Genomic DNA, 56093 nt, shown 5'->3' with positions numbered 1-56093 from the left:
TCCAGATCGTTGCCCGCGACGGTGGACCCGGCATCACGGACGTCGATCGAGCGCTCGGCGACGGCTTCAGCACGTACGGCGGGCTGGGGCTCGGCCTCCCCGGAGTGAGGCGACTGATGGACGAGTTCGCGATCGCGAGCGAGCCGGGCCACGGCACCACCGTGACGATGACCAAGTGGGAAGGAACTGACCGTGAGCGACCGACCTGAGGAGCCCGAACAGATGCAGCCGGAACCCGAGCACGACTCCGCCCAGTCCGGTCCCAGCGGCCACCTCCTGTCCCAGCTCGTGGCCCATCTGCGAGAGCACCGGACGCGACTGCAGGAGGAGTGGTCGCAGCGCATCCAGCAGGCGCACCTGTTGACGGCCATGACCCCGCAGGAGATGGCGGCCGAGACGACCTCGGTCTACGACAACTACGTCGAGGTCCTGGAGACGGGCAACGTCGAGGCCCTGCAGCACTACGCGAAGGACCTCTCCGAGCGGATCATCCCGCGGGGCGTGGAGACCCACGAGGTCGTCGGCATCGTGCTGCTGCTGCGCGACGTTCTCGCGCGGTCGCTGTTCGAGAAGTACCAGCGCGACTTCTCCATGCTCAACGAGGTGCTCGACGCCTACGAGCCCGCCGCGAACCGCATCGCCAACACGGTCGCCGTCAGCTTCGTCGACGAACGTGAGCGCGTCATCCGCCAGCAGCAGGACGCGATTCGCGAGCTGTCCACCCCGGTGCTCCCGGTCCGGGAACGCCTGCTGATCCTGCCCATCATCGGCGTGCTCGACAGTGAACGCGCGCGCCAGCTCACCGAGCAGCTCCTGTCGGGGATCCGCAAGCACCGCGCGAAGGTCGTCGTCATCGACATCACCGGTTCCCCCGACGTCGACGAGTCGGTGGCGAACCACCTCGTGCAGACCGTCGACGCGTCACGTCTCATGGGCGCGAGCGTCATCATCACCGGCCTCTCCCCCAAGATCGCGCAGACCCTCGTGACCATCGGGGTGGATCTGAGCAAGATGAACACGATCGGGGACCTGCAAGGGGGGCTCGAGGAGGCCGAGCGGCTCCTCGGCTACACCGTGACCCGGAAGGAGGTCAGCACCAGCTCGTGAACGGCGGACCGGCGCTCGTCTCCATCATGCGGCAGGGATCGACCCTGATCGCGTCGGTGCACACTGCCCTGAACGACTCAGAGCTCGTCCGGTTCGAGCACGACCTCGTCGACCAGATCGGTGAACACCGCTCCCGCGGCGTCATCATCGACGTCGCGGCACTGGACGTCATCGACTCTTTCGCCGCTCTCACCCTGCGACGGATCGCGGAGATGGCGCGCCTTCGGGGGGCCCAGACGGTCCTCGTCGGCATCCAGCCCGAGGTGGCCTTCACCATGGTCCGCCTCGGCATGGGCACCGGCGCCGTCCCGACCGCCCTCGACCTCGAGGAAGGGCTGGCGCTCCTCGCCGAGCAGGGGTCGCACCATCCGCGCCCGGACGACCCCGAGGCGTGACGGGCACGGTGGCCGCACAGGAGAGGGACCAACTCAGCCTCGAGGACTTCAGGCAGAACTACCGCCTGACGCTCCGCCGCTTCCTACCCCGTCGCGACGAGGCCGCGCGGGAGGCGGCCTACGACCTGGGCCGTCGTGCCTTCACCGCGAGCATCAGCCTCCTCGACGTCTGCCGGGTGCACCACGACTCGAGCCTCGAGCTCCTGAGTGAGACCCGCGCTGCAGAACAGGGTGAGATCTTCGAGACGACGGGCGAGCTGCTCCTCGAGGTGCTCGCGGCATACGACATGACCCACCGGAGCGTGCTCGACCCGTGAGGCCGTGCCCGGACGCCTCGACCGGGGTGGCATGACGAGGGAGTCCTGGAGTTCCGGAGCGCCACGGCACCAGCGGCCGTGCAGCAGGACGTGTGCCCTGGACTCGACCCCGCGTCATCCGACCACGGCGAGGGACTCTTCAGGGGTGACCGACGGCCCACGAGGCCGACAGCCACACCATCAAGGAGTCACACCCATGAAGCTCTCGACCAAGCTGTGCGCCGCCGGAGCGACCCTGGCCACGACCGCCGCTCTCGGCCTCGTCCCCGCCGCCGGTGCCTCAGCGGCTCCGACCGCGGCGAGCCCGGCGGCTGCTCAGGCGGCCACCACGCCTCGTGCCGCGGCATCCTCGACGATCAACCAGGTCATCGCGGGGGTCGGCACGTTCGCCGGCTCGTTCACACCGACGTCGTTCTCCAACCAGAACGGGCAGCTCGCAGTCACCGGGGTCGTCACCGGCACGCTCACGACCCTGGCCGGGGCGACCCTTCCGGTCACCCAGACCGTCACGACCTCGGTGGCCAGCGCGACGGCGTCCGGCTCGTGCAACATCCTCAACCTCGTTCTCGGGCCACTGCACCTCAATGTCCTCGGCCTCGTGGTGGACCTCAACCAGGTGGTCCTGAACATCACCGGTGCCACCGGTGCGGGCAACCTTCTCGGCAACCTGCTCTGCGCCGTCGCCGGCCTGCTCGACGGCAGCGGGATCAACGGGCTCGCCACCTTGCTCAACCGCCTGCTCGGCCTCTGACCGGGGCCTCGTCCCGCTGCGCACGTCCGGGTCTGATCTCACCCGGAGGACGGGTCGCCGGTCCTCGAGGGGACCGGCGACCCAGCCGCTCGGCGCCCCGGGTCACCCGATCCGCGGGCGCCGAGCCGACCCGGCCCAGTCGCTCCCCACCACGGCGTGCGGCCGTTGCAGCGTCACTCGACCGCGACGGCGAGCCGGCCAGCAGGGTCGAGACGACGAAGGAGGGCGGCAGCGATCTCGGACAGCTCCGAGACCTGCTCGGGAGTCAGGGCGTCGATGACGTGCTCACGCACGGTGGAGACGTGCCCCGGCGCCGCCGCGACGAGCACCTGGTGACCGTCGTCGGTGAGCCGCGCGTTGGTGGCGCGGCCATCCTCGGGGCAGGGAAAACGCGTCACGAGTCCACGGTCCTCCAGTCGACGCACGACGTGCGACAGGCGCGTGAGGGACGCATTGGTCTGCTGGGCGAGGCCGGTCATGCGCAGGGTCCACTCGGGTGCCTCGGACAGCATGGCGAGGACGAAGTACTCGAAGTGCGTGAGCCCCGAGTCTCGTCGCAGCTGAGCGTCCAGCACTCCCGGGATCAGCTCGATTACGGCGACGAGGCGCTTCCAGGCCACGAGCTGTTCGGGTTCGAGCCATGGACCCGTCGGGGGCCCTTCGGAGGGCAAGGAGCTGCCGCGGGCCTCGGAGCTCGACGGGGATCGCATGAGGCGAGCGTAACCGATTACTTGACACATCAAGTAATCACTGTCACTGGTTCGCCAAGCGCGGGATCGGCTGACCCGTCGTGGCAGAGTCGCCTTCCGAGACGTCCGTCCACAGGCCAGTACTATCGGTCTCAGCCGTCCACGACGGTGTGGCCGCGTTCCTCCAGCTCGGTCTCGAACCGCGGGTGCAGCTGATCGGGAACCCAGATGCCCCACTCGCCGTGCGCCGAGCCCGGGAACGTGCTGGGCGAGATGGCGCAGAGGCCGCTCGGATCGGACCCGATGACGAGGTCGAGCGCTGCGGCCGACGCGCCAGCATCGACCTCGAGTTCGTGTCGGTACGCCGGGGCCCAGATGGCGTAGCCGGTGATGCCGCCGAGGCGGTCGCGGTACCTGTAGAAGGTGGCCATACGTCAACGTAGTGGCCCCGGCGCAGAGCCGGATGCTGTTTGTCCCCTGTCGGTGGGCGAACGCCGCGGCCGGAGTCGTCCGAGAACGTGTCGCTCGATACGCCGGGGACATGCAACGCCTGGTGAGGTCTCTACCAGTGCGACGCCGTCAAGAGAGGAGCTGGCGGCGCCACCTCGACAGATCGCCACCGTCGAGACGTCCCGTCCGGTAGCCGACGTGGCCGTCGGGGCGCACGACGACGAGCCCGCTCCCCGGCCACCCGTCGATGCGGTGGACCGTGACCGGCAGGGCCGCGAGGTGGAGCTCGGGGGCGACCGTGTCCCGCTCGAGCAGCACGTGCAGCCCCGGTCGAGCGGTCAGGTCGTGCAGACGGCGTGGCCGTCCTCCGCACGTGACCGTCCGGTCCGGCAGGCGGTCCCCTGGACAGGCTCCCCGATTCGTCGGCGTTCCCGTGACGGACAGCGGGCTGCTCCGGTAGCGCACCCATCGCTGTGACAGCAGCTCCACGACCGCCGCCATGAGCGCGCGCCGTCGGAGCAGCAGAGGCAGCGCGGGAGCCGCGAGGGGAAGGACCGTCCCACGGACGAAGGCAGGCAGGCGCCGTGTCGAGGCCTCCGCGAAGAAGATCAGGTGGGTCAGCGCGAGCACCTGTGCAGCGGCTGGCCGACGTTCGAGGTCGTAGGTGCCGAGCAGCGCGGCGTGCGCGCCGCCCGCGCCGGTGCCCGGATCGCCGCGACTGGCGACGGCGATCTTCCATCCGAGGTTGACCGCGTCCACGATGCCGGTGTTCATGCCCTGGCCGCCTGCCGGCGAGCCGGCGTGCGCGGCGTCGCCGGCGAGGAAGACGGGACCCTGTCGGAAGGAGCTCGCGATCCGGTGCTGCAGCGGCACACGCGCCGACCACACCTGCTCGGTGACCCGCACTCTGAGCCCCGAGTCGTCGAGCAGCCGCTGGACCTCGACGACGGGCACCTCGCCCGAAGGCTGTCCGAAGGCTCCCTGGCCCTCGGGCGCCGCCGGTCTCGTACCGAGCAGGCGCCACGTCGCCCCCTCGCCGAGGGCGAAGAGGAAGACGAGTCCGTGAGTTCCAGCGGCGACGTGCAGCATCCCGGGCGCGAGCCCTCCATCGAGCTCCACGTCCGCGAGCACCACCTCCTGGCCGTAGCGCCCACCCTGCCAGCCGATGCCTGTGAGCCGGCGCAACAGGCTGTCCGCGCCATCGCACCCCGCGAGGTATCGGCATACGACCTCACCGATCTCGCCGTCGGCGCGCAGCAGCGCGCGCACGCCCGCGCCCGTCCAGGAGGCGCCGACGAGCTCCGCGTCCCGCTCCACGGGGACGCCGCGAGCCTCGAGTGCGCTGGCGAGGACGTCCTCCACGTCCGCCTGCCGCACGAGCGTCAGGTGGGGGTATGCCGTGTCGCGCAGTCCCACGTCCCCTAGCTGCGCGACGACCGTGCGAGCTCCCAGGTGCAGCTGCGCGCGAGGGGCCCGGTCCGCACGATCCAGGAGGGGCTCCACGACCCCCAGCGGTCGCAAGACCTCGAGGGTCCGTGAGTGCATGATCATCGCCCGGGACGGACGGAAGGGCTCGGCCCTGCGCTCGACGATCCGGACCGAAGCGCCGTTGGCGTGAGCCTGCAGCGCGGTGGTCAGTCCCGTCGGACCCGCGCCCACGACGAGGACGTCGGTGCCCTGACTCAGCCCACCGCGACCACGCGCCACCAGGCACCTTCCTCGTCGGGGAACCACGGGGCGAGCACGCTCGGATCGGCCAGGACGTCAGCGCGCCGCAGGCCCGGCACGATCCGGTAGTCGATCGAGGCCGGCTCGCTCACCAGCGCCAGCACGTGCCACAGTGACCGCGCGTACCGCTCCGCGGGAGAAGCTCCGTCCCACTCGTAGAGACCGCGGTAGCGAGCGAGCTCGTCGTGGGCCAGCCACAACTTGGAGGCGAAGCCGGGGAAGCCGACGAAGAGCGGCGTGTTGAGCCAGCTCTCGGTTCGGAACCACGCGTGGCCGCGACCACGGACGGAGCGGAGGCGGAAGGTCACCGCGAGGAAGCAGGGGTCGACGGGGCGAAGCGGCACCGTCGTGTCCCGGTAGACGCGGCTCGCGGTTCCGTCCCCGAAGACGATCCGGGTGCCGACCTTCGCCCGGGGGAAGCGGACCTCACGACGCACCAGCATCCCCGCGCTGGCGCCGACACACCGCGCCACTGCCGCCCAGGCAGCCCGACGGGGCAGCGGCTGAAGCCGGCGCCGGCCGGTGGGTTGGTTCGCGTGCGGCTCGCGCCGGCTCACGGCGTTCTCGGACATGACACGCCTCCCTTTCGGTCCCTCGACCAGCCTCACCGAGGCGCCTAGGCCGGGCCAAGAGGCGAAGGTCCTGAAGCTGCAGCCCGAACCGGCCGGCCGGCCCGGCCGGCCCGAACAGGTGCGTGACCCGTTCGGGCGTTGAGGTGAAAGGGGGCGGAGGTGGGTATGGCTGAGGGAGATCGTCGGCGTCCGGCCCAGGGCGACCGACCCGGACACACGGAGGCCCCCATGAAGAGACTGCTCATCGTCACCGCCGGCGCAGTCGGATTCCTGCTCGGCTCGCGGGCCGGCCGGGAGCCCTACGAGCAGTTCATGCGCGCGATCGGCCAGCTGAAGGACGACCCCCGCGTGCAGGCGAAGGCGCACCAGGGTGCCCAGCTCGTGCGCGAGCAGGCGCCGGTCGTGGCGGACAAGGTGGCCGATGCCGCCCGGACGGCGACCGACAAGGTCACCTCGGCGGTTTCGGGGTCCACCGACGACAGCGCCGCGGACTCGCGCCAGGCGGACACGGATGACCGTGTCGCGCGGGCCGTGCAGAACCAGAAGGACCACGGGCCCAAGGGTCCGCTGCCCTGAGCCTGCAGCAGATCTGGGCACAGGATTCCGGGCCCGGTGGTGGCCCGGCGGCACGACCTCTCGACTCAACTCTTGCGGAGCCGCAGTTACTGCGCCTAATGTGAGTGGATGAGCGACGACGCACGACGGCCTCTCCCGGCCGAGACGGAGCAGGCCCTGCGCACGGCGGTGGACGCCGCACGCGAGGCGCTCGCGCGCACCGACGCCTCCCGCCCCCACGAGGCGCTGCCGTTCCTGCGAGCCGCCCAGGAGCACCTGACAGCCGCCGTCGACGAGGCGATGGCGGCGGTCCTCGTGGCCGAGGGCGGCACGATCCGGACGGCCGGCGCCCTGGCCGGCCTGTCGGAGAATGCCGTCGGGCCGCGCCTGGCCCGCACCAGCCTGCTCGGCGCGTACGGCTCCGAGGCCGGACGCGTCACGGCCGCCGGCGTCGAGCGTGCCCGTTACGACCTCGAGGAAGGACGCCACCGGCCCGGGCCCGAGGCGGCGGACCGCCCGCTGCGCTTCCGCGCCCGCCGCAGCACCTGACCATCACCAGCCCAGCCCGACCACGGAGGAGACGCCATGACGAACCCGAACCTCACACACCTCTACTTCCTGCTCGACCGCAGCGGGTCGATGCACTCGATCAAGGACGACACCGAGGGCGGCTTCAACGCGTTCATGACCGAGCAGCGCAGCCAGCCCGGCGAGTGCCGGGTCACCCTGGCGCAGTTCGACGACCAGTACGAGGAGGTCTACCGGGACGTACCCGTGGCCGACGTGCCGCCGCTGTCCCTGTCACCGCGCGGGTCCACGGCGCTGCTCGACTCCATCGGGCGGCTCGTCGGCGAGGCCGGCGCCCGCCTCGCCGCCTTGCCCGAGCACGAGCGTCCGGGGGTCGTCATCGTCGGCATCATGACCGACGGCCACGAGAACTCCTCACGCGAGCTCACCCACGCCCAGGTCAAGGCGCTCATCGAGCGGCAGACCTCCGAGTACGCGTGGCAGTTCCTCTACATGGGCGCCGACCAGGACGCCATCGAGGTCGGGTCGAGCATCGGCGTCGCCGCCACCAACTCGATGACTTACGGCCGCGGCCGCGTGGCCGCGGCCATGGCCGCCACCTCCCGGAACATCGGGCTGACCCGTTCTGCCGTCGCCGCGGGCGCCTCGGCCCAGGAGGCGGCCGTCCACCTCGCCTTCGACGACGAGCAACGTCGAGCCGCCACCGAGTGACGCGTCGCGGGTTCGCGCCGGACGCAGCGTCACGCAGAACGCTGCTCGAGGGATGTCCGACGGTGTCGCGCTGAGGACGCTTGGTCCTCCCATGCCGCCGAGCGGGGCGCCAGTACTCGCCTCTCGGGTGTGGGCCCTTGTCACGCGGTCGCCGCAGCGGGCGCGAGCGTCATCACCGGTGAGCGACTCACCCAGTCGTCGAGGGAGTAGGGCTGCGCGGCATACCAGGGCTGCAGGCGCCACGCCTGCTCGATGATCCGGCGCCGGGTGGCCCGGTCCACGACCTCCTCGGCGATGACATCGAGGTCGATCGCCGGCTCACGCAGGTGCAGCACCGCCTCGGGATGCGGGCGCAGGTTGGCCACCCAGCTCCTCGGGCCGGGGGTGCCGGACAGAACGATCTGACCCTCCACGACGACGTACCAGATCTCGACCCGGCGCACCCGGCCGCTGCGCCGCCCCACGGTGCTCAGCTCGCAGGTCCCGGTCGGCGGCAACGCCTTCATGTCCATGCGACGGTCGGGGTCGGGTCAGTGAGGGAAGGCCATCGGCATCGGACCCGGCGTCGGGACGTCGAGGCCCGGCACGGTCTGCGGGGCGACGAGCACGAGCACGCCGAGGACGAGGAGCGTGAGGGCAACCCCGTACGTCGCGGTGCGTCGCCAGGGAAGGATCTTCTCCACGGTGATGAGCACGGCGACCACGGCCATCCAGACGGGACTCATGACGCCCAGCGCGAACAGCGACGCCATCAGTGCCCAACAGCAGCCCACGCACCAGGCGCCGTTCCGCAGTCCCATCCGCAGCGCCCCGGCCCAGCCGTCTCGCCACGACCCGAGGAGCAGGCCCAGGGGGCTGCGGCACTTGGCCAGGCAGGCTTGCTTCAGAGGTGTCAGCTCGTATGCCGCCGCGAGCAGCAGGGTCGCTCCCGTGAGCAGTCGTCCGGCGTCGTCCCACAGCGCGCCAGGTGTGACACGGCCGGCCACCACACCCGTCACGAAGGCGGCGACACCGGCTGCCGCCCACGTGACCAGATAGCCCGTGACGAAGGCCACGGGTGTCCATCGCAGGCGGCTCATCCGCGAGTACAACGCGACCGTCGGCGCCACCGACGGGAACATCATCGCGGCCATCATGACCACCCAGATGGTGAGGAACCAGCCTAAGGTCCCGAGCTGGGTCCATGGCCCCTCGTCCATCCCACGCATCTGCTGGATGGCCCACCACCACCCGACCGCAGCGAGCGCGACGAGGACGGCGACGAGCACCACCTGGCCCCGCACGGCAGCGTAGGCCGGACGCAGCCCGGCCTCGGCCGGGTGGGCCGGCCCCACCCGAGTCGCTCCTGTCAGGCGGCCCATGAGAAGCCGGACTTCGACAGCCCCGTCTTCCCCTCGTAACGGATCCCGAAGGCATCGATGCTCGAACGCTTCGCCTCAGCCATCGTCAGGTCCGATCCCACAGGATGGAACATCCCCGAGAACCTCACCGGCTCACCGGTGTCCACCCCGAACGGCACGACGTCCTCGACCTCGAAGTCGATGGCGCTGCCGACCCGGACCCGGTGGCGCAGCCCGTCGTGGTCCACGGTGATGCCCGCCCGCTCGACGCCCAACATCTCTCCGATCAACGGTGCCGGCGCCGCCATGGGTCCGCCCAGCTGGCCGCCGAACACCTGCACCAGCCGGTCGAACTGGGCATCACTGGCGCGATCGTCGACGAACACGCCCACTCGCCAGTTGCCCTCGGTCATGACCTTCGGCGTGTCCGCGATCATCGCAACCGTGCAGCCGGACACGTCCGTCCCCTCCACGGTTCCCTCGCGGACGTCGAAGACGAGAGTGACGCGACAGAAGTCGTAGGTCGCCCCGTGATCGAGGGACAGGTTACACGGGCACATCAGCTCACAGGAGCACGTCTCGACGTAGTCGCCCTTGAGATTCCAGGACATGGTGCTACCCCTTCCACCTCAAGATCGAGTGTCGCGCCGCTCCGGAAACGCGTCAACCGTCACCGACCCATGCGCCGGTCGAGCCCGACGCCAATCCGGTGCGCCCGTGGCACCCGCGCGCGTCCCACCGGCCGGGTGGGGGCGGTGGTGCAGATCACGATCCGTTGGAGTCGAAAGACCCTGACCGTGACGTCCGGGCAGTCCTAACGTCGGGGTTGGAGGCGAACCATGTTCAGCACTCGCGACCTCTCTGGAATCGCTCAGCCCGGATCGCTCTGCCATGGCGAAGACGCGGATCCGAGGCGGTGACCGACGATGGCTGCCAGGCACACCCCCGCGTTCGCCCCGTCAGGTGACGACCACAGCCGCACGACCGAGCAGCTCCAGCCGAGGGATCGGCACCGCGACGTGTGGCGCGTCGTGGCCGCCGCCGAAGTCGTCGCCGCCGCAGTTGCGGTGCTCGTCGACTGGCTGATCCCCTCACTCGTGCTCGTCGGGCTCGCCGCGTTGTCGCTGCTGGTGCGCCACCGCGGCCCGAGCTCCCTGGGATTCCACCGGCCTGCTCACGTGTGGAGGCTGGTTGGTCAGATGGCGGTGTTTGCGGTCGCGTGGACGCTGTTCGACGTCGCGGTGCTGATACCGGTCACCAACCACCTCACCGGGACCCGGCAGGACGTCAGCGCCTTCGCCGAGCTCCACGGCGACGTCCGGTTGCTCGCGGCGTACCTGGCGGCCTCCTGGCTGCTCGCGGCCGTGTGCGAGGAGGCCGCGTTTCGCGGCTACCTCCTGACCCGACTCACCGACGTCCTGGGGCGCGGCCGCCTGCGTGTCGCCGTCGCGGTGCTCGGTTCGTCGGTGCTCTTCGGGATGCTCCACACCGAGCAAGGCCCGGTCGGCGTCGTCGTCGCCACCCTCGGGGGCGTGGTGTTCAGCGTGCTGCGCTACCGGTGCCGCACCGTGTGGGCGCCCGTGCTCGCGCACGGCTTCGACGACACCCTCGGGTTCACGTGGTTCTTCTTCTTCGGGCCGTTCTACGGCCTCTGGTAGCCGCCGCGGGAGGAAGGAGTGCTGAGATGAACGTGACGGCGAGGCCCGGAGGGCGGCGAGGGAGACCACCGGCTCGGGACGTCGACCGTCTCCCGCTCTGGCGACCCGGGGTCGCGTACGCCCTGCTCACCTCCGCCGCCCTCGGCTACGCCGTCGTGGCGCTGCTGCTCGCACGCGCGGGCGCGCGCGCCATGCCCGAGCCGTACCTCCGTATCGACGCGACGACCTATTTCGCCTGGGGAACACTGTTCTACGCCCCGGCCATCCTGGTCGCCTGGCTCCTGGCCTGTGACGTCGTCTGGCTCCTCGCCAGGGCTTTGGGTGGACGCCCCGACTTCGGCGCCGTCCTCACCGCGATGGCGGCCGCGGTCGGCGTGGGCACCCTTGGCACCCTGGTGCCGGATCTGGTGACGTCGCCGCTTCGCATGCTCGGCGTCATCGACGAGGCCGCATGGGAGACCTCGATCAGCCAGCACACGGGCTGGTTCGCCTTCACCTGGTTCTGGCTGGTCGCCTACGTGCTGCTGTTTCTGGTGGCCTTCCCTCTCGCCGTGCGGCACAGCACCGGGCTACGCGGACCGGCCGCCGCGGTGACCGGTGTCGTGGCGTTCGGCGTCTTTCAGGCCGTGGAGTACCTCGTCCTCCGATAGCGCCCGGGCCCACAGCGTTCGTGGGTAGGGTCACATCGCCGTGGGACGTCTTCTCGATTCCTCGAAGGGTGACCGCTCGTTACATCCGCCGACGAGGTGCTGGCCGGGCTGCATGACACGCGAGGCCGGCGGGAGGACTTCTACCGCGACCTGCACGCCCACCCGGAGCTGAGCGGGCAGGAAGCGAGGACCTCCGCCGTCTGCGCCGAGCGTCTGGACGAGTGGGGCTTCGAGGTCCAGCGTCTGGGTGGCGGTGTCGTGGGCGTGCTGTCGAACGGCGAGGGCAGCACGGTCCTGTGTCGCGCCGACATGGACGCACTGCCCGTCAGGGAGCTGACCGGCCTGCCCTACGCGTCCACCGCTACGGCCACGGACGAGGCAGGTGCGACGGTGGCGGTCTCGCACGCCTGCGGGCACGACGTCCACGTCACCTGTCTGCTCGGTGCGGCCGAGCTGCTCGCGGATCGCCGCGACCAGTGGGGCGGCACCTTCGTCGCCCTGTTCCAGCCCGCAGAGGAGACGGCGTCCGGAGCTCGCGCCATGCTCGACGCCGGGCTGGAGCAACGCATCCCCAGGCCCGACGTCGCCTTTGCCCAGCACGTGCTGGGGCTCGAGGCCGGCACGATCGGGACGACCATCGGACCGGTGATGTCAGCGGGCGACAGCATCCGGATCACCGTCTTCGGCCGGGGCTCGCACGGCTCGATGCCGCACCTGAGCGTGGACCCCGTCGTCCTCGCAGCATCCATCGTGATCAGGCTGCAGACCGTCGTGGCCCGGGAGCTCGAGCGCGGCGTGTTCGCGGTCGTGACGGTCGGAAGCAGCGTCGCCGGCGCCAAGAGCAACGTCATCCCCGACCGTGCGGTGCTCCTGCTCAACGTACGCACGTACGACGGTGAGGTCCGTCGACAGGTGCTGGGCGCCATCGAGCGCATCGTGCGTGCGGAATGCGACGCAGCGAGGTCACCGCAGTCACCGACGTTCGAGTACTACGACCAGTACCCCCTCACGAGCAACGACGGCGAGGTCGGCGCGCGGGTGCGCAGCGCCTTCGAGCAGCATTTCCCCGACCGCCTGGTCGAGCTCGGACGAGTCACGGCCAGCGAGGACTTCGGCCTCATCCCGGACGCCTTCGGTACGCCCTACTTCTACTGGGGCGTCGGAGGATTCGCCGCAGGTGTCACGGCGCCGCCGAACCACTCCCCCTACTTCGCCCCGCGGATCCAGCCCACGCTCGACACGGGCACGTCGGCGCTCGTCGTCGCGGCGCTCGCCTACCTCGGCGACGGCCTCGACTCGGCTGCGCCCTCCGTAGACCCGCTCGGATCGTCTACGGGATCGCAGCAGCGTCACCAACCCAGGTAGAACCGAAACTCCCACTGTCGCAAGGAGAACGAGTTCCAGGTGGCTGGACACGACGGGGACGGCGCCGAGCCAGAAACCCCCGCCGAGCATCACGGCCGCCCATGCAGCGGCACCGATGAGGTTGTGCACGAGGAACCGCCGGCGGTCCATGGCTGCGATGCCGGCCACGACGGGTGTGAGCGTGCGCGCCACTGGCACGAAGCGTGACAGCACAACGGCTTTCGCGCCGTGTCGGACGAAGAAGGCCCCAGCGACATCGAGGCGAGGGGGCGACAGGAATCTCGATCCGCCTCCCTCCCGCAGAGCGGGTGCGAGACGGCGCCCCACGAGGTATGCCACGTGATCGCCGGCGACCGCGGCGACCGTGACGGCGGCGAGGGACGGCCACAGGGAGAGCTGCAGGGCACCGGTTGCCACGAGCATGCCAGCGGTGACGAGCACGGTGTCCGCCGGCAGGAGGAACCCGGCCAGGAGACCTGTTTCGGCGAAGGCGACTGCCATGAGCAGCAGCAGAGCGAAGGGGCCGAGCGGTGTGAGCACTGCGAGCAGAAGGCTTTGCACGGCGACACCTCGGTGCGTCAGGGCTGGGACGGCGTTCGGCCCGTTGGCCGCGCGTCCGCGGGCCGAGCCCGCAGGACGACCCTGCTGGGTACGACTGTGCTGGGACCCGCTCGGCTCTGTGCTGCGCCTGTGGCTCCGAGCCCACGCGTCTGAGCACCCGCCGACGTTGAGCTGTATGCCGTCCCGGCCGCGATGCGCGCTCCTCGCGGACGCGCCGACGTGTGCCGTCCGGGCCAGCGGGCAGTACCAGAGGCGTTCGAGCGGGTGCCACGGTCGACTCCGCTGTCCGGTCGGGACCCGGCCGGGCGGCATACGCCCGCCAGGGTGTGTCCCGCGCCCGATGGCCGGCCGCATGCCCCGCCACGCCTGCGACATCGGTGAGGTCGAACCTGGTCCGCCACCCCCACGTCCTAGTGATGTAACCGTCCGGCCTGGGCCATCAGCGATCACCGGGAGTCGCTATGCGACGTTTCGTCCTTCTTGCCACGTTGTCCATGATCGCCGGGCTGCTGGGGCTCCCGGTCACCTACGCTTCGGCCGCGACGGTGACCCCGCCGCCTGCGCCAGCCCTCGTGGGACCCGCCGCCGGGGCGTCGGTGGTCGAGCCGTTCACGCTCCAGTGGGGCGCGGTGGTCGATCCGGACGGGCCGATCGGCAGCTACACGTGGCAGGTCGGGACGAGTTCGACCTTCAGCACGGTGATCGCGTCCGGCTTCACCCAGGAATCGCTGGCGGGCATCCCGGTGCCCACGACGGACACGGTGAGCGGCCTGCCGCTGGGCAGCTACTTCTGGCGCGTGCAGGCATCGCAGACGGTCGGCGGCACGGTCGGCTCGATCGACTCGGCCTGGTCACCGGTGCGCAGCTTCACCGTCACCGGGCTCGGCGCGGCACCAGGCACGCCGTCGTTCACATCCCCGGCGACCGGCGCTCGCTTCCACGCGTCGGAGTTCTTCGACATCAGCTGGACGGCCGTGCCCGGCGCGCACTACTACCTCCTCGAAGCCGACGACGAGCCGACGTTCTCGTATCCGTTGTCGCTGACGACCGACCTGGTCCAGTTCGGGACGACGTTCCGCGCCGGCTGGGGCAACGAGATCCCCAACGTGTACTACCGGATCCGCGCGGTGTCGGCTGCAGGAGTGCATGGGCTGCCATCGCCCACGCTGAACGTGAAGATCACGAACACTGCCCCGACCCCACCCGCGCCCACGCTGCTCTCCCCGACCGGTGGCACGAGTCGCTCGATCCCCCTCACCTTCGACTGGTCGGACACGCCCAACCGGGAGAGCCCGGCCTACGACCTGGACATCGACGACGACCCCGCCTTCGCCGGGTCGTTCGGCGTCTTCCTGATCCAGAACCTCGCCCGTTCCGACTACCTGCTGGTCGACACCCTGGCGCCTGGCACCTACTTCTGGCGCGTGCGCGCCGTGCACGGCCAGGTTCGGGGCCCGTGGTCAGCCACGGGCACCTTCACCGTCGTCGCCGGTCCAGCGGTTCCGCAGGGCCTGGGCGTGCTGTCCCTCGTCGCCACCCCTTCCTCCGTTTTCGGTGGCAACGCCACCCAGGCGCGAGTCACGTTGACCCAGCCGGCACCGGTCGGCGGCGTCACCGTGAAGGTCGCCAGCGACATGGCTGGCGTCGAGACGCCCGCGAGCGTCTTCATCCCCGCCGGCGCGACCGATGCGATGGTCACCCCGATCACCACATCGCCGGTCGGGGGTGCCTCGGTCGGCTCCATCCGCGCGGCCTACGGCACGACGTGGCAGCAGAGCTCGCTCGGATCGTTCCCGCTCCTGTGGGGTCATTCACTGGGCGCGGAGACCGTGGTCGGCGGCCACGCCACGACCGGAACAGTGACCCTGCTGAACCCGGCACCGGCGGGCGGTGCCGTGGTGACCCTGGTCAGCGCCGATCCGGCGATCGTCGCGCTGCCGCCCACCGTGTTCATCCCCGCAGGCGGGACCGGCGCGTCCTTCACGATCGACACCACGACGGTCTCCGCCCCGACGCGGGTGAAGATCGACTCGGGCTACGGGGCCGAGTCGTACCGCTCTCCGTCGTTGTGGCTGACCGTGGCGCCGCCGGGAACCGTGCCACCAGCCGCCCTCGCATCGTTGGCGCTCACCTCGGCCAGCATCGCGGGGGGTGCGACGACCACGGGCACCGTGACCCTCACGGGCCCGGCGCCGACGGGTGGTGCCACGATCCGCCTGAGCGGCAGCATGGAGGGCCAGGTCGTCACCCCGCCGAGCGTGACGGTGCCGGCCGGCAGCACGAGCGCCACCTTCACCATCACGGCGCCGTCGGTGCCTGCCACGTACTACGTGCTGATCCAAGCAGGCCTCGGGTTCACCGCCGGAACCCAGGCCCGGCTGCTCGAGATCCGTCCCGGGTCCACGGCGCCGACGCTGGCGGGGTTCAGCGTCAGCCCGACCGACATCGTCAGCGGCACCTCGACGCAGGGCATCGTCGAGCTGGTCACGTCGGCACCGGCCGGTGGCGGCACCGTGACGTTGACCAGCAGCAACCCCGCAGTCCTCCAGGTTCCGGCCACGGTCAGCGTTCCGGCCGGCAACAACTCGACGAGCTTCGCGATCACCACCACCGCCACGAGCGCCTTCACGACGGTGCAGGTTGACGCGAGCGCGGGCGGCGTCACGCGCTCCGCCTTCATCAACCTCGCTGCCGGACCGACGGCGCCGTCGCTGGTGTCGTTGTCCATCGCCCCCGCCAGCGTCACCGGCGGCAGCAACGCGACGGGGACCGTGGCGCTGAGCTCCGCTGCGCCGAGCGCAGGCTCGTCGGTGACCCTTGCGACCGGCAACTCGTCCGCGGCCCAGGTGCCCCCGACGGTCTCCGTGCCAGCGGGCCAGACTCAGGCGAGCTTCCCGGTGACGACGTCCTCGGTGGCCGCGAGCACGCCGGTCACCATCACGGCGTTCTCCGGCAGCACCACGAGGACGGCAACCGTCACCGTGACGCCGACGAGCGTTCCGCCGTCGGGGATGTCCGTTGGTCTCAGCGGCGTGCCGGCGACCGTGCGCCGGGGTCAGTCCTTCACGGCGACGGCCACGGTCACCAACGGCGGTACGTCAACGGCGACCGGCTCGACCGTGGTGGTCAGCTTCACGCCCACCAACGCGCTGCGGCTCACGAACCCGACCAGTTCGACGCAACCGACCGGAACGGTCGCGGGTGGGGGGACGAAATCGGTCGCCTGGCAGATGCGCGCCGACAACGCCGCCACCGCGACGGTCACGATGACCCTGAGAAGTTCTGCGGGCGTCACGTTGGGGACGGCGACCAGGACGGTGAAGATCTCGAACTGACTCGTGTCCGGAGTCACGCACCCCGACCGGCTCCGGGCGGCGTCGTGAACCATGCCACGTAGTCGGCCACCAGCCGAGGCTGCACGAGTGGCAGCAAGTGCCCACCCGGAAGGACGTCGACCTCGACGCCCAGCCGGTCGCGAGCAACCCGGCGCTGCAAGCCAACCGGGAAGAAGCGGTCGTCGGCGCCGACGAGGACACGGATCCTGATCGCCGGCCACGCGGTGAAGTCACACACCGACCCGAAGACGACGTCGGCCTCGGCGCGCTGGTACGGCTCGCCCTCGGCCACGACCTCTGCGTCGACGTCGTGCAGGAAGTAGGTCGCCACGTCGAAGGGACCGTAGCCACCAGCACGGGCTGCCTCCTCTTGGGCTTCCACCGCCCCCGTGTGCGCCCACCAGTCACCAGGGGTCTCGTCGGGATCAGGGATCATCGCGTTGACCAGCACCAGCTCACGGACGGGCACCCGCTCGCAGACGAGCGGCGCGGTGAAGCCTCCGAGCGACCCTGCGACGAGCACGACGTCCGACCGCGGACCGATCGCGTCGACCACCAGCTCGGTGTAGCGGGACAGCCCGGCGGTTTCGTCGTCGCCGGGCAGATCGACCGCGATCACGTCGTGACCGGCCTCGGACAGGAGCCCCGTGACCCGACTCCAGACCCACGCCGACCCACCGGCTCCCGGGATGAGAACGAAGGTGGGCATGCCTGACTGTAGCCAGACCGAGAGTCTTCGCGTGACCAGGTGTCCAGGCACATCACCGCAGGTCAGAGGGTCTGCCAGCCGATGAGTCGGCCGATCCACCGAAAGCCACGCCCATCCCCTGCATCAGCAACGATCGCGCGAAGCACCTCGATCCCCGGCTCAAGGATGCGCCATCACGGTGGGTCGCTCTGACTGCATCGTCGATGTCGGTCATCATGGGGGACCACCGCGTCACGACCCTGTTCACCAAGCACTTGGCCCAAGGGATGTGAGTGCCACATCCGCGACTGGCGACGCGACAGCCGCCCCTCCCCGGCGGACAAACCGAGAGGAGCGGCATGACTACCGCCATGAGCAGCCTGGCCATCGCCGCGAGTGCTCTACTGCTGGTCGCGATCGCGTTCCAGCTGGGGCTTGCCGCAGGAGCCCCCTGGGGCCGCGCCGCCTATGGCGGCCGGGTGGCGTTGGCAGACGGGACGCTGCCGGTCAGGCATCGGGCCGCCAGCCTTGTCACCGCCGCAGTCCTCCTGGTGGTCGGCTGGGTGCTACTCCTGCGTGGCGGTGTGCTCGGCACCACTGCAGGGCACCCCGGGCTCAGCTATGCCTGCTGGGGCTTCGCCGCTCTCTTCGCGTTGAACACAGCCGGAAACGTCGCCGGTCGGCACCCTCTTGAACGATGGGGCATGGGGGCGCTGACGGCCTGCCTCGCCGTCGCCTGCGTGCTTCTCGCTGTCGGCTGATCCGGCGGAGAAGGGGATTCGGCCGGACAGACGGCGTGGGCGAACGAGGTCGGCGGCTCAGTAGCCGCTGCCCCCGCCCCCGGCACCGCCCCCGCCACCGCCGTAGACGATCGCGAGAAGGACCACCACGACAGCGACTGCAACGAGTCCTGCGATCACCCATCGCTTGGCTAGCACTCTGACCGCCTCCCACGGGCGCCGACCTTTCAGGGTCGGCCCCACACATCACGACGCACCGCGCCGGTGCCAGGTTCAAACGGGGAAACGTGACAGCTGGGTGTCACCAGGGAATGGGAACCGGGCCCTCGAACAGGCCGGCGTACCGGCCACTCGCTTCCTGGCCTGCGCCAGGACTCGGAACGGTCGGGCAACGGGCGAGGCGGTCCGCTCAGGGGGCGCGTTTGGCGGCCAGCCGGGCGGGCTTGGGCCAGCGCACGTCGCTCGCCCAGCCCAGCTGCTCGAACCAGCGGATGATCCGGGCACTGGAGTCGAGCTGGCCAGGCAGGACGCCGTGCCGGGCGCACGTCGGGTCGGCGTGATGCAGGTTGTGCCAGGACTCGCCCATCGACAGCACTGCGAGCCAAGCGACGTTGCCGGCGCGGTCACGGCTGGCAAACGGGCGCTCTCCGATCGCGTGGCAGATGGAGTTGATCGACCACGACACATGGTGGACCAGACCGAGGCGCACCAAGGTCCCCCATAAGAAGGCGGTGGCTGCCCCGATCCATGAGCGGGTCACCAGAGCGCCGACCAGTGGGGGAAGGAGCAGGGAGATCGTCAGCAGCGCGGGAAATGCCTTGGAGATGCGGACCATGTCCTTGTCTCGGATGAGGTCGGGAATGTAGGCGCTCTTGTCGCTCTGTTCCGCCTCGAAAAGCCACCCCACGTGCGCGTACACCAGGCCCTTGGCCAGGGCCCGCACATTGTTTCCGTAACGCCACGGGGAGTGCGGGTCACCGGCTCTGTCGGAGAACTTGTGGTGCTTGCGGTGATCCCCCACCCACGTGTTGACGGCGCCCTCGATGGCCAGGCTGCCGGCGATCGCCAGCGCGATCTTCAGCGGTCGGATCGGCTTGAACGCGCCGTGCGTGAAGCAGCGGTGGTAGCCGATGGTCACTCCGTGCATGCAGACCCCGTACATCCCCGCCGCCAGCGCGATGTCCAGCCACGTCACCCAGCCGACCACCCATGCGATGGGCAGCGCGCAGAGGAGGGCCAGGAACGGCACGGCGATGAAGACGCCCAGCACCAGCCGCTCCCACAGGGCCTGACGCTGCCCGGTGTGAATCACCAACCGATCGGGGTCCGGTTGGTTCCACGGCTCAACCGGGCGGCCCACACCCCTGACGCCGCCGGGGCTCGACCCCACCGCGTCCGTCTCGGAGGAGTGCGTCTGCCCCGGCGACGTGAGTGGACTGCCTCCCGGCCAACTCAGCCTCACGGTCGGCACAGAGGGAGCCTCGTGGCTCTCGGGAAGGTCCCGGCTCGGCATACGACCACTTCCGATGCGTCGTCGTTGGCCGGGTCCGGGGCTACGTTCCCTGAAGCGTACGCCAGCGGGCCGAGGGCCGCGAAGGCCCCGGTTCCACCGTCTGCAGGCCCGTGTGACGGGACCAGAGGGACGACACCGTCCGGGTTCAGCGCCTCTCTGCGGGCGTCCGAGTGGACCGGACCGCACCGCCGGAGCGGAGCGCGGCCGCGGTGCTCAACGTGCTCGAGGACCCGCAACACCGCAGAGCAGCCAGGGCCTTCGCCGCCGTGCTCGCCCAGGAGGCCGGACGCGTCCGACACCGCCGACGAGGCCGAGGCCCTCGTCGGATCGGGCTGACGCCCCTCAGAGGAAGCACGCCCACTGCTCTCAAGACCGCGCGTCCGGGTTAGCGTCCAGCTTGACGCGTCCCGGCGCACGTACCGTCAGATGTCGCGGGCGTGACGAGCGGTAGCCAGGGCCCGGTTGTCGTGGCGGCCCTGACAAGGGGAAAGGCCTGCCGGACGCTCATGGAATCATTCTCGCTGTGACATGCCAGACATGACGGCGACGCGCTTGCAGAGGTGCGACACCTCGGTTCGCCGCCAGCCGTTGCCCAACATGAAAGGATGACCGTGATATCGCACTGGATCGGTCCAGCCGGCCGGCGAACGCCCTCGCCTCCAACCGCCCGGGAGTGCCTGGCCGTCACCTCCCGTCCAGGAGGTGGACTGTGAGCGCGGGCAGCGGTCGTCGTCAGCAGTCGCGTGGCCGGGGACGTGGCTCCCGACGGTCCCAGGACCTCCCCACGCTCCCACGCGACGGCCTGCGGATCGTACCCCTCGGTGGCCTGGGTGAGATCGGGCGCAACATGACGGTCTTCGAGCACGCCGGACGCTTGCTCATCGTCGACTGCGGCGTCCTGTTCCCCGAGGAGCACCAGCCGGGCGTGGACGTGATCCTGCCCGACTTCTCCTGGGTCCGTGACCGTCTCGACAAGGTTGACGCCATCGTCCTGACGCACGGGCACGAGGACCACATCGGTGGCGTCCCCTACCTGCTGCGGGAACGGCCGGACATCCCAGTCGTCGGCTCCCGCCTGACGCTCGCTTTCCTCGAGGCGAAGCTGCAGGAGCACCGCATCACCCCTGTCACCGTGCGGGTGAGCGAGGGCGACCGGCGCACGTTCGGGCCCTTCGACTGCGAGTTCGTCGCCGTCAACCACTCGATCCCCGACGGCCTCGCCGTCGCGATCCGCACCGCTGCGGGCCTGGTGCTCCACACCGGTGACTTCAAGATGGACCAGTTCCCGCTCGACGGCCGCGTGACCGACCTGCGCGCCTTCGCCCGTCTCGGTGAGGAAGGTGTCGACCTCTTCCTCGTCGACTCGACCAACGCCGAGGTCCCCGGCTTCACCGTGTCCGAAGGGGAGCTGTCCCCCGCGATCGAGTCCGTCTTCCGGACGACGCCCGGCCGGGTCATCGTGTCCAGTTTCGCCAGCCACGTCCACCGCATCCAGCAGGTGCTCAACGCGGCTCGGGATCATGGGAGGAAGGTGGCCTTCGTCGGCCGGTCGATGGTGCGCAACATGGGCATCGCCGCCGAGCTCGGTTACCTCGACATCCCCAAGGGTCTGGTCATCGACCTCAAACAGCTCGAACGCCTGCCGGCGAACCAGATCGCCCTGATCTGTACGGGGTCGCAGGGCGAGCCCCTCGCCGCTCTGTCACGGATGGCCAACCGTGACCACCCCATCCGCGTCACGGAGGGCGACACCGTGCTGCTCGCCAGCTCCCTCATCCCCGGTAACGAGAACGCCATCTACCGGGTGATCAACGAGCTCACCCGCTGGGGCGCCAACGTCGTGCACAAGGGCAACGCCAAGGTGCACGTGTCCGGGCACGCCAGCGCCGGCGAGCTGGCCTACTGCTACAACATCGTGCAGCCCTCCAGCGTGCTGCCCGTGCACGGCGAATGGCGCCACCTTCGGGCCAACGCCGACCTCGCCATCCGGACCGGTGTCGACGCGAAGCGCGCCCTGATCGCCCACGACGGGGCCGTCATCGACCTCGTCGATGGCCAGGCGACGATCTCCGGCTCCGTCCCGGCCGGGCTCGTCTACGTCGATGCCATGACCGTCGGCGGCGCGACCGAGGAGTCCCTGCACGTACGTCGGACCCTGGCCGAGGAAGGGGTCATCACCATCGTCTGCATCGTCGATCCCGACACCGGCAAACTCACCGAAGAGCCCGACTACCTCGCCCACGGGTTCGAGCACCAGCCCGGCGACTTCGCCAAGGCCACTCCGGCCATCCAGAAGGCGCTCACCACGGCGAGCAAGGAAGGCATCGAGGACATCGAGCAGGTCGAGGAACTCGTCCGCCGGGCCATGTCCACATGGGTCCACCGCCAGGCGCGGCGCAGCCCCCTCATCATCCCCGTCATCGTCGACGCGTGAGCGGCGTCGGTCTGCGTCAGACGATGTCGCGTGATTCACGAGGCCGCAGGTGGGCCTCGTGAATCAAGCCTGGTCCCAGACCCGCTGTTTGGTGAGTCGGAGGGTAACCGCCGCCCGATGGGTAAGGCCCTGGTAGCGGCGTCGTTCGGGTCCAGCAGAGTGGCTCGACCGGTGACGCGCTTATCGCCTCCCGAGCGGGTTTGGTGTCCGCCAGGCTTGACTCGGGGGGTCCGATGCTCCTCCGCCGCCGCCTCTCAGTCCGTCACGGACTGGTGGAGCGGCTGCAGACACCGGAGCTGCCCTCCGCCGTCGGAAGGCCGGGGGCCGGCGTGCGGCCCCCCGCGAGTGCACGACTGCAGTTCTTGCGTGCTGCCCTCAGCTCAGCGCTTGTCGCGCGACCTCGACCTCTTGAGACGGTCACGGACAGCCCGCGGCAGGCGCAGGTCGTCACGAAGCCCCGGCGGTAGAGGCAGACGGCGTTTGTCCAGCTCGGCGGCGTAGCCCTCCATGGCATCGAGCAGTACCCCACGAGCGGCGACCAACAGGGCCGGGTCGACGGTTCCCGCTCGCAGGGCACGCACGTCTCCACGAGCTGCGCGAACGAGCGACATCAGTTTCCCCAAGGGCGCTGCAGGTGCAGGCAGAGCCGGCGGATCGGCTGGCGACCACCCAGGCGGCGTGGTCGATGACCCTTGCGGGCGCAGACGTGAGCTGGGGAAATGGCTGGGCCCGTCCGCTGCGACGTCTCCGGACTCGCCGCAAGGTGTGGAGATCACCAGTGTTCGGCGGTCTTGCGCATGGCAAGCACTGCGTCCGCCTCTGCGGCGGGGATGAACTCGCATGACCCGTCATGACCGTGTCGCATGACGCACATCGCACCCGTGGGTAGATGTACCTGCGCGCACGCACCATCCTGCGCTGCATCCTCGTCGACAGAGGCGTTGTGGACCTCGGACACGTCGGTGGGGTTGACGCCTGAGTCGGACCTGGGTCCGAAGTGGCTGTCCATGGGGCAATCCAGCTAACTCCTCTCGCAGGCGAGAGGGCATGCGCCCCAAAGTGAGGCTGCCGTCACAGTAGCCCGGTCGTCTGCCGTCCGGATCCACCGGCCGGGCGCGCTACCTCGTCGCCGTCCGCCGGAGGTTCCCTCGGTGCCACGCCTCGCTGCTCATCCGTCACGGCGAGTCCGTCAAGACCGTCCAGGCCCGTCTGGGCCACGCCAGCGCGAGCGAGACCCTCGACACCTACAGCCACCTCTGGCCCGACAACGACGAGCGAACCAGGGCCGCCGTCGACGGAGTCCTCCGAGATCTTGCGGACCCATCGCGGACCAACGGGGGTGACCGAACGCATCACCGCAGGTCAGAGGCCTGAAAGTGGATGAGTCGGCCGATACGCCGGGTTCTGTTCCGCGTCCCCGTTGCCGGTGACGTGGCGACGGCCATCCATCTAGGCCGACCATTGCTGGCCGGCTCGAGCGTCCTACCCGCGCACTCGACCGGGCCGGTCTCCTCGGCGCCCGAGGGCGCCGTGCACACGCTGTCTGGACTTGCTCCGGGTGGGGTTTACCGAGCCGCTCCAGTCACCTGGAGCGCTGGTGGTCTCTTACACCACCGTTTCACCCTTACCGGCTGCCGAAGCGGCCGGCGGTCTGTTCTCTGTGGCACTGTCCCGCGGGTCACCCCGGGTGGCTGTTGGCCACCACCCTGCCCTGTGGAGCCCGGACGTTCCTCGGCAGGGCCGAGGCCCTGACGCGACCGTCTGGCCGACTCATCCGCGCACCAGCATAGGGGCGTATGCCGTCCGCTGCGTCCGCGCCCACCGGCGAGCCCTCCCTGGCACCGACGCAGGCCGGCCGTCCGCTCAGACGACGCGGCGGAACGCCAGGACGGCGACGTCGTCGTGCCGGTCCGGGTCGGAGACCGACTCGGTCAGCTCGTCGAGGATCTCGTCGAGGTCGGTGTCGTCGTCAGCCCCGGTGAGGAGCTCCTCGGCGGCAGCCTGCAAGCGCTTGAGCCCGATGTCGATGCTCTCTCCGCGGCGCTCGACGAGGCCGTCGGTGTAGAGCAGGAGCAGGTCCCCCACGGCGAAGGGCACCCGGGCCGACGCTCGTGGCACCTCACCGAGGCCGTGCACCGGCGAGCCGTCCTCGGTGACGAATCGGGTCCGGCCGCCCTGGACGAGCAGCGGCGGCGGGTGCCCGGCGACGACGACGGCGAGGTCGTTGCGTTCGGGCTCGAAGAGCAGGTAGACCGAGGACGCCATCTGGGTCGGCGGCTCGGTCGCCATGAATCGGTCCATCGCGCCGGCGAGCGCCTCGGGCTCCGGGTCCTGGGTCGCCAGCACCCTTGCAGCAGAACGCATCCGCGATCCCGCGACTGCCGCATCGACCCCACGGCCCATGACGTCACCGAGGACCACCGTGACTCGGCCGCCGTCGAGCCCGCTGACGTCGTAGTAGTCACCACCCACGTCGGTGCGCCCCGCCTGACGGTAGACCGTCCCGATCTGCCAGCCCGGGATCTCGGGCAGGTCCTGGGGCAGCAGCGTCGCCTGGAGCACCGACGCGACACGGCGGGTCTGGGAGTAGAGGTCGGCGTTGTCGATGGCCAGACCGGCCCGCCGGGCGAGGTCCTCGGCGAAGGCGACGTCGTCGCGCGTGTAGCGGCGACCGGACTCGGCCGCGACGAAGGTCAGCACCCCGAGCACCCGGTCCTTGGCCATGAGCGGCACCGTCATGGCGCTGCGCAGTCCGAGCTCTCGCGCCACCCGGAGGTGCTCCTCGTCGCGCGCCGCGGCGACGAGCATCTCGTCGGTGATGGTTTCGATGAGCAGGCTCTTCCCGGAGCGCGCGACCTCGGCCGCCCCTCCGGGCCGCTCGGGGTCCGAGGGCCACCTGGTCTCGAGCTCCTTGGCGAGCTGCACCTTGTCGGGGTCGATGTGCGCGACGGCGAGGGTCCGCAGGACTCCGTCGTCGACCATCTGGACCGAGCACCAGTCGGCGTGCGTCGGCACGGCGAGCGACGCGACCTGGCGCAGCGTCTGCCGGTAGTCGAGGGTGGTGGCGAGCGCCTGCGACGCATCGGCCAGGAACTCGAGCTGGGCCGCTCGGGTCGCGCTCTGCTCCTCGGCCCGCAGCCGCAGCATCGTCTGCGCGCACATGTCGGCGAGCACCCCCAGGACCCACACCAGATCCGCGTCGACCGGTCCCACGAGCCCGTCGAAGCGGAAACCCACCGCCCCGATGGCCGAGCCGTCGGCTCGGGAGATGAGCGGCAGCGTCACGGACGACCGCTCCGTGCCGTCGTCGAGGTCCGGGTATCGCTCGACGAGCTCGGCGCGCCCCGTGACCGACACGATCTGGGTGGTCCGGACCGCGTCGGTGAGCGGCGAGCGGGCATCGAGCTCGAGGCTGGCCCACTGCCGGGCCTCGGACGGGGTCAGTCCGTGGGTGGCGATCGTGCGCAGACGCGTCGGGCCGTCCTGGACCGCCAGCACGGCCCGCGAGGCGCCCATGACCGTCGACGCACGCTCGGTGATCGTCTCGGTGAGCTCCTCCAGCGTCGTGGCCGCCGCAACCTGGGCCGCGATGCCTGCCAACGCCGCCAGCCTCGGGGCGACCGACGCACGGTTCGCCGCCGGGCTCTGCCATGGCGCGTTCATGGGGTCATCCTGACAGCCGAAGGGCTTGGGCACCCACGGATGCCGCAGAAGTGGGAGCATGCAGAGGTGACGGGTCAAGGGGTGGCCAGGGGACGCGAGCTCCGTCGACTCGAGTTCGGCCCCGACGACCTGCGTCGCGTGCGTGAGATCGTGCGGGCCATCGCCGGCGAACGCATCCCCGACCGCGCCGACAACGCCGTGCTGGCCGTGCACGAGATCGCGGTCAACAGCATCGTCCACGGCGGCGGCCACGGCGTCCTGCTCATCGACGAGACGGCCGACTCGCTCGTCTTCACGGTCGAGGACGACGACGGCACGGGGTCGGTGCCGGAGGTCCTCGCGCTCGACGACCACTCGACGAGCGGCCGCGGACTGTGGATCGCGCAGCGGCTGAGCGACCGGCTGACCATCGAGGCCCGCCCGACGCGTACGCGCATCGGCGTGCACCTGCGGCTGGCGTCCTGAGCCGACGAGTCCCGGACGGCCCGAAGCGTCAGGTCAGGTCAGGATCGGTCCGCGTCGACCCTGCGTGCCGACTCGGCGGGAGCGATCTCGACAGGCGCGACGTCGACGTCGGACGCCTCGACCACGTCGATGACCTGGTCGAGATGCATCAGCCTGACGAGCCGCAGGGTGATGTCGCCGCAGACGAGCTGGAGCCGGGCGTCCGCCGCGACGACGCGGTGGTACAGCCCGATGATCGCGCCGAGACCCGACGAGTCGAGGAAGGTGACGTCCCGCAGGTCGACGACGACCTTGGCGCCCGGTGCCACGGCGATCTCATCGAACGCTGCCCGCACGTTCGGCACGGTGTACGTGTCGATCTCGCCCGCGAGCCGGGCAGTGGTGACGGCGCCGTTGACCGAGACCGTGACGCTCATCGAACCTCCTGTGGACGTCGGTGTCCTCGCCCCTACGTTAGGGCGACTTCGGCTGGTGTGGGAGCAGATGCGCCTCAGCCGGTGGTCCGGCCGTCGACCTCGGTGGTGGCGACGTAGACGCTGTTGGACGAGGTCCCTCCCGTGAGGGGGTTCGGGAAGGACACCTCGTGGGCGGCGACGTCGGCGAAGACCTCTGCCAGCAGGCCCGTGAAAGCGTCCTCGGGCGGGTCGTCGGACCACAGCGCGAAGACCCCACCGGGATGCAGCGTCGCAGCCAGGCGCGAGAGGCCGTCCCGGGTGTAGAGGTCCGCGTGGCTGGGGTGGAGCACGTGGTGGGGCGTGTGGTCGATGTCGAGCAGCACGGCGTGCAGCAGGGCCGGTGCGTCCCCGAAGCCCTGGCCCTGACGCGCCAGGGCGAAGAAGTCGCCCTCGAGCAGGGTCGTCCTCGGGTCGACGGTGAGGGACGCGGTGTCGGGGAGCAGCTGTCGCTCGTGCCACGAGATGACGGGTCCGAGAGCCTCGACGACGGTCAGGGAGCGCACCCGGGCGTCCTCGAGTGCGGCCACGGCCGTGTAGCCGAGGCCGAGCCCGCCGACGACGACGTCGAGGCTCTCACCGTCGCCACCGCCCTCCCCCAGGGCGCCGAGCCCGAGGCGGGCCAGCTCGACCTCCGCGACCGTGAAGAGGCTCGACATGAGGAACTCCTCGCCGAGCTTCACCTCGTAGACGTCGACGAGCAGTGAGGGCTCGAGCCGGCGACGGAGGCTGATCTCGCCCATCGGCGTCTGCTGCCAGTCGATCTCCTCGAAGCGTCGGCTCACGAGGTCAGCCGAAGATGGGAGTGAGTGAGCCGGCCGGCAGGTCCTTCTCGACCGAGGCGAGGCGCCACTTGTCGGCGAAGACGGCGACGTGGAGCCCGTCCTCGCGGGTCAGCGACTCGGCTCCGGGCCGGCTGTCGACGATCGGCATCGCGGCCGCCGTGACGGCGCGCGCCACCGAGTAGCCGAGCGGCTCGAGGCGGATCGGCGAGCCGAACTCGTGCTCCATCCGGTGCTTGGCGACGTCGAACTGCATCGGGCCGACGGCCGCGAGCACCGGCGCCTGCGCACCGCGTCGGTCGGAGTGCAGCACCTGGACGACGCCCTCCTCGCCGAGCTGCTCGATGCCCTTGCGGAACTGCTTCTGCTTGCCGGTCACCGCCGCGCGGGCGACGGCGAAGTGCTCGGGAGCGAAGAGCGGGATGCGGGGGAAGGCGACCTTCTCGTCGGCGAAGAGGGTGTCGCCGACCCGGAGGGCGTTGGCGTTGACGAGGCCGATGACGTCGCCGGGGAAGGCCTCGTCGAGCGTCGACCGGTCGCGGCCGAAGACGCTCTGCGCGTACTTCGTCGCGAAGGGACGGCCCGTGTCGGCATGCGTCACGACCATCCCGCGCGTGAAGCGGCCCGAGCACACCCGGACGAACGCGAGCCGGTCGCGGTGCGCCTTGTCCATGCCCGCCTGGATCTTGAAGACGAAGCCCGAGAACGGAGCCGACACCGCCCGCGGGTCGCCGGAGCGGTCGGGACGCGCTCCCGGGGCGGGCGCGAGCGTCACGAGCGTGTCGAGCAGCTGGCGTACGCCGAAGTTGAGGACGGCCGAGCCGAAGAGCACGGGCGAGGCCGCGCCGGAGAGGAACAGCTCGAGGTCGAGGTCGTGGCCCGAGGAGCGGAGCAGGTCGTACTCCTCGACCGCGTCGGTCCAGACCGAACCCAGCAGCTGCTCGGCCTCCTCGGCGGGCATCCGCGTCGTGATGGCCTCGGTGGCGCCGCCGGGTGTCCGCGTGAACTGGACGAAGTCGCCCGTCGCGCAGTCGAGCACGCCGTGGAAGTCGCCTGCGACACCCACCGGCCAGGTGAGGGGCATCGGGTGCAGGTCGATCCGGGTCGTCAGCTCGTCCATGATCGCGAGCGCATCCAGGCCGGGCCGGTCCCACTTGTTGACGACGGTGATGACGGGCACGCCCCGGGCCCGGCAGACCTCGAAGAGCTTGAACGTCTGGGGCTCGATGCCCTTGGCGGCGTCGACGAGCATGACGGCGGCGTCCACCGCTGCGAGCACGCGGTAGGTGTCCTCGGAGAAGTCCGCGTGGCCGGGGGTGTCGAGCAGGTTGATGACCGTGCCGTCGTAGGCGAACTGGAGCACGGCGGAGGTGATCGAGATGCCTCGGTCCTTCTCCATCTCCAGCCAGTCGGACACGACGCCGCGCCGGTTGCCCTTGCCGTGCACCGCTCCGGCCTCGCCGATGGCGCGCGCGTGCAGCGCGAGTGCCTCGGTCAGGGTCGACTTGCCGGCGTCGGGGTGCGAGATGACGGCGAAGGTGCGGCGACGAGCCGCCTCCTCGGCGACGGCTCCCCCGTGGTCCCCACCGTCGGGGTCTCGGCGGTCCGCGAGGTCGCGGTCGTGCAGGGCGGTGGCGTCCATGGTCCTCCAGTGATCGCCCCGAGTCTGTCACCGTCGGGCCCGATCGCCCGAATCGGCGCCGGTCCCCCGGGTCCCCCGGTCCGCCGGACCGAGGTGACCCGAGTCACACCTCCCCGATCTCGTCAACGATCCGGGACCGTCGTTCGTCGTGCATGGGAGATGACGATCGCAACCGACCCCAGGACCATGACCGAACCGCTGACCGACGACCTGACCGACACCCGACCCGGCGCCCCTGCAGACGCCGAGCCCGACGCACGGCCCAGAGCGAAGCTGCTCGATCTCTCCCTGACCCAGCTGCTCGGGGGCTCGATGGCCGCCGCCACGGCAGCAGCCCTCGGCTCGCGCCTCGGCGTCGTCGGCACCATCGCCGGGGCCGCGGTGCTCAGCGTCATCTCGGCGATCGCGGCCAGCCTCTACACGAACTCCATGGCGCGCGCCAGGGAGGCCGTCGTGCTCGTGCGCTCGCGCCGCGGGCCCGACGGCGTGGACGTCGAGATCGTGCGGGAGCCGTGGTGGCGCCGTCCCGACCGCGTGACCGCGCGGCGGGTCCTCGTCACGACGGGGGCCGTCTTCGCCATCGCCGCGGCCTTCCTCACCGGCCTCCAGCTCGCCACCGGCGCCCGGGTGACCGGCACGGACCTCGGCGGCCGCACGAGCGCGGGCGCCGTGGTCGACAGCCCTGCCGGCACCACGGGCGACGCCTCGGGCGACGGGACCGTTGCGGACAAGGGCGCGCTGGGCACGACGCCCACCGCACCCACGACTCCGACCGGCGCCGCGACTGCGCCCGCCGGGTCCACGTCGGGCCAGGCCACGTCCACCGGGACACCGTCCGCGACGACCCCCGCGACGCCGGCCACCCCGGCCACCCCCGGCCAGGCGACCGCGTCGACCGGACCGGTCGCGCCCACGACCCCCGCCGCGCAGGACCCGGGCACGGGCACCCCGAGCGCTCCCGCCACCGCTCCCTAGCGCCGGAACACCACGACGACGTATGCCGTCCGCCCCGCCGGGCGTGACGGCATACGTCGTCTCCGGCCGGTTGGCGTGTGCAGCCGGCGGGGTCCTGACGCCGACGGGTGCACACGGGTGTGCGCCGGGGCTCAGCGCCGCTCGGGCCAGGGCCAGTCGACGTCGACGCTCTCGCCGACCGCGAGCCCGGACCACTGCGCCGACAGCCGGTCGAGGTCGGTGAACACCTCGTCGAGCTCACGGGCGCCGAGGTCTGCTGCTGCGCCGGCCCGTTCGTCGTAGCGGTCAGGCGTCATCCCGCGGTGTCGGAGCCATGCCGGGTAGACGGCAGCGGCGAGCTGCTCCGACCGCCCGATCTGCGTGCCCCGCGACTGGTTCCGGCGTTCGACGCGACGGGCCCAGGCCTTGGTGCGGGTCTCCTGGGTGGGCACGAAGGTGCCCGCGTTGCCGCCTGCGGCGATCTGGCCGAAGATGCCGTCCCGGAGGCCGAAACGGTGCTCGACGACGAGGTGGACGAGGTCGTGCGGTGCGAGGTCGCTCCACCCCGGCGCCGGGCTCATGACGAGGTCGGTCGCGAGGTCACGCTCCACGCGCACCTCGTAGCGCCGTTCACCGGTCCTCACGAAGCGCACCCGCATCCGACGAGGCTAGGAGCGCTGCGCAGTGCCGGGCCAGTGATTTTTGGCCGGCTGCGCCCGAGCGCCTCGAGCCCTCAGGCGAGCGAGAGCGTGATCGTGCCGGTACCGACGTCGGCGGCGTCCACCCGCAGGGTCACCGTCTCGCCGGCCTTCGCCGACCCGCTCGCTCTGGCCACGACGGCGAGGTCGATGAGCTGGACGATGACGCCTTTGTCGTTCTCGTCGACGACGACGCCCTGCACGGTGCTCCCGACGAGCGGGTGCAGCTCGGCGGCCTCGACGGCGTCGGTGCAGGCCCGCTCGACCCCGTTGGTGCGCCGGTCGGAGGTCGCCATGATCTCGGGGAGGGTGGGCAGCGCCTCGCGGACCCAGCCCGGCACGTCCTGCCCCGCCGAGAGCGCCTCGCACACGACGAGCCCGAAGCGGTCGACGAGACGCCGCAGCGGAGCCGTCACGTGCGCGTACGGGTTGGCGACGGCCGCGTGCGTCGGCTGCGCCGGCACCTCACCGTCGAAGGGGGTGTAGCCGGCGCCGCGGAAGAGCGAGGTCGCCTCGTGGATGAGCGCGAGGTGCCGCGGGTTGGTGCGGTCCAGCGTGCGCAGCAGCTCGCCGTACGACAGGTCCTTCGGCCAGTCGACACCGGCGGCCTTGGCCTGCCGGCGGAAGCGCGCCAGGTCGCGCGGGTCCGGCGGCGGCATGGTGCGCAGGATGCCGATCTTGCCCCGGAGCATGAGGTCGGCACCGCCCATGCCGGTGAGCAGCGAGATCTGGGCGTTCCAGTCCTCGGCGGCCAGCAACGGCCGGAACGAGATCCGGAAGCCACCGTGCTCGTCCTCCTCGACCTCCTGCTCGGGCATCGGCAGGGTCGCCCCGCCACGCTTGCGCTCGAGCAGGACGCGCTTCTCGCCGATCTCCTTGAGCAGGACGAGGCACTCCTCGGCGGTGCCGGCGTCGACCTCCTTCTGCACCTGCTCGTAGTCGTAGCGCCGGACGCTGCGGACCATGGCGCGGTAGACCTCGACCGCGGTGCCCTCGCCGTCGGCGGCAAGGGTAAGGTCCCAGACGAAGGCGGGGCGCACCTGGTCGGGCAGCAGGCTCGCGGCCCCCTCGCTCAGCTCCGGTGGGTGCAGCTGGACGCGCATGTCCGGGCAGTAGACCGTCTGGCCACGGCGGCGCGCCTCGCCGTCGACGGCGCCACCGGCGCGGACGAAGGCAGGCACGTCGGCGATGGCGTAGCGCACCCGGTAGCCGTCGCCGCTGCGCTCGATCGACATGGCCTGGTCGAGGTCCATCGACGTCGCCGGGTCGATGGTGACGAACGGCACGGAGGTCTCGTCCCGCTCCGGCAGGGTTGCGGCACCGGCGGCCGCGGCAGCCTCGGCCAGCACCTCGGGCGGGAACCGGTCCGGCACCTCGAACTCCCGACGCACCGCCTCGAAGCGTGCCGTCAGCTGCCGTGCCACGTCGCCGGGCGTCGGCGCCGGGCGGAAGACGATGTGTCGCTGGGCCATGGCGTCACCCTACGCACCACGACGCGCTCCCGGCGGTTGCGCACCCGGGCCGCTCCGCTGCGGGCCGGGGCGATCCTTCGTCGCCCGCGACACGCGCGGGGATGAGACATCACTGTCCCGTTTGCCTAGGCTGACCCCCGTGCTCATCCTGCTCCCCCCGTCCGAGGGCAAGACCTCACCCCGGCGGGGGCGGGCGCTCGACCTCGGCAGCCTCTCGTTCCCCGAGCTGACGCCGCTGCGCGAGTCGGTCGTCGAGACGGTGGAGCGACTGAGCGGCGAGCCCGACGCGGCGCGCGTCCTCGAGATCAACCCGAACCTCGTCGCCGACCTCGAGCGCAACACGGTCCTGCGCAGCGCTCCCACGGCAACCGCCTCGCACGTCTACACCGGTGTGCTCTACCAGGCCCTCGACGTCGACTCGCTCGACGCGGCCTCCAAGCGCCGCGCCAACCGCTGGGTCGTGGTCGTGTCGGCCCTCTTCGGTGCGCTGCGGCTCGCGGACCGCGTGCCGGCCTACCGGGTCAACATCTGCAGCACCCTCCCCGGCATCGGCTACCTGTCGCACGAGTGGCGCCAGGAGCTGCCGTCGGCCCTCGACGCCGCGGTGAAGCCGCGTGAGCTCGTCGTCGACTGCCGGTCGAGCACGTATGCCGCCGTGTGGCGTCCCACGGGCGAGCGCGCCGAGCGCTGGGTGCACGTCACCGTCCCCGGTGCCTCGCACACGGCCAAGCACACCCGCGGCCTCGTGACGCGTGAGCTCGTGCAGGCCGAGGCGCCGCGCACGCCGCACGCGCTGGCCGAGCGGCTCTCGGAGCGCTTCGACGTCGAGCTGACGCCCCCGCCGCGTCCGGGCCGTCCGTGGCAGCTGGCCACGACCCCGAAGGCCTGACGTGTTCGACCTCAGCCTGCTCGTCGAGCGCGTGGCGCCGATCCTCGTCTTCCTCGTCGCGATCACCCTCGTGGCCGAGATCTGCGACCTGTCGGGGCTGTTCGACGTCATGGCGCACCACGCCGCGCGCGTCGCCAGGGGACGCGTGCTCGTCCTCTGGCTGCTCATCGTCGGGATCGCGGTCGTGTGCACGGTCGTGCTCAGCCTCGACACGACGGCTGTCTTGCTCACCCCCGTGGCCATCACGGTGGCCCGTCAGGTCGGCGCCCCACCCCTGCCGTTCGCCATGACGACGCTCTGGCTGGCCAACACGGCGTCCCTGCTCCTGCCGGTGTCCAACCTCACCAACCTGCTGGCCCTGCACCCGTTCGCAGCGCTGGGGGTCGGGACCCTGGGCTACATCAAGCTCATGGCCGTGCCGGCGATCGTGGCGATCGCCGCGACGGTCGCGGTGCTCTGGCTGCTGCACCGGCGCGACCTCGGCAGCACCTACGACACACCACCGCGCGCGGAGCCGCACGACCGGGTGCTCATGCAGGTCGCCGGCGGGGTCTGCGTGCTGCTCGCCCCGGCGTTCGTCGTCGGCGTCCAGCCGGCCCTGGCGTCCGTGCCGGCCGCCCTCGTCCTGCTCGGCGCGACCTACTGGCGTGCGCCCGAGCTGCTGCGCCGGATCAAGATGCCGTGGCTCACGGTCATGGGCATCTGCATCCTCTTCGTCGTCATCGACGCCGCCCTGCGCCTGGGGCTCGAGGCCTGGCTGCGCACCGTCGTCGGGCACGGCACCGGCATCGGCGACCTCTTCAGGGTCAGCGGTCTCGGCGTGCTGACCTCCAACGGCATCAACAACCTGCCGGCGTACCTCGCGCTCGAGCCGACGGTGGCGGATGCCCCCACGCGTCTGGCGGCCCTGCTCATCGGGGTCAACGCCGGGCCCATCATCACGATGTGGGGCTCGGTCGCGACGCTGCTCTGGGCCTCCCGCTGCCGGTCCGCCGACCTCTCCGTCGACGTCGGTCGCATCGCGCGCACCGGCGCCCTGTGCGCCGTCACGGTCGTGACCGCCGCGACCCTGGCCCTCGCCGCCACCAGCTGACCCGCTGACCGGCTGACGGCATACGCCGGGCCCTCGGCCACACACCCTCGCGGTCAGCCGCACGCGGTGCGCGGCTGACCGCGAGGTGGGCGGACGCTCGACTCAGCCGAGGGCGCGTCGGAGGTCGTCGACGAGGTCGCGGACGTCCTCGAGGCCGACCGAGACCCGCAGCACGCCGTCGGTGATGCCGACCGCGGCCCGCGCCTCGGGTGCGAGCCGGCGGTGCGTCGTCGTCGCGGGGTGCGTGATGAGCGACTTGGAGTCGCCGAGGTTGTTGGAGATGTCGATGACCTGCAGGGCGTTCATCAGGGCGAACGCCTCGTCCTTGCCCCCGTCGAGCTCGAAGGTCACGACGGTGCCGCCCGCGAGCATCTGCCGCTTGGCGAGGTCGTGCTGCGGGTGCGACTCGAGGAACGGGTGCACGACGCGCTTGACGCTCGGGTGCGACTCGAGGAAGCGCGCCACCTCGAGGGCGCTGTCGGCCATCCGCTCGACGCGCAGCGACATCGTCTCGAGGCCCTTGACGAGCACCCACGCGTTGAAGGGCGACATCGACGGACCCGTGTGGCGCATGAGGTTCTGCACCGGCCCGTCGATGAACTCCTTGGGGCCGAGCACCGCGCCGCCCAGCGTGCGGCCCTGGCCGTCGATGTGCTTCGTGGCGGAGTAGACGATGATGTCGGCGCCGAGGTCGAGCGGCTTGGAGAAGACCGGCGTGCCGAAGACGTTGTCGACGACGACCTTCGCGCCGGCGGCATGGGCCAGCTCGGTGACGGCGGCGATGTCGACGAGCTCCTGCATCGGGTTGCTCGGCGTCTCGAAGAAGACCGCGGTCGTGGGCTCGGCGAGCGCCTCACGCCACTGGTCGAGGTCGGCGCCGTCGACGAAGACGGTCTCGACGCCCCAGCGCGGCAGGATCTCGTCGAGGATGACGAAGCAGGACCCGAAGAGGGCCCGCGACGAGACGACGCGGTCGCCCTGGCCGAGGAGCGCCGCGAGCGCGACGAAGACGGCGGACATGCCCGACCCGGTGGCGAAGCACGCCTCGGCGCCCTCGATCTGGCGCAGTCGCTCCTCGAACATCGCCACGGTCGGGTTGCCGTAGCGGGAGTAGACGAAGCGGTCGACGTCACCCTTGAAGGCCGCCTCGGCGTCCTCCGCGGTGTCGTAGACGAAGCCGGACGTCAGGTAGAGCGCCTCGGAGGTCTCCTCGAAACCACTGCGGGACAAGCCTCCCCGCACGGCGAGGGTGTCGGGGCGCCACTGCTGGCTCGCGTCGCTCATCCCTGCACCCACGGCAGGCCCGCGACCTTCCACCCGGAGACCGCGCGGTGGCGCTGCTCGTCGTGCGGTCCCTCGAAGCCCTCGAGGACGTTGTGCGACCGTGACCACCCGCTGCGGGTGGCCGCCTCGGCCGCGGCGACGGAGCGCACCCCGGACCGGCAGAGGAAGTAGACGGGAGCGTCCTTGGGCACCCCGGCGGCCTCGAGCTCGGCGGTGAACCGCTCGTTGACCGCGCCGTCGGGATAGGTCTGCCATTCGACGAGGACGACGTCCTTGCCGATCTCGCCGAGGTCGGGCAGCCCGACGTAGGACCACTCCGCCCTCGTGCGCACGTCGACGAGCGCCGCACCGGGCTCGTCGCGCAGGACCGTCCAGGCCTGCTCGGGGGTCACGTCACCGGCATAGCTCATGCCCCGAATATCGCACAGCGTCCGTCAGGCGAGATGGTCGGTCCGATTGGTGAAAGCCACCGAGGCGGACCCGTCCTCCCAGACCTCCACCGCGGTGAGGCTGCCTGCCGCCGTGGCCACGGCCCAGAAGCGCCCGACGGGCGTGCCGAGCACGTCGCTGAGCACGGAGAGCACGCCTCGCCTGCTCGTCACCGCGACGACGGTGCCACCGGTCGCGGCGAGCGAGTGGTATGCCGTGCGCACCCTCTCGTCGGGGCCCTCGCCAGGTGCCCGGCCGGACCAGTCCCCCGACGTGTCGGCCTCGACGTCGAGCGCCGCAGCGAGATCTGCCGCCACGCGCGTCGCGAGGTCGTCGTCGGCGCCGACGACACGAGCACCCGGACCGACGAGACGCCGGACCGCCGCGACGATGCGAGGCGCTGCGCCTGCGTCGTGCGGCTCCTGGACGAGCAGGAGGCGCAGCGGACGGGGCCCGGGCTGAGCAGCCGATACCTCGGAGATGCCTTGAGCCACAAGCGATCCCGCATCCACCGAGTCTGTCCCATCGCTACCCTCCGCGGTGAGGACCCGATGCACGCTCTTGCCGTCCATCGCGTCGTTGCTGAGGGCGTCCGCGTCCTTGTTCTTCTCCCGCGGGATCCACTCGAAGTCGACGCTGCCGCCGGCGTTCGAGATCTCGGCGCACAGGTCCCGGGCCTCCAGCGCGAGACGGCGCATGTCCTCGTGCTTGATCTTCCAGCGCCCGGACATCTGCTCGACGACGAGCTTGGAGTCCATCTTGACGCTGACCGTCGCAGCCGGGTCGAGGTCGAGCACGGCCCGCAGGCCGGCGAGCAGGCCGGAGTACTCGGCGACGTTGTTGCTCGCCGTGCCGAGCGGCTCGGCGAGCTCGACGAGGACCCGGCCGGTCGCGGGGTCACGGACGAGGGCGCCGTAGCCGGCGACCCCCGGGTTGCCCCGGGACCCGCCGTCCGCCTCGATGACGAGCCGGCGTCCCGACCCGCGAGACGCAGCGGTCACAGACCGGACTCGCCCGTACGGATCATGATGCGGCGGCACTCCTCGCAGCGCACGACCTCGTCCTCGGGGGCGTTGCGGATGCGGGAGAGGTCGACGTTGCCGAGCTCGAGCCGGCACCCACCGCACCGACGGTGGCGCAGCTCGGCGGCGGCCATGCCACCGCTGCTGGCACGGATCTTCTCGTAGAGGGCGATGAGCTCCTCGCCGACGCCCGCGACGATGTCGGCCCGACCGGAGCCGACCTTCTCGGCCTCGGCGTCGAGCGTCGCCAGGGCCGTGGTCCGCTCGGACTCGAGGGTCTCGACACGTGCCGCGAGCTCGACGTGGCGGGCCTCGAGCTCGGCGACCCGGGCCGTGAGCGACTCCGACCGCTCCATGACCTCGAGCTCGACGTCCTCGAGCTCGGCCTGGCGGCGCGCCAACGACGTCAGCTCGTGCTGGAGCGCCTGAAGGTCCTTGGCGCTGCCCTGGCCGGCGTCGAGCCGCGCCTGGTTGCGTGCGGCGCGGTCACGCACGAGCTGGACGTCCTGGTCGGACTTCGTCAGCTCGCGCTGCACGTCTCCGGCAGCCGTGCGGGCGTTGACGATCTCCGTCTCGAGCGCACCGAGCTCGCGCCGGGCCGCCTCGACCGCAGGGGTCTGCGGCAGGGTCGCCTTCGCATGGGTGATCTGGTCGAGACGCGTGTCGATGGCCTGCAGGTCGAGCAGGCGCCACTGGCGGGACGGGTCGGCTTTCAGGACACACCTCCGGTTTCGGGAGCCGCACGGTCGACCCGGGCGGCGTTCGCACCGACGACGAACGTCCACGGCTCGGTGCGGATGGCTGAGACTCTGGACTCGACCCTAGTCGCTCCGGGGACCTGTTCCAGCGCCGTCATCAGCCGCTCGCGGCCGCTGGCGAGCCACAGCGACTCCGTCGCCCAGTGGCCCGCGTCGACGAGGTAGGGAGTGCCACCCCGCGCCTCCTCGCGCGCCTCGAGCACCGGGTGGTGGCGCAGGTCGGCCGTGACGTAGACGTCGGCGCCGCTCGCACGCACGTCGTCGAAGCGGTCGTCGCCCGAGCCGCCCATCACCGCAACGGTCCTCACGACCCCGTCGGGGTCGCCGCTGACGCGGATCCCCCCGGCCGTGTCGGGCAGGGCTGCGGCCACGGCGGCAGCGAAGTCGGCGAGGCTCACGGACATGGCGAGCTCGCCGACCCGGCCGATCGCGTTCGCACCCTCGGTCGAGAGCGGACGCTGGTCGGTCAGTCCCAGGGCGTCCGCGAGCACCGTGGAGACGCCGGGGTCGGCGACGTCGGCGTTGGTGTGGCCCACCCAGAGCGCGACGGCGGCGCGGACGAGCGCCGTCACGGATGCGCCCTTGGCCGACGACGTCGCGACGGAGTGCACCCCGCGCAGGAGCAGCGGGTGGTGCGTCACGAGCAGGTCGGCGCCCCACTCCCGCGCCTCGTCGATGACCGCGAGGGTCGGGTCGAGGGCGAAGAGGACGCGGCGTACCGGCTGGTCGAGGTCGCCGACCACGAGGCCGACGCGGTCCCAGTCGGCGGCGTTCTCGAGGGGGTAGAGCGACTCGAGCGCCGCGACGACGTCACGGAGGCTGAGGGTCGGGGCGAGGTCGTCCACGTGGGCCCGGCCGGGCTCGAACCGACGACACCCGCGGTGTAAACGCGGTGCTCTACCAACTGAGCTACAGGCCCTCACGTGCCGGCCGGTGACGCGTGGGGCTCACCTGCAGGCGGCGGTCAGCCTACGGCATCGGGCCGGGCCGCGCGGAGCGTCGCGAGCGCCTCGCGGTAGGCCACGAAGTCGCGTCCCTGACCGATGCCTCGGACCTCGGTCCAGACGATGTGTCCCGTGCGGTCGACGAGGAAGGTGCCACGCAGCGCGAAGCCGTCCTCGTCGTCGAGGACGCCGTAGCGCCGCGCCACCTCGCCGTGCGGCCAGAAGTCGGACAGGAGCGGGAAGAAGTGCCCCTCGGCGTCGGCCCACGCGCGCAGCGTGTACATCGAGTCGCACGAGATGGCGAAGACCTGGATGTCGTCGTCCTGGAAGTCCTCGAGCCCGTCGCGGATCTCGCGCAGCTCGCCGCGGCAGATGCCCGAGAACGCCGCCGGGTAGAAGACGACGACGGCGTTCTTGACGTCGCGGACGGCCGAGAGGCTGACGTCGACGCCGTACTGGTCGACGAGGGTGAAGTCGGGCGCCAGCGCCCCGACGCCCAGCGGGGCGGACGCCTGGACCGGTGACTCGGTCGGGTGCGCGTTCGTCATGGCGGCAAGTGTGACACCACTGCCCGGGTGTCGCCGCCACCCTCGACAGCGGGCAGGGCTCGGCCCGTCGGGCCGTGCCGGACGTCAGGCGCGGGTCAGCGGCGCGGACCCTTCGGGGGCATGAGCCGGGTGGCCGCCCAGTCGGCGGCGACGTTGACCTGCCCACCGGTCGTCAGGCCGGCCGTGGACGCAGCCTCCTCGACCTCGCTCGCATCGACGTGGCCGGCGCGTCCGGCCTTCGGCGTCAGCAGCACGATGAAGCCCTGGTCGAAGAGCTTCGTCAGCCCGTCGACCATGAGGTCGACGAGGTCGTCGTCGCCGTCGCGGTACCAGATCAGCACCCCGTCCGCGCCGTCGTTGAAGTCCTCGTCCTCGAGCTCGGTCCCGATGGCGTCCTCGAGCTCGAACCGCAGGTCGTCGTCGACGTCGTCGTCATAGCCGAACTCCTGGATGATCTGCCCCTTGGCAAATCCGAGCTTGCTGAAGGACGCCGCTCCCGCGGTCTCGCTCACTGTCACCGGTCCTCTCGATCGTTGGCGCGTCGTGTCGTGGCGTGGGTGCCACGACATCAGTGCACTGGCTCCGACGCTATCGCGCAAGCCCGACCCGGTGGGTGCGCAACGCGCACGCCGCGCCCGAGGGAGCACACGGCATACCACCGGCTGGGACGGCGGGGGCGCCGAAGGGGCCGTCCCGGGGCTGGACCCGAGTGTGACGGCCACCACGGTTTGGTAGAGGATGGGTGGGTGCAGCGCCGTGGCCGACCGGCCGCGGGCGCCGCCTCGCGACGAGAAAGGACCCACGACGTGGCATCCGAGGCCGGACCGATCCTCAACGGCATCCCCAGTCAGCTCCCGGACATCGACCCGGACGAGACGCAGGAGTGGATCGACTCGCTCGACGCCGTCCTCGACGAGAAGGGCCGGACGCGGGCGCGCTACATCATGCTCAAGCTCATCGAGCGCGCGCGCCAGCAGCAGGTCGGCGTGCCCTCCCTGACGGCGACCGACTACATCAACACCATCCCGCCGGAGCGCGAGCCGTGGTTCCCCGGCGACGAGGACGTCGAGCGCGAGATGCGCCGCTACATCCGCTGGAACGCCGCGATCATGGTGCACCGCGCGCAGCGTCCCGGCATCGGCGTCGGCGGCCACATCTCGACCTACGCGTCCGCCGCGACGCTCTACGAGGTGGGCATGAACCACTTCTTCCGCGGCAAGGACCACCCCGGCGGCGGCGACCAGATCTACTTCCAGGGCCACGCCTCCCCCGGCATGTACGCCCGCAGCTTCCTCGAGGGCCACCTGACCGAGGCTCAGCTCGACGGCTTCCGCCAGGAGAAGAGCCACCGTGTCGACGGCACCGTCGAGGCCGTCCCGTCCTACCCGCACCCGCGGCTGCTCCCCAACTACTGGGAGTTCCCGACGGTGTCGATGGGCATCGGCCCGATGAACGCGATCTACCAGGCGCAGTTCAACAAGTACCTCCACAACCGCGGCATCAAGGACACCAGCCAGCAGGACGTGTGGGCCTTCCTCGGCGACGGCGAGATGGACGAGCCCGAGTCGCGCGGCCTGCTCCAGCTCGCGGCCAACGAGGAGCTCGACAACCTCAACTTCGTCATCAACTGCAACCTGCAGCGCCTCGACGGACCGGTCCGCGGCAACGGCAAGATCATCCAGGAGCTCGAGGCGTTCTTCCGCGGCGCCGGCTGGAACGTCATCAAGGTGGTCTGGGGCCGCGGGTGGGACCCGCTGCTCGCCGCCGACCGCGACGGCGCGCTCGTGCACATCATGAACCAGACGAGCGACGGCGACTACCAGACCTTCCGCGCCAACGACGGCAAGTACGTCCGCGACCACTTCTTCGGGCGTGACCCGCGTACGGCCAAGATGGTGGAGGACTGGACCGACGACCAGGTCTGGTGGGACCTCAAGCGCGGCGGCCACGACTACCGCAAGGTCTTCGCGGCCTACCAGGCGGCCCGCCAGCACACCGGTCAGCCGACGGTCATCCTCGCCAAGACCATCAAGGGCTACGGCCTCGGGTCGCACTTCGCCGGCCGCAACGCCACGCACCAGATGAAGAAGATGACGCTGGACGACCTCAAGGCCTTCCGCGACAGCCTCCGCATCCCGATCACCGACGAGCAGCTCGAGGCCAACCCCTACCAGCCGCCGTACTACCACCCGGGTCCCGACAGCGAGGTCATCAAGTACTCCGTCGACCGCCGCCAGAAGCTCGGTGGCACGCTGCCGAGCCGCCGCGTCGACTTCGAGCCGGTCAAGCTGCCCGGCGACGAGGCGTACGCCCAGGTCAAGAAGGGCTCGGGCAAGCAGGAGGTCGCCACGACGATGGCGTTCGTCCGGCTGCTCAAGGACCTCTTGCGCGACAAGGAGTTCGGCCCGCGCATCGTGCCGATCATCCCCGACGAGGCGCGCACGTTCGGCATGGACGCGTTCTTCCCGACGATCAAGATCTACAACCCCAACGGGCAGAACTACACGCCGGTCGACGCCGAGCTGATGCTCGCCTACCGCGAGAACGTCAGCGGTCAGATCCTGCACCTCGGCATCAACGAGGCGGGCTCGCTCGCGGCGTTCACGGCCGCCGGCACGTCCTACGCGACGCACGGCAAGCCGATGATCCCGATCTACGTCTTCTACTCGATGTTCGGCTTCCAGCGCACGGGTGACTCGATCTGGGCGGCCGCCGACCAGATGACGCGAGGCTTCCTCATCGGCGCCACGGCCGGTCGCACCACCCTGACCGGTGAGGGCCTCCAGCACGCCGACGGCCACAGCCCGCTCCTCGCCGCGACCAACCCGGCCGTCGTGCACTACGACCCGGCCTACGCGTACGAGATCGCGCACATCATGCAGGCCGGACTCAAGCGGATGTACGGCGAGGGCAACACGCCCGAGGAGTCCAACGTCATCTACTACCTCACCGTCTACAACGAGCCGATCCAGCAGCCGAAGGAGCCCGAGGCCGTCGACGTCGAGGGCATCCTGCGCGGCATGCACCGCATCTCGGTCGCCGACACCGAGGGCTGGACGCACGAGGCGCCGCGGGCGCAGCTGCTCGGGTCCGGCGTCGGCGTGCCGTGGGCGCTCGAGGCGCAGCAGCTGCTCGCCGACGACTGGGGTGTGGCCGCCGACGTCTGGTCGGTGACCTCGTGGAACGAGCTGCGTCGCGACGGCCTCAACGCCGACGAGCAGGAGTTCCTCTCCCCCGACGGCCCGCCGATCAAGCCGTGGGTCACCCAGTGCCTCGAGGGCACCGAGGGTCCGGTCGTGGGCGTGTCCGACTACATGCGCGCCGTCCAGGACCAGATCCGCGAGTGGGTCCCGGGCACGTACGCCACGCTCGGCGCCGACGGCTTCGGCTTCAGCGACACGCGCGCCGCGGCCCGCCGCTTCTTCCACATCGACGGCCCGTCGGTCGCCGTGCGGACGCTGCAGCTGCTCGCCAAGGAGGGCAAGGTCGACGCCGACGTGCCCCGTCGCGCCGCCGAGAAGTACCAGCTCGACGACGTCACGGCCGGCACCTCCGGCAACGCGGGCGGCGAGAGCTGACGCTCCCCCGCTGACGTATGCCGTGTGGCCCGGTCCCGTTGACCGGGCCACACGCGTTCCGGGTCGATCCCGCCGAACGCCGTGCGCCTGGCGTCAGCCCAGCCGGATGCGTCCGGGCGGCGTGACGCCAAGCGCACGCGCTGCGGTCAGGCGGCGATCGCCAGAGCAGCGCGGACCCGCGCCAGGACGACGTGGGGCCGGCTCAGGTCGGCCCAGACGAGGCGCACCACGACCCAGCCGGCCCGACGCAACGCGTCCTCCCGCTGCTTCTCCGCAAACAAACTCTCGCCTCCGCCGGCGTACTTCACGGCGCCGTCGAACTCGACGAGGACCCGCGTGCCACGTATGCGGAAGTCCGGTCGGTAGCGGCGTCTCTCCACGACGAGCTCCACCTGCGGCTCCACCTCGAAACCCAGTGAGCGCAGCAGGTGCGCGGAGCGGGTCTCGCCGGGAGACTCGTGCCGGCCGTCGACCCAGGGCAACGCCGCTCGGACCGGCCCGATGCCGGTGTGGCCACGGAAGAGGGTGGACACCTCGGCGACCTCCTCGCGCGTCGTCACCCCCGAGCGCGCGGCAGCATCGGCGGGCACGAGGAACGCCTCGGGACCCCCGAGCAGGCCGGCCTGCACCAGCGCCACGGCGACCGGCACGACGCACACCCGGCCCGCGGCGGGCCGGGCGGGCGAGGGTGCGAGGCGCAGGCCGCGGAGCGGCTCGTGCACCACCACGCCCGGTCGGCGGACCGTCGCGTTGCGCCGCTGCACCGCACCGCTATCGCCGTCGACACGCCTCGGGTCCACGACTGAGGTCAGGTGCACGGTGGCGAGGTCGGCGGCATACGTTGGCAGGCCGCCCAACAGGAGGCGCGAGTGGTGGCTGACGGCAGCGCGTGGCGCGTACTGGCGGCCGAGCGCCCGTGACGTCAGGACATGCAGTCGTTCCCCTGCGATGACGTCGACGTCCTGAACGGCGAACCAGCCACGAGTGAGCCGGAGGCAGCGCCCCTCGCGCACGAGCCGACGGAGCGCATTCGAGTCGAGACCCACGCGTGCGGCATCGGCGGTCGAGAAGACGCCGCCCTGGGCGATCTGGCTCAGGTCCATGACACAACCGTGGCAACGCGCGTCCTGCGGCGCGGCGCTCGGTGGCGGACCTGTGGAGGACTTCGCAGCCCGCTCCGGGGCTGTGGACGGACGGGTGCCGTGCGCTTGCGACCAGGCCACGTCGCTGGGTCACGGTGGGGACACGCCAACCGCACGGCATACGGCCTCACCGCGATTGGATAGGTATGCGCGGCTGTGCATATACTTACATCCATGTCCAAGGTCCTGACCTCGCTCCCCGTCGGTGAACGTGTCGGCATCGCCTTCTCCGGCGGCCTCGACACCTCTGTGGCTGTTGCCTGGATGCGCGAGAAGGGGGCCGTGCCGTGCACCTACACGGCCGACCTCGGGCAGTACGACGAGCCGGACATCGACTCCGTCCCCGGCCGCGCCGGCCAGTACGGCGCCGAGATCAGCCGCCTCGTCGACTGCAAGGCCGCCCTCGTGGAGGAGGGCCTGTCCGCCATCGCGTGCGGCGCCTTCCACATCCGCAGCGGCGGCAAGACGTACTTCAACACGACCCCGCTCGGCCGCGTCGTCACCGGCACGCTGCTCGTGCGGGCCATGCAGGACGACGGCGTCTCCATCTGGGGCGACGGCTCGACCTTCAAGGGCAACGACATCGAGCGGTTCTACCGCTACGGCCTCATGGCCAACCCCAGCCTGCGCATCTACAAGCCGTGGCTCGACGCGGACTTCGTCACCGAGCTCGGCGGCCGGCACGAGATGTCCGAGTGGCTGACCGCACGCGAGCTGCCCTACCGCGCGTCCGCCGAGAAGGCGTACTCCACCGACGCGAACATCTGGGGCGCGACGCACGAGGCCAAGACCCTCGAGTTCCTCGACGAGTCGATCGAGGTCGTCGAGCCGATCATGGGCGTCAAGTTCTGGGACCCCTCGGTCACCATCGAGGCCGAAGACGTCACGGTGCGCTGGGAGCGCGGCCGCCCCGTCGCCATCAACGGCACGGAGTACGCCGACCCGGTCGCCCTCGTCGACGCGGCCAACCGCATCGGAGGCCGTCACGGCCTCGGCATGAGCGACCAGATCGAGAACCGCATCATCGAGGCGAAGTCGCGCGGCATCTACGAGGCGCCGGCCATGGCGCTGCTCCACATCACGTACGAGCGGCTCGTCGCAGCGATCCACAACGAGGACACGATCGCCAACTACCACGCCGAGGGCCGCAAGCTGGGCCGCCTTCTCTACGAGGGCCGTTGGCTCGACCCGCAGGCGCTCATGGTCCGTGAGTCCATCCAGCGCTGGATCGCCTCGGCCGTTACGGGTGAGGTCACGATCCGGCTGCGCCGTGGCGACGACTGGTCGATCGTGGGCACCGCCGGGCCAGCCTTCAGCTACCACCCCGAGAAGCTCTCGATGGAGCGCACCGAGGACGCCGCGTTCGGTCCCGTCGACCGCATCGGCCAGCTGACGATGCGCAACCTCGACATCGCCGACTCCCGCGCCAAGCTCGAGCTGTATGCCGCCCAGGGCCTCCTCGGCGTCGACGCGCGCGAGCTCGTGGGCGAGCTGACGCCGGGTGGCGCGGCGGCGATCTCGGCCAACCCGGCCGCTGTGGGCGTCGACAACGAGGACGACGCGCTCGACCGCGCCGCCATGGAGTTCGGCACCGACTGACGCCGACGCCGGCCACCCCGCCGGTCGTGTCTGTCGGGGTGATCCCCGTGGCCGCCTGCCTGCGGGATCACCTCGACCCGGCGAGGACGCGGTCCTGCGAGCGCACCGATCGGGTAGGGGCCCTGTATGAGCGACAACGGAAGAATCACCGTCCAGCGCACCATCGACGCCCCGGCCGCCGAGATCTTCGACGTGCTCAGCAACCCGAAGCGCCACCCGCAGCTCGACGGGTCCGGCTTCGTGCGGTCCGACGAGAAGGCCGAGCGCCTCCAGAAGGTCGGCGACGTGTTCCGGATGAACATGGCCGGCGACCACATGGGTGGCGAGTACCAGACCGACAACACGGTCTCGGGCTACTCGCACAACTCCCTGCTCGCATGGAAGACGGCTCCGGCCGACACCCCGCCGCCCGGCTGGGAGTGGATGTGGGAGCTGTCGCCCGAGGGGCCGAACGCCACCCTCGTGACGCTGACCTACGACTGGAGCCACGTCACCGACAAGGAGATCCTCTCCAAGGTCAGCTTCCCGCTCGTCGCGAAGAGCCAGCTCGAGGACAGCCTCGGCAACCTCGCCTCAGCCGTCGCGAGCTGACCACGCACCCCGCGGCGGTCATGGGATCTCCCCGTGGCCGCCGCTAGGGTGGCCCGTCATGGACTCGACGACCCACCTCACCGAGGGCGACCACGTCGCCCGCCAGTACGCCTCCACCGACAACCTCCGCACGCGGCGTGGCGTCTGGGGACCCGGCCCCGAGGGCGTGTCCCCGGTGGACGTGCTGCGTACGCTCGTGGTGTCCTCCCAGCCGACGCGCGTGGTCGAGATCGGCTGCGGCACAGGTCAGTTCGCTCGCTCGGTGCTGGACGAGGCTCCGGGCGTCGACTACGTCGCGACCGACCTCTCACCCGCGATGGTGGAGGCCACGCGCGCATTGGGCGTCCCGGCCGAGGTCGCCTCCTCGGACGTGCTGCCCTTCGGTGACGGCTCGTGCGACGCCGCCGTCGCGGCCTGGATGCTCTACCACGTGCCCGACCTCGACGGCACGCTCCGCGAGGTGCGCCGGGTCCTGCGCGACGGGGGCACGCTCCACGTCGCGACGAACGGTCGGGAGCACCTCGCCGGGCTGCTGCGCGAGGCGGGCGGTGAGCCGCTCGTCACCCAGTTCACGTCGGAGAACGCCGCCGAGGTGCTCGGTCGGCACTTCGAGCACGTCGTCCAGCGCGACGTCGAGACCCGCGCGACCTTCGCCGACCACGCGGCCGCGAGCGCCTACCTCGCGACCTTCTCCCCCGACCTCGCGCGGTCCCTCCCCCACTTCGAGGGACCGCGGACGTATGCCGGCCACACTGCCGTCCTGTCGGCCCGCTGACCCGCCCCGGTCGGCAGCGCACCCGGCCCAGACCGTCAGGGGCGCGCCGACCGTTTGTGAGCGGCATACAAAGTCCGGGTGGCGGGAGACCTAGGCTGGGCCCGTGAGCGGACCGCGTCAGCACCCGAGCGAGGCGACGTCGCGCGCCGTCGAGCGCAGCGCCGGCGAGCTCTCGACCCTCGCCTCGCAGCGCATGGAGGAGCACCTGCGGTGGTACCGCGACCTCTCGGCCGAGGAGCGCTCGCAGGTCGGGCTCGTCGCCCAGGCCGGCATCTCGCAGTTCATCGCGTGGTTCCACCAGGAGGAGAGCCACCCGCCGTCGGCCATCTCGATCTTCGCGAACGCGCCGCAGGAGCTGACCCGGTCGGTCAGCCTGCGCCAGACGCTCGACCTCGTGCGCACCGTCGTCGACGTCGTCGAGTCACGGGTCGAGGGCCTCGCGGCGCCGGGCGACGAGCAGCTGCTGCGCGAGTCGGTGCTGCGCTTCTCCCGCGAGATCGCCTTCGCCGCCGCGGAGGTCTACGCCGGCGCGGCCGAGGCGCGGGGCGCGTGGGACGCACGGCTCGAGGCGCTCGTGGTCGACGCCGTCCTGCGCGGCGAGGCCGACGACTCCATGCAGTCCCGGGCCAGTGCGCTCGGATGGGGAGAGCTCGCTGACGTGACCTTCGTCGTCGGCAGCACCCCGACCGCGAGCGGCGGAGCCGTCCCGGCCGTCGACGACCTGCGCCGGGCGGTCCGGCAGCACGGGGTCGAGGCCCTCGCCATCGTCCAGCGCTCGCGGCTCATCGCGATCCTCGGTGGCACGCGTGAGGCGCCGCGCGTGGTCGAGGCCGTCGCGGACTGCTTCGGGCCCGGACCGATCGTGCTCGGGCCGACCGTCCCGCACCTCTTCGCGGCCGGACGCTCGGCACGCGCTGCCCTGAGCGGGCTCGCTGCCGCACCCGCGTGGCCCGACGCGCCGCGGGTGCTCGAGTCGGACGCCGTGCTGCCCGAGCGTGCCCTCGCCGGCGACCCCCCGGCCCGCCGCATCCTCGTCGATCGCATCCACCGACCGCTCTCCGCGGCCGGGCACGCGCCGCTCCTCCAGACGGCGACCGCCTACCTCGAGCACGGAGGGTCGCTCGAGGCGACGGCGAGGGTCCTCTTCGTGCACCCCAACACCGTGCGCTACCGACTGGGGCGCATCTCCGACGTCACCGGCTACGACCTCACGACGCCGCGCGAGGGCTGGGCGGTGCGGATCGCGCTCGCCCTCGGACGCCTCGCGGCGACCCCGGGCACCGTCACGGCCGGATCCGTCGGGTCCGCCGGGTCGCCCGCGTCGCCCGGGTCGTCCGTCGTCGGCGGCCACGGCAGCACGGGCGACGGCGGCGCGACCACTTCGCCGCGGGTGCCCCGACTGCGGCCACGCACGACCGATCGTTCTCCCTTGGAGGAAACCTCCAAACTATCCCCGACGACTTCGTGACATTCGGTGGCGAGGTCCCGACCGGTAACCCGGAAAGGTTGAGCACGTGCTAGCGATCGTCTGCCCTGGACAGGGTTCCCAGACCCCCGGCTTCCTCGCCCCGTGGCTCGAGCTCGACGGGGTGCGCGAGCAGCTGTCCGCCCTCGGCCGCGCCGCCGGGCACGACCTCGTCGCGCACGGCACGGAGTCAGACGCCGAGACGATCAAGGACACCGCCGTCGCCCAGCCGCTCATCGTCGCAGCCGGCCTCGTGACGGCCTCGGCGCTCTTCCCCTCACGCGACGAGCTCGCCGGCACGGGCGCCGTCCTCGCCGGACACTCCGTCGGGGAGCTGACCGCCACCGCCCTCGCCGGCGTCATCACCGACGACCAGGCGATCGCCCTCGTCGCGACCCGCGGCCGCGCCATGGCCGAGGCCAGCGCGGTCACCCCGACCGGCATGGCGGCCGTGCTCGGCGGCGACCCCGACGAGGTCCTCGCAGCCCTCGAGACCCACGGCCTGACCCCGGCCAACATCAACGGCGCCGGCCAGGTCGTCGCCGCCGGCACCCTCGAGCAGGTCGAGGCGCTCCGGGGGGCGGCGCCCGGCAAGGCGCGGGTCATCCCGCTCCAGGTCGCCGGGGCGTTCCACACCCACCACATGTCCCCTGCCGTCGACGCGCTCGCCGCGGCCGCGGCTGACGTGACGCCGTCGGCGCCCACCGTCCGCCTGCTCTCGAACGCCGATGGTGCCACCGTCGCCGACGGACCGGACGCCCTCGACCGGCTCGTGCGCCAGGTCAGCAACCCCGTCCGCTGGGACCGCTGCATGGAGACGATGCTCGCGCTGGGGGTCACGGGGCTCCTCGAGCTCGCGCCCGCCGGCACGCTGGTGGGACTCGCCAAACGGGCCATGCCGGGCGTGGAGACCCTGGCCGTCAAGACGCCCGACGACCTCGAGGCGGCGCGCACGCTCGTCGCCTCCCACGCGACCTCCTGACGACACCGACGTCCCATGACTGGCGCACCGACCCCGACAGGGGCACGCTCGTGGAGAGGCCCCCGTCCGGCGGCGACCCCGCCTCACCAGGACCTCCCCCGCGCCGCACCACGACCCACCTGAACCCTCACCCTCGAGAAGGCCTCACGTGACATCCCCCAGCGCCACCGCGCCCACGCCCAAGGGCACCGGCACCCTCGTCGACACCGGCGCCGCACGCCACTCGCGGATGCTGGGTGTGGGCGCCTACCGCCCCGCCCGCGTCGTCATGAACTCCGAGATCGTCGACAAGATCGACTCGAGCGACGAGTGGATCCGGGAGCGGTCCGGCATCATCAGCCGCCACTACGCCGCCGACGACGAGAGCGTCATCGACATGGCGGAGGCCGCCTCCCGCCAGGCCCTCGAGCACGCCGGCGTCACCCCGGAGCAGATCGGCTTCGTCCTCGTCGCCACGGTCACGCATCCCTACCAGACGCCGGCCGCGGCGCCCGAGCTCGCCTCCCGGCTCGGCTCGACGGCCCCGGCCCTCGACATCTCGGCCGCGTGCGCCGGCTACTGCTACGGCGTCGCGATGGCGAGCGACATGGTCAAGGGCGGCTCGGCCGACTACGTCCTCGTCGTCGGCGTCGAGAAGCTCAGCGACTTCACCGACCCCTACGACCGCGGGAGCGCCTTCATCTTCGGCGACGGCGCCGGCGCCTGCGTCATCGGCCCGAGCGACACCCCGGGCATCGGCCCGACGGTCTGGGGCTCCGACGGCACGCAGCGTGACGCGATCACCCAGAAGCAGGCGTGGACCGACGTCCGCGAGTCGTGGCAGTCCGCGCAGGCCGACAAGAACGTGTGGCCCGCCATCGGCATGGCCGGCCAGACGGTCTTCCGCTGGGCGGTCTGGGGCATGGCGCCGGTGGCGCAGCAGGCCATCGACAAGGCCGGCATCAAGGCCGACGACCTCGACGCCTTCATCCCGCACCAGGCGAACATCCGGATCATCGACGCCATGGTCAAGCAGCTCAAGCTGCCCGCCGACATCCCCGTGGCCCGCGACATCGTCACCACCGCCAACACCTCGGCGGCCTCGATCCCGATCGCCACGACCCGCATGCTCGCCGAGAAGGAGATCCCCAGCGGCGGCCTCGCGCTCCAGATCGGCTTCGGTGCCGGTCTGGTGTATGCCGCGCAGGTCGTCGTGCTGCCCTGAGCCCTCCCAGCACGGGCAGCCCCAGCACTCCCGCCGGTCCCGACGGGTCATTCGGGCCACGGATTGCCATCCACCACGGATGACAGCCCCGAGCACCACCGCAAGCACGAACCGCCAACACGAACAAGGAGCAGACAGATGGCTCAGTCCGAGCAGGAGATCCTCGAGGGTCTTGCCGAGATCGTCAACGAGGAGACCGGCCTCGACACCGCGTCCGTCGAGATGGACAAGTCCTTCACCGAGGACCTCGACATCGACTCCCTCTCGATGATGACGATCGTCGTCAACGCCGAGGAGAAGTTCGGCGTGCGCATCCCGGACAGCGAGGTCAAGAACCTCAAGACCGTTCGCGACGCCGTCACCTTCATCGCCGGCGCGCAGTCCTGATGCACCCGGTCGGCGCCCGGCACCACCGGGCGCCGACCGAGCCTCACCGGCGGCACCCGCCACCCCTGCCCCACCGCAGCAGCCTCGTCAGACCCAGCACCCCTCGCACCACCCCACCCCACTCGACTCAGAGGAGCACGTCACCATGACGTCCAATCGCGACCGACGCGTCGTGGTCACCGGTCTCGGAGCCACCACGCCCCTGGGCGGTACCGCCACGGAGACGTGGGAGGCCCTGCTCGCGGGGCGGTCCGGCGCCCGCACGATGGACTTCGACTGGGTCGCCAAGTACGAGCTCCCCGTCACGTTCGCCGCGACGATCGCTACCCCCCCGGTCGAGGTCCTCGCCAAGGTCGAGACCCGCCGCCTCGACCCCTCGAGCCAGTACGCCCTCATCGCCGCACGTGAGGCGTGGGCCGACGCCGGCGCCCCCGAGATCGACCCCGAGCGCCTCGGCGCCGCGATCGGCTCCGGCATCGGCGGCGTGTGGACCCTGCTCGACCAGTGGGACGTCCTCAAGGAGAAGGGCCCGCGCCGCGTCTACCCGCTCGCGGTCCCGATGCTCATGCCCAACGGCCCCGCCGCGGCCGTGTCACTCGACCTCGGCGCCCGCGCCGGCGCCCACACGACGGTCAGCGCCTGCGCCTCCGGCGCCGAGAGCATGGGCTACGCCATCGACATGATCCGCACCGGCCGGGCCGACATCGTCGTCGCCGGCGGCACCGAGGCAGCCGTCCACCCGCTCCCCATCGCCGGCTTCGCCGCGATGCAGGCGCTCTCGACGCGCAACGACGACCCGACGCGCGCCTCGCGTCCCTACGACACCGGCCGCGACGGCTTCGTCCTCGGTGAGGGCGCCGCCGTCATCGTCCTCGAGTCGGAGGAGCACGCCCGCGCCCGCGGCGCCCGCATCTACGCCGAGCTCGCGAGCGTCGGCATGTCGGCCGATGCGCACCACATCACCGCCCCCGAGCCCAACGGCTCCGGCGCATCGCGGGCCATGCTGTATGCCGTCGAGCGGGCCGACCTGTCACCGACCGACATCATCCACATCAACGCGCATGCCACCTCGACCCCCGTCGGTGACGTGGCCGAGTACAACGCCATCAAGCGGGCGTTCGGCGACCACACCGAGAACATGTCGGTGACGGCCACGAAGTCGATGACCGGGCACCTGCTCGGCGCGGCCGGCGCGCTCGAGGCGGTCATCACGATCCAGTCGATCTACCACCGCCTCGTGCCGGCGACGATCAACCTCGACGACCAGGACCCCGAGATCCCGCTCAACGTCGTCTCCGGCGAGCACCAGAAGCTGCCCGACGGCGACATCGCGGCGCTCAACAACTCGTTCGGCTTCGGCGGCCACAACGTCGCCCTGGCGATCCGCAGCATCTGACTCGACACCACGCCGGAACCAGAGTCCTGACTGCTCAAGGGTGGTCAGGACTCTGGTCACCGTTCGTGATGCCGTGCCGGAGCCTCCAGCGGCGCACGGACACCGACTTCAGGGTGCGCCCGAGGATCTCCGCGGACTCGGCGAGTGAGTGCGACAGCAGCAGCTCGTCCTGAGCCGCCGTCCACTTCTCCCGCTTGACCCCGTAGCGACCGGCCTTCTGCGGCAGTGGCTGCCACGCCGCGACCTCGGCCGCGGCTCTCGCCTTTCGAGCCATGACCGGCCGGTCACCGGCCTGCCAGCAATGACCTGCCATCAGGGCAGCGGACGTGTTGGTCACCATCACGTTGAACACTCGGTCACGGGTGTTCCGCCGTGTGGAGCGTCGCACACCGCAGATCTCCCAGACCTGGTCCTCGAAGAACCGTGCCATGGGCTCTGATGCCGTCACCAGGTTCACGAACGGCGCGCCCGTCCGCGTGAATCCCACTGATCCATCCCCATCGAGCACGCCGCGCAGGTACGCCCTCGACACCAGCCCACAGTGTGTCGGTGGACCGACGTCGCGCGACTTGGGTCCCGGGCGCATCCCCAGGCTGGCCAGCTCGATCCGCACGGCCTGGTTGGAGAACAGGAGCTGGTAGCTCACGTAGTCGTCGGCAAAGTTGGTGCTGCGCCGACGACGTCTGAGAGCGGAGTAGCAGGGGATGACGTGCCTGATCTGCTGCAACACGTCGACGTCGCGCTCATGGAGCTCGATGCCGACGACGCCCTTGTGGTCGACGTCCCCCGAGTGCCATCCGTCCGTGTGCAGGAGTCCGAGCAGGTAGGACACGTCGGGTCGGGACGGGTCGAGCAGCATGACCGGACGCTAAACGGTGCGACCGACACCGCCGTCGGGCTGGCATCTCCCGCCGGGTGGCGGCGTCCGTCGGGACCGCGCCACCCGGCATACGTCCTCGGTGTCAGGCGCTGCGCGCCGCGTCGTGCGCCGACGGGCGCATGTTTCCGGGGAGCTCGGTCGTCGGGCGCCCCTTGGCGAGCAGCTGCCCGCCCCACACGCCCCACTCGAGGCGTTGCTGCGCCACGGTGAGGCACGCCTCCCTGAGGGGGCAGGCCCGGCACACCGTCCTGGCCTGATCAGCCTCGGCCTCGGTGGCCGGCCAGAAGAGGTCCGGGTCCTCGCCTGCGCAGAGCGGCAGCGCGCCGCCCGGCTCGAAGGGATGCACCGACGCCGCGCGGAAGATCCACGCCTCGAGCGCCAGGCCGCCCCGGGCGGCCGGGCGGAGGCCGACCTGTCCGAGGGACTGGGTGTGCAGGGTCGTGCGCTTTCTCGTCATCTCGCGGGCTCCTTCCCGAGCTCGGTGGCGTTCGAGGTGGTCGCCCGGGTGAAGTGCAGCTGCACCCGGGTGGGGACGTAGGGCACCCAGCGCAACGGCATCCGCGCCTCGTCCGGCGTCCGGTCACCCTTGCGGAGGTTGCACGGTTCGCACGCCGCGACGGCGTTGGCCCACGACGTCGCCCCGCCCCGCGAGCGCGGCAGGACGTGGTCCATCGTCGTGGCCGTGACGCGGCCGCAGTAGGCGCACCGGTGCCGGTCGCGCAGCAGCACGCCCTCGCGCGAGTAGGTGGCACGGGTGCGCGAGTAGAGCCACTTCTGCTCGACGTAGCGCACCAGCCGCACGACGACCGGCACCTGGTAGGGGCCGAAACGCTCTGTCGCGTGAACCTCGACGGGGGTCGCGACGCCACGCCAGATCATCCGCACGGCGTGCCGCACCGAGACGCGGTGCAGCAGCGTCTCGTCGGCGTTCCACACCTCGACCTGGGTCATGGTCGGTCCTCCTCTCCGTCGTGTCGTCGTGTCGTCGTGTCGTCGTGTCGTCGTTCGTCGTGTCGTCGTGTCGTCGTCAGGTCGACGGGCGGCACGCGAAGAGCCGCCCGTCCGGGTCATCCCGGGGGGCGGCTCGACGAAGCGGAGCGGGTGAGGCTCGTACGTCAGCGAGATCGCAGGCGGGGATGCCGTGGGTGGGGGTGCCGGATGCCGCACTCCCCGTTGAACGGGTAGGCCACATCGGCGAGGCACAGGCTGCGCTTCGCTTTCATGATGGGTCCCGTTGACATGACAGGCCTTTCGTCCGCGGACGGTGAGAGGTGTTGGGGCACTGCGGTCGCCGCGCCCCGTCGATGGTGACAGGCGGCAGTACCTGCTGGCCACCGGTTTTGCGACGACCCTTGGCCGCACAGGCATGACGAGGGCCCGGGAGCACGAACCGCCCGGGCCCTCGTCATCTCGTGCGCCGCGCTGGAGGTCGCGGCGGGCGAGACGTGTGGTGGTCAGCCCACCTTGTGCAGCCAGCGCACGGCGGCGCCGTCACCGGCGTAGCGGAAGACCTCGAGCTCTTCGTCCCACGGGACTCCGAGCAGCAGGTCGATCTCGTCCTGGAGCGCCTCGACGTCGCCGCGCGTGCGCAGGATCGCCTCCCGGAGCCGGTCCTCCTGGACGACGGCGTCTCCGGACGCCGACGTCATGGCGTGGTGGATGCCGAGCCGCGGCGTGTAGGACCATCGAGCCCCGTCGCAGCCGGGCGACGGCTCCTCGGTCACCTCGTAGCGCAGCCCGTCCCAGCCCCGCAGCGCGCTGGCCAGCTCGGCGCCGGTGCCGGGGGCCCCGGTCCAGGTCAGCTCGGTCCGCACCATCCGTGGGGCGGCCGGCTGGGGGATCCAGTCGAACGTCACCGGCTCGTCGAGGACGGCCTCGATCGCCCACGTGATGTGCGGGCAGAGCGCGGCCGGGGCTCCGTGTACGAACAGAACCCCGCGTGTCGTGGTGCGCGGCATCGCGACAGCCATCCGAACCTCCTGAAGTTGCAGGGACGTCTTCCCCAACGCCTGCTGCTTCACGTGCCGGTGGACTGACTCGGTGGTGCCGGACGAACGTGCTCGACGGCGAGCACTCGCCCATTGTGCACCACGAGGCACATCGGCACCAGCAGTCTCAGGAACCGATATGTGGCTTTCGCCCCGCTCAGCTGCCTGCGGGCACACCCGGGAAGACGAGGACCTCGTCGTCACGGACCTCGACCTTGTGGGTGCGCACCGGCTTCGTTGCCGGCAGGCACATCGGCTTGCCGTCGCTCAGGCAGAAGCGGGTGGCATGGAGCGGGCACTCGACCTCGCCGGCCTCGATCCAGCCGTCGGCCAGGGAGGCGTCCTCGTGCGAGCACGTGTCGTCGAGCGCGTAGTACGTGCCGTCGTCGTCCCGGAAGAGTGAGATCGGCTCGTCCGTGCCCGTGACCGCCGTGTCGAGGACGAGCGCCTCACCGGGCTCGACGTCGTCGACCGCTGCCACGCGGATGCCGTCACTCATGCTCGTCGTCTCCTCACGTGCCAAGGGTCGGTGGTCACGGCGAGCCTAGAGGTTCCGCATCCCGAGGCCGCGGCCGGCCCCGCGCCACCCCGCGGCGTCCCGGGCCCGCCACGCGCCCGCCACTCGCCCACCTCCGCGATGGTCACCGAGCGGTCGATAGACTCCGACCGATCTCAGCGGCCCCGGCCGCTGACGGTCCCGGGGCAGTAGCTCAGCCGGTCAGAGCAGCGGACTCATAATCCGTCGGTCCAGGGTTCAAGCCCCTGCTGCCCCACCGGACAGCTGTATGACTTCGCCTGATGTTTGACGTTCGGGCTTCGCCTGATGCCTGACAGTGTTTCGGGTGATGGTTGACAGCTGCTTCGGCTGATCCTTGACGCTCTCCTGATGAAGGAGATGAGCGTGGCCGAGCAGCGGTACAAGGC

Annotated in this window: 55 protein-coding genes, 2 tRNA genes, 1 other RNA gene and 1 pseudogene (1 of these 59 running past the window's edge); 28 read left to right on the top strand and 31 right to left on the bottom strand. The window is 71.2% G+C overall.

Annotation, left to right across the window (positions count from 1 at the left end; all coding sequences use genetic code 11):
• The 5 genes from H283_RS27350 to H283_RS0120040 all read left to right on the top strand — a co-directional run.
• Positions 1 to 209: the 3' portion of a sigma-70 family RNA polymerase sigma factor gene (locus H283_RS27350; protein WP_020145318.1), read on the top strand. The gene continues 883 nt to the left of window position 1, outside the view; the window shows 209 of its 1092 coding nt (coding positions 884-1092); the start codon falls outside the window, past its left edge; the stop codon is at positions 207 to 209.
• A complete protein-coding gene (locus H283_RS0120055) occupies positions 193 to 1107 on the top strand; it encodes an STAS domain-containing protein (protein WP_020145317.1) in 915 nt (304 codons plus the stop codon). The genes H283_RS27350 and H283_RS0120055 overlap by 17 nt, the downstream gene beginning before the upstream one ends.
• Entirely contained in the window at positions 1104 to 1502 is a 399-nt protein-coding gene (locus tag H283_RS25895) for an STAS domain-containing protein (RefSeq protein WP_020145316.1), read from the top strand. Before H283_RS0120055 ends, H283_RS25895 begins: the two co-directional genes overlap by 4 nt.
• On the top strand, positions 1499 to 1819 hold the full coding sequence (locus H283_RS25890) for a phosphatase RsbU N-terminal domain-containing protein (protein WP_020145315.1): 321 nt from the start codon (positions 1499 to 1501) through the stop codon (positions 1817 to 1819). The genes H283_RS25895 and H283_RS25890 overlap by 4 nt, the downstream gene beginning before the upstream one ends.
• 196 nt (positions 1820 to 2015) lie before the next feature.
• Positions 2016 to 2570, top strand: a complete 555-nt coding sequence (locus tag H283_RS0120040) for a hypothetical protein (protein ID WP_051103699.1) — start codon at positions 2016 to 2018, stop codon at positions 2568 to 2570.
• Positions 2571 to 2743: 173 nt separating this feature from the next.
• On the opposite strand, the gene H283_RS0120035 is transcribed toward H283_RS0120040, so the two are convergent.
• The 4 genes from H283_RS0120035 to H283_RS0120020 all read right to left on the bottom strand — a co-directional run bounded on the left by H283_RS0120035 (position 2744) and on the right by H283_RS0120020 (position 6009).
• Positions 2744 to 3190, bottom strand: coding sequence for a MarR family transcriptional regulator (locus tag H283_RS0120035; protein WP_020145314.1), 447 nt, complete (start codon positions 3188 to 3190; stop codon positions 2744 to 2746).
• A gap of 221 nt (positions 3191 to 3411) precedes the next feature.
• Positions 3412 to 3690, bottom strand: a complete 279-nt coding sequence (locus H283_RS0120030) for a hypothetical protein (protein ID WP_020145313.1) — start codon at positions 3688 to 3690, stop codon at positions 3412 to 3414.
• Positions 3691 to 3838: 148 nt separating this feature from the next.
• Positions 3839 to 5416: an FAD-dependent monooxygenase gene (locus H283_RS0120025; protein ID WP_020145312.1), complete on the bottom strand. Its 1578-nt coding sequence runs from the start codon at positions 5414 to 5416 to the stop codon at positions 3839 to 3841.
• Entirely contained in the window at positions 5392 to 6009 is a 618-nt protein-coding gene (locus H283_RS0120020; protein ID WP_231372335.1) for a hypothetical protein, read from the bottom strand. The genes H283_RS0120025 and H283_RS0120020 overlap by 25 nt, the downstream gene beginning before the upstream one ends.
• Positions 6010 to 6237: 228 nt before the next feature.
• Here H283_RS0120020 and H283_RS26930 point away from each other — a divergent pair, with 228 nt between their 5' ends.
• From H283_RS26930 to H283_RS0120005, 3 genes are all read left to right on the top strand, one after another.
• The gene (locus H283_RS26930; RefSeq protein WP_020145310.1) at positions 6238 to 6585 is read left to right on the top strand and encodes a hypothetical protein; all 348 of its coding nucleotides are present in this window, start codon (positions 6238 to 6240) and stop codon (positions 6583 to 6585) included.
• Between the two features lie 108 nt (positions 6586 to 6693).
• Positions 6694 to 7113 carry a hypothetical protein gene (locus H283_RS0120010; protein ID WP_020145309.1) on the top strand — a complete coding sequence of 140 codons (420 nt, stop codon included), beginning with the start codon at positions 6694 to 6696 and terminating at the stop codon, positions 7111 to 7113.
• Between the two features lie 36 nt (positions 7114 to 7149).
• On the top strand, positions 7150 to 7803 hold the full coding sequence (locus tag H283_RS0120005; RefSeq protein ID WP_020145308.1) for a vWA domain-containing protein: 654 nt from the start codon (positions 7150 to 7152) through the stop codon (positions 7801 to 7803).
• Between the two features lie 140 nt (positions 7804 to 7943).
• Here H283_RS0120005 and H283_RS25880 read toward each other — a convergent pair whose 3' ends face one another.
• From H283_RS25880 to H283_RS0119990, 3 genes are read right to left on the bottom strand one after another with little or no spacing between them, the layout of a single operon-like run.
• The gene (locus H283_RS25880) at positions 7944 to 8309 is read right to left on the bottom strand and encodes a nitroreductase/quinone reductase family protein (protein WP_196806033.1); all 366 of its coding nucleotides are present in this window, start codon (positions 8307 to 8309) and stop codon (positions 7944 to 7946) included.
• Between the two features lie 24 nt (positions 8310 to 8333).
• Positions 8334 to 9137 (bottom strand): DUF2182 domain-containing protein, encoded by an 804-nt coding sequence (locus H283_RS0119995; RefSeq protein ID WP_020145306.1) that lies wholly within the window; start codon positions 9135 to 9137, stop codon positions 8334 to 8336.
• A 14-nt stretch (positions 9138 to 9151) separates the two neighbouring features.
• Positions 9152 to 9754, bottom strand: coding sequence for a DUF1326 domain-containing protein (locus tag H283_RS0119990; protein ID WP_020145305.1), 603 nt, complete (start codon positions 9752 to 9754; stop codon positions 9152 to 9154).
• Positions 9755 to 10069: 315 nt separating this feature from the next.
• Between H283_RS0119990 and H283_RS26925 the strand changes: the two genes are divergently transcribed.
• The 3 genes from H283_RS26925 to H283_RS0119975 all read left to right on the top strand — a co-directional run bounded on the left by H283_RS26925 (position 10070) and on the right by H283_RS0119975 (position 12816).
• Positions 10070 to 10801 (top strand): CPBP family intramembrane glutamic endopeptidase, encoded by a 732-nt coding sequence (locus H283_RS26925; protein ID WP_020145304.1) that lies wholly within the window; start codon positions 10070 to 10072, stop codon positions 10799 to 10801.
• A gap of 155 nt (positions 10802 to 10956) precedes the next feature.
• Positions 10957 to 11451 (top strand): hypothetical protein, encoded by a 495-nt coding sequence (locus tag H283_RS25875; RefSeq protein WP_156023344.1) that lies wholly within the window; start codon positions 10957 to 10959, stop codon positions 11449 to 11451.
• A 96-nt stretch (positions 11452 to 11547) separates the two neighbouring features.
• Positions 11548 to 12816 (top strand): amidohydrolase, encoded by a 1269-nt coding sequence (locus H283_RS0119975; protein ID WP_020145302.1) that lies wholly within the window; start codon positions 11548 to 11550, stop codon positions 12814 to 12816.
• Between the two features lie 93 nt (positions 12817 to 12909).
• Here the strand turns inward: H283_RS0119975 and H283_RS28705 are convergent.
• Positions 12910 to 13317, bottom strand: a pseudogene (locus H283_RS28705) (DedA family protein); the annotation flags it as partial.
• Positions 13318 to 13838: 521 nt separating this feature from the next.
• Between H283_RS28705 and H283_RS0119970 the strand changes: the two are divergent.
• Entirely contained in the window at positions 13839 to 16712 is a 2874-nt protein-coding gene (locus H283_RS0119970; RefSeq protein ID WP_156023343.1) for a hypothetical protein, read from the top strand.
• A gap of 13 nt (positions 16713 to 16725) precedes the next feature.
• Here the strand turns inward: H283_RS0119970 and H283_RS25870 are convergent, their stop codons facing one another.
• Positions 16726 to 17421, bottom strand: a complete 696-nt coding sequence (locus H283_RS25870) for an alpha/beta fold hydrolase (protein WP_020145300.1) — start codon at positions 17419 to 17421, stop codon at positions 16726 to 16728.
• A 338-nt stretch (positions 17422 to 17759) separates the two neighbouring features.
• Between H283_RS25870 and H283_RS26920 the strand changes: the two genes are divergently transcribed.
• Positions 17760 to 18161 (top strand): hypothetical protein, encoded by a 402-nt coding sequence (locus tag H283_RS26920; RefSeq protein WP_020145299.1) that lies wholly within the window; start codon positions 17760 to 17762, stop codon positions 18159 to 18161.
• 388 nt (positions 18162 to 18549) lie between these two features.
• Here H283_RS26920 and H283_RS0119955 read toward each other — a convergent pair whose 3' ends face one another.
• Positions 18550 to 19452 (bottom strand): acyl-CoA desaturase, encoded by a 903-nt coding sequence (locus H283_RS0119955; RefSeq protein WP_231372339.1) that lies wholly within the window; start codon positions 19450 to 19452, stop codon positions 18550 to 18552.
• Between the two features lie 1048 nt (positions 19453 to 20500).
• Here H283_RS0119955 and H283_RS0119950 point away from each other — a divergent pair.
• Positions 20501 to 22087 (top strand): ribonuclease J, encoded by a 1587-nt coding sequence (locus H283_RS0119950; RefSeq protein ID WP_231372334.1) that lies wholly within the window; start codon positions 20501 to 20503, stop codon positions 22085 to 22087.
• 1377 nt (positions 22088 to 23464) lie between these two features.
• On the opposite strand, the gene rnpB is transcribed toward H283_RS0119950, so the two are convergent.
• Positions 23465 to 23860, bottom strand: an RNA gene (gene rnpB, locus H283_RS26960) — RNase P RNA component class A.
• 90 nt (positions 23861 to 23950) lie between these two features.
• Entirely contained in the window at positions 23951 to 25750 is a 1800-nt protein-coding gene (locus tag H283_RS0119940; RefSeq protein ID WP_020145295.1) for a PP2C family protein-serine/threonine phosphatase, read from the bottom strand.
• A gap of 66 nt (positions 25751 to 25816) precedes the next feature.
• Here H283_RS0119940 and H283_RS25855 point away from each other — a divergent pair, with 66 nt between their 5' ends.
• A complete protein-coding gene (locus H283_RS25855; protein ID WP_196806032.1) occupies positions 25817 to 26215 on the top strand; it encodes an ATP-binding protein in 399 nt (132 codons plus the stop codon).
• A 38-nt stretch (positions 26216 to 26253) separates the two neighbouring features.
• On the opposite strand, the gene H283_RS25850 is transcribed toward H283_RS25855, so the two are convergent.
• The 3 genes from H283_RS25850 to H283_RS0119920 form a co-directional block, all read right to left on the bottom strand.
• Complete coding sequence (locus H283_RS25850) at positions 26254 to 26631, bottom strand: STAS domain-containing protein (protein WP_020145293.1); 378 nt, start codon at positions 26629 to 26631, stop codon at positions 26254 to 26256.
• Positions 26632 to 26705: 74 nt separating this feature from the next.
• A complete protein-coding gene (locus H283_RS0119925) occupies positions 26706 to 27452 on the bottom strand; it encodes a hypothetical protein (RefSeq protein ID WP_020145292.1) in 747 nt (248 codons plus the stop codon).
• A 4-nt stretch (positions 27453 to 27456) separates the two neighbouring features.
• Complete coding sequence (locus H283_RS0119920) at positions 27457 to 29091, bottom strand: peptide chain release factor 3 (RefSeq protein ID WP_020145291.1); 1635 nt, start codon at positions 29089 to 29091, stop codon at positions 27457 to 27459.
• A gap of 186 nt (positions 29092 to 29277) precedes the next feature.
• On the opposite strand from H283_RS0119920, the gene H283_RS0119915 reads away from it, so the two are divergent.
• The gene (locus tag H283_RS0119915; protein ID WP_156023341.1) at positions 29278 to 30066 is read left to right on the top strand and encodes a hypothetical protein; all 789 of its coding nucleotides are present in this window, start codon (positions 29278 to 29280) and stop codon (positions 30064 to 30066) included.
• Positions 30067 to 30197: 131 nt separating this feature from the next.
• On the opposite strand, the gene H283_RS0119910 is transcribed toward H283_RS0119915, so the two are convergent.
• A complete protein-coding gene (locus tag H283_RS0119910) occupies positions 30198 to 30704 on the bottom strand; it encodes a hypothetical protein (RefSeq protein ID WP_020145289.1) in 507 nt (168 codons plus the stop codon).
• A gap of 74 nt (positions 30705 to 30778) precedes the next feature.
• Positions 30779 to 32215: an RNB domain-containing ribonuclease gene (locus H283_RS0119905; protein ID WP_020145288.1), complete on the bottom strand. Its 1437-nt coding sequence runs from the start codon at positions 32213 to 32215 to the stop codon at positions 30779 to 30781.
• A gap of 139 nt (positions 32216 to 32354) precedes the next feature.
• On the opposite strand from H283_RS0119905, the gene H283_RS0119900 reads away from it, so the two are divergent.
• Entirely contained in the window at positions 32355 to 33104 is a 750-nt protein-coding gene (locus H283_RS0119900; RefSeq protein WP_020145287.1) for a YaaA family protein, read from the top strand.
• Between the two features lies 1 nt (position 33105).
• On the top strand, positions 33106 to 34197 hold the full coding sequence (locus H283_RS0119895; RefSeq protein ID WP_020145286.1) for an SLC13 family permease: 1092 nt from the start codon (positions 33106 to 33108) through the stop codon (positions 34195 to 34197).
• A 102-nt stretch (positions 34198 to 34299) separates the two neighbouring features.
• Here H283_RS0119895 and H283_RS0119890 read toward each other — a convergent pair whose 3' ends face one another.
• The 8 genes from H283_RS0119890 to H283_RS0119855 form a co-directional block, all read right to left on the bottom strand.
• On the bottom strand, positions 34300 to 35481 hold the full coding sequence (locus H283_RS0119890; protein ID WP_020145285.1) for an O-succinylhomoserine sulfhydrylase: 1182 nt from the start codon (positions 35479 to 35481) through the stop codon (positions 34300 to 34302).
• Complete coding sequence (locus H283_RS0119885; protein WP_020145284.1) at positions 35478 to 35891, bottom strand: rhodanese-like domain-containing protein; 414 nt, start codon at positions 35889 to 35891, stop codon at positions 35478 to 35480. Before H283_RS0119885 ends, H283_RS0119890 begins: the two co-directional genes overlap by 4 nt.
• 24 nt (positions 35892 to 35915) lie before the next feature.
• Positions 35916 to 36911, bottom strand: coding sequence for a reverse transcriptase-like protein (locus H283_RS0119880; protein WP_020145283.1), 996 nt, complete (start codon positions 36909 to 36911; stop codon positions 35916 to 35918).
• Complete coding sequence (locus H283_RS0119875) at positions 36908 to 37717, bottom strand: C4-type zinc ribbon domain-containing protein (protein WP_020145282.1); 810 nt, start codon at positions 37715 to 37717, stop codon at positions 36908 to 36910. The genes H283_RS0119880 and H283_RS0119875 overlap by 4 nt, the downstream gene beginning before the upstream one ends.
• Entirely contained in the window at positions 37645 to 38535 is an 891-nt protein-coding gene (locus H283_RS0119870) for a Nif3-like dinuclear metal center hexameric protein (protein WP_020145281.1), read from the bottom strand. The genes H283_RS0119875 and H283_RS0119870 overlap by 73 nt, the downstream gene beginning before the upstream one ends.
• Before the next feature lies 1 nt (position 38536).
• Positions 38537 to 38609 (bottom strand) — tRNA-Val (locus H283_RS0119865).
• A 45-nt stretch (positions 38610 to 38654) separates the two neighbouring features.
• Positions 38655 to 39182 carry a peroxiredoxin gene (locus H283_RS0119860; RefSeq protein ID WP_020145280.1) on the bottom strand — a complete coding sequence of 176 codons (528 nt, stop codon included), beginning with the start codon at positions 39180 to 39182 and terminating at the stop codon, positions 38655 to 38657.
• A gap of 95 nt (positions 39183 to 39277) precedes the next feature.
• Positions 39278 to 39694, bottom strand: a complete 417-nt coding sequence (locus H283_RS0119855; protein WP_020145279.1) for a DUF3052 domain-containing protein — start codon at positions 39692 to 39694, stop codon at positions 39278 to 39280.
• A gap of 294 nt (positions 39695 to 39988) precedes the next feature.
• On the opposite strand from H283_RS0119855, the gene aceE reads away from it, so the two are divergent.
• Complete coding sequence (aceE, locus tag H283_RS0119850; RefSeq protein ID WP_020145278.1) at positions 39989 to 42760, top strand: pyruvate dehydrogenase (acetyl-transferring), homodimeric type; 2772 nt, start codon at positions 39989 to 39991, stop codon at positions 42758 to 42760.
• A gap of 146 nt (positions 42761 to 42906) precedes the next feature.
• Here the strand turns inward: aceE and H283_RS0119845 are convergent, their stop codons facing one another.
• Entirely contained in the window at positions 42907 to 43863 is a 957-nt protein-coding gene (locus H283_RS0119845; protein WP_020145277.1) for a type IV toxin-antitoxin system AbiEi family antitoxin domain-containing protein, read from the bottom strand.
• A gap of 213 nt (positions 43864 to 44076) precedes the next feature.
• On the opposite strand from H283_RS0119845, the gene argG reads away from it, so the two are divergent.
• The 8 genes from argG (at position 44077) to fabF (ending at position 52301) form a co-directional block, all read left to right on the top strand.
• Positions 44077 to 45501, top strand: a complete 1425-nt coding sequence (gene argG, locus H283_RS0119840) for an argininosuccinate synthase (RefSeq protein ID WP_020145276.1) — start codon at positions 44077 to 44079, stop codon at positions 45499 to 45501.
• A gap of 126 nt (positions 45502 to 45627) precedes the next feature.
• Complete coding sequence (locus tag H283_RS0119835) at positions 45628 to 46092, top strand: SRPBCC family protein (protein ID WP_020145275.1); 465 nt, start codon at positions 45628 to 45630, stop codon at positions 46090 to 46092.
• A 58-nt stretch (positions 46093 to 46150) separates the two neighbouring features.
• Positions 46151 to 46867 (top strand): class I SAM-dependent methyltransferase, encoded by a 717-nt coding sequence (locus H283_RS26915; protein ID WP_020145274.1) that lies wholly within the window; start codon positions 46151 to 46153, stop codon positions 46865 to 46867.
• A 103-nt stretch (positions 46868 to 46970) separates the two neighbouring features.
• Positions 46971 to 48335, top strand: coding sequence for a CdaR family transcriptional regulator (locus H283_RS0119825; protein WP_020145273.1), 1365 nt, complete (start codon positions 46971 to 46973; stop codon positions 48333 to 48335).
• 46 nt (positions 48336 to 48381) lie between these two features.
• A complete protein-coding gene (locus H283_RS0119820) occupies positions 48382 to 49314 on the top strand; it encodes an ACP S-malonyltransferase (RefSeq protein ID WP_020145272.1) in 933 nt (310 codons plus the stop codon).
• Between the two features lie 148 nt (positions 49315 to 49462).
• Entirely contained in the window at positions 49463 to 50518 is a 1056-nt protein-coding gene (locus H283_RS0119815; RefSeq protein ID WP_020145271.1) for a beta-ketoacyl-ACP synthase 3, read from the top strand.
• 138 nt (positions 50519 to 50656) lie between these two features.
• Positions 50657 to 50905 (top strand): acyl carrier protein, encoded by a 249-nt coding sequence (locus H283_RS0119810; RefSeq protein ID WP_020145270.1) that lies wholly within the window; start codon positions 50657 to 50659, stop codon positions 50903 to 50905.
• Between the two features lie 145 nt (positions 50906 to 51050).
• Positions 51051 to 52301 (top strand): beta-ketoacyl-ACP synthase II, encoded by a 1251-nt coding sequence (gene fabF / locus H283_RS0119805; protein ID WP_020145269.1) that lies wholly within the window; start codon positions 51051 to 51053, stop codon positions 52299 to 52301.
• Between the two features lie 34 nt (positions 52302 to 52335).
• Here fabF and H283_RS25840 read toward each other — a convergent pair whose 3' ends face one another.
• The 5 genes from H283_RS25840 to H283_RS0119780 form a co-directional block, all read right to left on the bottom strand.
• On the bottom strand, positions 52336 to 53160 hold the full coding sequence (locus H283_RS25840; protein ID WP_020145268.1) for a hypothetical protein: 825 nt from the start codon (positions 53158 to 53160) through the stop codon (positions 52336 to 52338).
• A 103-nt stretch (positions 53161 to 53263) separates the two neighbouring features.
• Complete coding sequence (locus H283_RS0119795) at positions 53264 to 53638, bottom strand: WhiB family transcriptional regulator (protein WP_020145267.1); 375 nt, start codon at positions 53636 to 53638, stop codon at positions 53264 to 53266.
• Positions 53635 to 54132: an HNH endonuclease gene (locus H283_RS0119790; RefSeq protein WP_020145266.1), complete on the bottom strand. Its 498-nt coding sequence runs from the start codon at positions 54130 to 54132 to the stop codon at positions 53635 to 53637. Before H283_RS0119790 ends, H283_RS0119795 begins: the two co-directional genes overlap by 4 nt.
• 503 nt (positions 54133 to 54635) lie before the next feature.
• Positions 54636 to 55151, bottom strand: coding sequence for a DUF3145 domain-containing protein (locus tag H283_RS0119785; protein ID WP_020145265.1), 516 nt, complete (start codon positions 55149 to 55151; stop codon positions 54636 to 54638).
• A 175-nt stretch (positions 55152 to 55326) separates the two neighbouring features.
• A complete protein-coding gene (locus H283_RS0119780; RefSeq protein ID WP_020145264.1) occupies positions 55327 to 55668 on the bottom strand; it encodes a bifunctional 3-phenylpropionate/cinnamic acid dioxygenase ferredoxin subunit in 342 nt (113 codons plus the stop codon).
• A 200-nt stretch (positions 55669 to 55868) separates the two neighbouring features.
• Between H283_RS0119780 and H283_RS0119775 the strand changes: the two genes are divergently transcribed.
• Positions 55869 to 55942 (top strand) — tRNA-Ile (locus tag H283_RS0119775).
• Positions 55943 to 56093: the final 151 nt, after the last annotated feature.

It is taken from the genome of Terracoccus sp. 273MFTsu3.1 (genome assembly GCF_000383675.1).
In the GTDB taxonomy this organism is placed as follows: Bacteria; Actinomycetota; Actinomycetes; order Actinomycetales; family Dermatophilaceae; genus Terrabacter.
This window is presented reverse-complemented; position numbering and strand designations above follow the sequence as displayed.

What these genes read in the sequence shown, in the direction of transcription:
- H283_RS0120040 (WP_051103699.1), top strand. Translation starts at nt 2,016, where the DNA reads ATGAAGCTCTCGACCAAGCTGTGCGCCGCCGGAGCGACCCTGGCCACG.
- H283_RS0120030 (WP_020145313.1), bottom strand. Translation starts at nt 3,690, where the DNA reads ATGGCCACCTTCTACAGGTACCGCGACCGCCTCGGCGGCATCACCGGC.
- H283_RS0120020 (WP_231372335.1), bottom strand. Translation starts at nt 6,009, where the DNA reads ATGTCCGAGAACGCCGTGAGCCGGCGCGAGCCGCACGCGAACCAACCC.
- H283_RS26930 (WP_020145310.1), top strand. Translation starts at nt 6,238, where the DNA reads ATGAAGAGACTGCTCATCGTCACCGCCGGCGCAGTCGGATTCCTGCTC.
- H283_RS0120010 (WP_020145309.1), top strand. Translation starts at nt 6,694, where the DNA reads ATGAGCGACGACGCACGACGGCCTCTCCCGGCCGAGACGGAGCAGGCC.
- H283_RS0120005 (WP_020145308.1), top strand. Translation starts at nt 7,150, where the DNA reads ATGACGAACCCGAACCTCACACACCTCTACTTCCTGCTCGACCGCAGC.
- H283_RS25880 (WP_196806033.1), bottom strand. Translation starts at nt 8,309, where the DNA reads ATGAAGGCGTTGCCGCCGACCGGGACCTGCGAGCTGAGCACCGTGGGG.
- H283_RS0119990 (WP_020145305.1), bottom strand. Translation starts at nt 9,754, where the DNA reads ATGTCCTGGAATCTCAAGGGCGACTACGTCGAGACGTGCTCCTGTGAG.
- H283_RS26925 (WP_020145304.1), top strand. Translation starts at nt 10,070, where the DNA reads ATGGCTGCCAGGCACACCCCCGCGTTCGCCCCGTCAGGTGACGACCAC.
- H283_RS0119970 (WP_156023343.1), top strand. Translation starts at nt 13,839, where the DNA reads ATGCGACGTTTCGTCCTTCTTGCCACGTTGTCCATGATCGCCGGGCTG.
- H283_RS25870 (WP_020145300.1), bottom strand. Translation starts at nt 17,421, where the DNA reads ATGCCCACCTTCGTTCTCATCCCGGGAGCCGGTGGGTCGGCGTGGGTC.
- H283_RS26920 (WP_020145299.1), top strand. Translation starts at nt 17,760, where the DNA reads ATGACTACCGCCATGAGCAGCCTGGCCATCGCCGCGAGTGCTCTACTG.
- H283_RS0119950 (WP_231372334.1), top strand. Translation starts at nt 20,501, where the DNA reads ATGACGGTCTTCGAGCACGCCGGACGCTTGCTCATCGTCGACTGCGGC.
- H283_RS0119940 (WP_020145295.1), bottom strand. Translation starts at nt 25,750, where the DNA reads ATGAACGCGCCATGGCAGAGCCCGGCGGCGAACCGTGCGTCGGTCGCC.
- H283_RS25850 (WP_020145293.1), bottom strand. Translation starts at nt 26,631, where the DNA reads ATGAGCGTCACGGTCTCGGTCAACGGCGCCGTCACCACTGCCCGGCTC.
- H283_RS0119920 (WP_020145291.1), bottom strand. Translation starts at nt 29,091, where the DNA reads ATGGACGCCACCGCCCTGCACGACCGCGACCTCGCGGACCGCCGAGAC.
- H283_RS0119915 (WP_156023341.1), top strand. Translation starts at nt 29,278, where the DNA reads ATGACCGAACCGCTGACCGACGACCTGACCGACACCCGACCCGGCGCC.
- H283_RS0119910 (WP_020145289.1), bottom strand. Translation starts at nt 30,704, where the DNA reads ATGCGGGTGCGCTTCGTGAGGACCGGTGAACGGCGCTACGAGGTGCGC.
- H283_RS0119905 (WP_020145288.1), bottom strand. Translation starts at nt 32,215, where the DNA reads ATGGCCCAGCGACACATCGTCTTCCGCCCGGCGCCGACGCCCGGCGAC.
- H283_RS0119890 (WP_020145285.1), bottom strand. Translation starts at nt 35,481, where the DNA reads ATGAGCGACGCGAGCCAGCAGTGGCGCCCCGACACCCTCGCCGTGCGG.
- H283_RS0119885 (WP_020145284.1), bottom strand. Translation starts at nt 35,891, where the DNA reads ATGAGCTATGCCGGTGACGTGACCCCCGAGCAGGCCTGGACGGTCCTG.
- H283_RS0119860 (WP_020145280.1), bottom strand. Translation starts at nt 39,182, where the DNA reads ATGACGAACGCGCACCCGACCGAGTCACCGGTCCAGGCGTCCGCCCCG.
- H283_RS0119845 (WP_020145277.1), bottom strand. Translation starts at nt 43,863, where the DNA reads ATGGACCTGAGCCAGATCGCCCAGGGCGGCGTCTTCTCGACCGCCGAT.
- argG (WP_020145276.1), top strand. Translation starts at nt 44,077, where the DNA reads ATGTCCAAGGTCCTGACCTCGCTCCCCGTCGGTGAACGTGTCGGCATC.
- H283_RS0119835 (WP_020145275.1), top strand. Translation starts at nt 45,628, where the DNA reads ATGAGCGACAACGGAAGAATCACCGTCCAGCGCACCATCGACGCCCCG.
- H283_RS26915 (WP_020145274.1), top strand. Translation starts at nt 46,151, where the DNA reads ATGGACTCGACGACCCACCTCACCGAGGGCGACCACGTCGCCCGCCAG.
- H283_RS0119810 (WP_020145270.1), top strand. Translation starts at nt 50,657, where the DNA reads ATGGCTCAGTCCGAGCAGGAGATCCTCGAGGGTCTTGCCGAGATCGTC.
- fabF (WP_020145269.1), top strand. Translation starts at nt 51,051, where the DNA reads ATGACGTCCAATCGCGACCGACGCGTCGTGGTCACCGGTCTCGGAGCC.
- H283_RS25840 (WP_020145268.1), bottom strand. Translation starts at nt 53,160, where the DNA reads ATGCTGCTCGACCCGTCCCGACCCGACGTGTCCTACCTGCTCGGACTC.
- H283_RS0119795 (WP_020145267.1), bottom strand. Translation starts at nt 53,638, where the DNA reads ATGACGAGAAAGCGCACGACCCTGCACACCCAGTCCCTCGGACAGGTC.
- H283_RS0119790 (WP_020145266.1), bottom strand. Translation starts at nt 54,132, where the DNA reads ATGACCCAGGTCGAGGTGTGGAACGCCGACGAGACGCTGCTGCACCGC.
- H283_RS0119785 (WP_020145265.1), bottom strand. Translation starts at nt 55,151, where the DNA reads ATGGCTGTCGCGATGCCGCGCACCACGACACGCGGGGTTCTGTTCGTA.
- H283_RS0119780 (WP_020145264.1), bottom strand. Translation starts at nt 55,668, where the DNA reads ATGAGTGACGGCATCCGCGTGGCAGCGGTCGACGACGTCGAGCCCGGT.